Below are 55,837 nucleotides of genomic sequence, written 5' to 3' on the forward strand. Positions count from 1 at the left end.
ACGCTCCCAAAGAGCGACTTTCGCGCCGAAGGCCATCAAGCCCGCCGCTATGCCACGCCCGATCCCGGCACCGCCACCGGTGACGACCGCGACGCGGTCGGTGAGCAGGATGTCCGACGGTCCGATCGCCACGGGCTATCCGGCCCGGCCGGCCGGCGCCAGCACCTCGTCGGCGAAGCGGGCTATCCCGTCGAGGGCTTCCCTGGTGCGCTGCCACGGCATGACGATCAACCGGTCGATGCCGGCCTCGGCGGCGCGCTCGACGTCCAGTGGCGAGTGCACGGGTGCCGACGTGGTGACCTGCGGGCGCCCGGACCGACCGTGCTCGGCCCACAGCGCCGACAACCTCTGCAGGGAGGCCGGGAGCTGCTCGAGGGTGTGGTTCATCGGGATCCAGCCCGCGCCGAAGCGAGCCACCCGGCGCAGCGCGGGCACACCGTCCCCACCGACGTGAACGGGCGGGCCGCCGGGCTGGACCGGTTTGGGTTCGAAGGCCACCGCGTCGAAGTCGAAGAACCGCCCGTGATGGGCGACGGTGGGTTCGGTCCACAATGCCCGGCACACGCCCAGCGCCTCGTCGACGCGAGCACCGCGGGTGCTGAAATCCAGGCCGGCGGCGTCCCACTCCTCGCGCAGCCAGCTGGCGCCGACACCGAAGTCGAAGCGGCCGCCGGAGACGATGTCCAGCGTGGCGGCGGCGCGCGCGCTGACGAACGGGTGGCGCAGCCCGATGTTGTAGACGTAGGTGCCGAGCCGGATGGTGCTGGTCTGGCCGGCCAGGTAGGACAGATAGGCGATCGCGTCGTACATCGGGGTCTGCGGCGGGATCGGCGGATGGCCGTCGCCGTTGTGGGGGCTTCCGGACATCGCCGCGGGCAGCACCAGGTGCTCGGGCAGCCACACCGATTCGAAACCCAGCTCCTCGGCACGCACGGTCAACTCGCGCCACAGGCCGGGGTGGACACCGCCGAGGGGAATGCCGAACTTCACAGCGCGGATGTTACGCAGCCCGCGCGCGGCTGGGAAGTTCTACTCTTGATTTTGGAGAGCGTGATTCTGCTGCCCGCTCGCAGTAGGTTTGCCCAATGACGGCGAGCAGGCTGAAGGTCCGCTACGCCGCCGCACTGGTGCTGGCCCAGATCCTGGCCGCCGTCGAGTTGACCGCCCTGGTGATACCGCTCCGCCATGATCTGGTCAGCGACGCCGACACCCTGTTCGCCACCGACACCCTGATCGCCGCGTCCGTGCTGGCGGCCCTCGGCCTCGCCGTCGTCGCCGGCTACGCGGCCGTGACCGTCGACCGCAAGTTGGGCTGGTTCATTGCGGGCCGGCCCCCCGGCCCGCGGGACCGGTTGTTCGTCAAGCGGTTCCTGCGCAACCAGTCGGTGCTGCTGACAGCGATCTGGTCGGTTAGCGCGGTGGTGCTGTTCGTGGTCAACCGCGACGGTGGCGCGGTGGTCGCCTGGCTGCTCGTGATGACGACGGTATTCGGCATCACCACCTCGACCGGTGCGGCCCTGCTGCTGATCCAGCGGCCGATGCGCCCGATCACCGCCGCCGCGACATCGCCGGCGGGACGCGACACTGCACCGGGGATACTGCCGCGGCTGCTGTTGATGTGGCTGATGAGCAGCGCCCTGCCGACCATCGGCATCGCCATGGTGGTGGTCATGCGGTCCAACGGGTGGATCATCCAGAAGACCGCCTCGGTGGAGCTGCCCGTGATCATGCTGTCGGTGATCTCGGTGCTGGTCGGCCTGCGGGGCATGGCGATCGTGGCGCTGTCGATCTCCGACCCGGTGCGTGACGTCGTCGACGCCATGGCCCGAGTCGAGCGCGGCCAGATCGACACCACGGTGGACGTCTACGAGCGCTCCGAAATCGGGCGGCTGCAAAGTGGGTTCAATCGCATGGTGGCCGGGCTGGCCGAACGTGACCGGCTGCGGGATTTGTTCGGGCGCCACGTGGGTCCCGACGTGGCCCGGCGTGCGTTGAGCGACACCGACACGCTGACCGGCGAAGTGCGCGACGCCGCCGTGCTGTTCGTCGACCTCGTCGGCTCGACGCAGCTGGCGCAGACTCGCGCGCCCGGCGAGGTGGCCGAGGTGCTCAACCACTTCTTCCAGATCGTGGTGGCCGCAGTGGACGAACGGGGCGGGCTGATCAACAAGTTCCAGGGCGACGCGGTGCTGGCCGTATTCGGTGCACCCTTGCCCAGCGCGCGGGCGGCGGCCGATGCGCTGGCCACGGCTCGCACCCTGGCCGTCACGCTACGTCGCCTGCCGGTCGTCGACTTCGGCATCGGGGTGTCGGCCGGGCCGGTGTTCGCCGGCAACATCGGTGCGGCGCACCGCTACGAGTACACCGTCATCGGAGATGCGGTCAACGAGGCCGCGCGGCTGGCCGACCGGGCCAAGTCGACGCCGCAGCGCGCCCTGTGCTCGGAGGCCGCGCTGGCCGGTGCCACCGGCGACGAGCGCCGGCGCTGGGCCGAATGTGCCACCGAGGTGTTGCGCGGCCGGCTGGACCCGACCCGGATGTCCGCACCCATCGGCTAGCGCCCACCCCAAGCGTCTGCTGGCGGGTCTGACCTCTTTCGAGCCTGCGCCCAGCGCATCGATCCCGCGCTGAGCGCGCCGATGCGGGCCTCTCCCCCGCGCTGACCGCAGAATCGATGTCCGCGGGCCTGACCCGATCGCGCCAGCTGCCGCACCTGCTGGATCCGCAAGCGCCACAACCGGTGAACCCGGTGTGCGCAGGATTCTTCACCGTCGCCGGCAGCGCCGACCTGAGCCACCATCCCGGTTCCGTCGGCCGGCCGTACCCGACGGGGTGGGCGAGGTGCTGGTCCGCTCCCCCACCGTGATGCTGGGCTACCTCGGAGTCGGCTCCGAAAGTCCGCACAACCCGGTCGATTCCGAAGGCTGGTTGCACACCGGTGACCTGGGCCATCTCGACGAGGACGGCTGTCTCTTCATCGACGGGCGCAGCAAGGACATGGTGATCCGCGGCGGTGAGAACATCGCCTGCCCGCATGTCGAGGCCGCACTGCTGAGCCACCCCGACGTGGTCGAGGCGGCCGCGATCGGACTACCCGATCCCGACCTCGGTGAGGAGCTGGCGGCTGTCGTCGTGCACCGGCCAGGACAGCGGGCGCCGACCGAGGAGGAACTCGCCGGCCACTTGCGCGGTGTGCTCGCCCATTTCGCCATCCCGACCCGCCGGCACATCCGCGAGCAGCCCTTGCCGACGGTGGCCGGCGAGAAGGTGGACAAGAAGAGCCTGGCAGCCGAGTTCGGCTGATTCACCACCAATCCCGAGTCTTGGGTGTGCCGACATCGGATACCCACGCTCCATGCGAGCAGTCACGGTGGAGCCCGGGTCGTCGGATTCGTTGCGGGTCGCCGACGTCGACGATCCGGTGCCGTGCGGAGCCTGCGCCCATGGCGAGTTCGACATGTGCCGCAACGGCCGCTACACCGAACGCGGGATCAATGAACTCGACGGCTACGGCAGTTCCCGGTGGACCGTCCACGCCGACTATGCGGTGCGCCTGGACCCCTCGCTGCGCGACGTCGGAATGCTGCTCGAGCCGACAACCGTGGTGGCCAAGGCCTGGGAGCAGGTGTGGGCGGTCGGAGAGCCTCGTCGGGTTGATCGACACCGCCCGCCAACTCAGCGGACACTCCACGCGTACGTCGGCACGCCATGCCGAGCAGCGACTGGACTGACTACCATCGGCGAGGATGAGGGCCATCGTCTTGCTGGCGCACAGCGGTTATCTCGACAAGAGCGGCACCGTGCACGCGCTCGGGCCGGGGTGGACCACCAGCCCTACTCCCACCGCGCAGCACGTGCTGATCGTGTTCGTCGAGGTGCAGTGGTCCGAACTCGGCGCGTCGTTCCCGATCCGTGCCGAGCTCGTCGACAGCGACGGCAACCGGGTGGCGCACACCGAGGAGAACGTGATCAGGGCCCGCCGCCATCCGGTGCACCCCGAGGGCACACCCGTGACGATTCCGTTCATCGCGACCATCCCGCCGCTGAATCTGAAAGTCGCCGAGCGCTATCAGTGGCGGGTGACGATTGCCGGGGAGATGCACGAGGACTGGCTGGCCGGTTTCACCGTCACCGCCGACGAGAAGTGACGGCCGCGTGTCGGCTCAGACCCGGACCGGCACGTTGTTCCAGCCCCACTGGAAACTCGACGGCGGCCGGTACGCGGCGTCTTCGACGATCTCGTAGTCGGGTACGCGCGCCAGCCACTCCTCGACGAGCACCGCGATCTCCAGGCGGGCCAGGTGGTAGCCCAGGCAGAAATGCTGTCCGCGGCCGAACGCCAGAGACCGCTGGATGGGCCGGTCCCAGATGAACTTCTCGGGCTGCTCGTACTCCCGCTCGTCGCGGTTCGCCGACGCCAGCAATGTGATGATTCGCTGTCCTGGCTCGATTGTCGTGTCATGAATCGTGTAGGGCCGCCGCAGAGTTCGCGCAAACCACTGCGCGGGCGCGCAGTACCGGATGATCTCCTCGCGGGCCACCGGAACGTTGGCGGTCGGATCGGCGCGCACCGCGGCGAGCTGTTCGGGGTGTCGGCGCAGTTCCCATAATCCGTGCGCGACGATCTTGGGAACCGTCTCGGTGCCCCCGATGAACACGCCCAGCATCTGGGTGGCCACCTCGGTATCGGTCAGCGCCGAGCCGTCGGGCAGCCGATAGGCGAGCAGGTTCTCGACGATCGGCACGGGTGCACCCTGGCCGGCCCGCACGCGCTTCACCACCGGGATCAGGTACTCCAGATAGCCTGGCCGGGCGTTGGCCACCTCGACGCCGCTGCCCGGCTGAGCAAGGCTGCCCGCGTTGACGGTACCCAGCACGTCGGCCGCCAGATCGACCGGCAGGCCCAGCAATTCGCACACGATCGATGCCGCGACGATGCCGCCGTAATCCTGGGTCAGGTCGAAGCTTCCCGACCCCAGCAGCGCATCGAGGCGCGCGCCCGCCAGTTCCCGGATACGGTCGGCCATGGATGCCGCCGACTTGGGCCGAAACGGCGCTGCCGTGCACCGGCGCACCTCGTCGTAGAGCGGCGCGTCGAAGTTGGCGTGAAACGGCAGCGGGTGCAACGGCGGATCGGACACCGGGCCGGTGTGGTGCCGGGACAGCACCGCGGCAGCGGGCAGTGTGCCCTCCGACGCGACGAAGGTGCCGTCGTTGATCTCGAGCACCCGCCAGACGTCATCGAACCGAGACAGCGCGAAGGTGTCGAGGGCCTCGATGTAGTAGAGCGGATACTCGTCGCGCAGCGTGCGGTAGAAGGGCCGCGGATCGGCCATCACGGCGGGATCGAACGGATCGTAGGAAAAATGCTGCACGGCAACCACTATCGCAGCGGCGACGGGGGCAGGGCCTGCAGGATGGAGTCTTCCCAGCCGTCGCGCAGGGCGGGTGCGACGCTCATCCAGGTCACGATCTCAGCCGGCGGGCTGTCCTTCCACGAGGGGTAGTGGTTTTCGAAGCAGTCCCAGTCGCCGTCCAGTGCCCAGTAGTGGATGACCTCGTTGAAGCGGAACGTCGTGATGAACGAGCCGAGCCAGCGTTTCCCGGTGCTTTCCGACCACGGGACGTAGAGCCGCTCCAACTCGCGGATGTAGTCGTCCTGGCGGCCCGGCTTGGTCTGCATGATCTCCTGGATCACCAGCCCGGCAGAGAACTTCGACTCGGTGAGCTCGGCCAGCGGCCGATTGCTGCGGCCGGCGTACATGATGCGGCCCTCTCCTGATGCTCCGACTCCGGCCAGGTAGTCCGCCCAGGCCATCGCGGCGGCGTGGTGACTTCCCCCGGGTGCCTGCGACCGGCCGATACGGGCGTAGTCGGCGAAGGCGTCAAGTTCCCAGATGATCGTCACCTGCGGCCAGTGCCCGTTGTACGGCGTCGCCTCCCAGATCGAGAACAGCCGCGCCCCAAGCTGTTCCATCATCGGCTGATAGGTGCCGGTGAAGTGCTCGGTGAACCGGTCGGTGCGCTCACCGCCCAGCGAGATGGTCTCGTGCAGGTAGAGCAGGGTGTGTCCGAAGTACTTCTTCACGAACTGGGATCCTCGATCAGCGACAGCGCCGCGGCTGGGCACTGGATGACGGCCTGCTGCAGCCGCGCCCGGTCGGATTCGGGCCGGCGATTGTCGTGGATGTGCACGCTGCCGTCATCGCGGACCTCGAACACGTCCTCGGCGATGGTCTCGCAGATGCCGTGTCCGGTGCACTTGGCCAGGTCGACTTCGATACGCATGGTCGGCTGCCCGCTCACCGGACGAAGGCCGGTAGGTGCTTGATCCCATGCACGAACGTGCTCAAAAGGTAGTCCGGCTCGCCGAACTCAGCATCCACACGGAAGAGAAGTTCGCGGAACAGGTTTCGCAGCTCGGTGCGGGCCAGCTGGTTGCCGAGGCAGAAGTGTGGACCGCCCCCGCCGAAGCCCAGGTGTGGATTGGGTGAACGCCGCAGGTCGAATTCACCCGGGCGGTCGAACGCGGCGTCGCGGTTGGCCGAGCAGTAGAACAGACCGACCTTGTCACCCGCCGCCAGCCGCTGACCGGCCAGTTCGGTGTCCTCGGTGACCACCCTGGCGAACTGCAGCACCGGGGTGGCCCACCGGATGAACTCCTCGACGGCCGGGCCGATCCTGGCGTCGAAGTCCGCCATCAGCCATTGCCGCTGGGCCGGATTCGTCGCTAGCGCCAGCATGGCATGCGACGTCGTCTGCTTGGTGGTGTCGTTGCCGGCCGAGGCCAGCAGAATCAGGAACGCACCGATCTCCTCGTCGGTCAGCCGGTGCCCGTCGACCTCGGCGTTGACGATGCTGGTCATCAGGTCGTCACCGGGGTGGCGCCGGCGGAATTTCGCCAGCTCGATTCCGGTGCCCGCCAACAAGAACATCTCGTTGACGGTCGCCTCGGCGCGTTCCTCGATCGTGCTGTATTCGTCGTCGCTCATGCTGAACAGCTTCTCGGCCGCTTTGGCCAGCGCGTCCCGCTCGGAGTTGGGCACCCCCAACATCTCCGAGATCGTCATCATCGGCAGCCGTGCCGAGCAGGCGGAGACGAAGTCGACCTCACCGGCGCCGACCAGGTCGTCGACGACGGTGGCTGCGTTCTTGCGGACCTGTTCGTCGATCTGAGCCACATTGCGCGGCGTGAACGCGGCGCTGATCAGCCGCCGATACACGGTGTGCTGCGGCGGATCCATCATCAGGAAGAACGTGGCGATGCGCTGAATGTCGGCCGGCATCGGATCCAGTGCGATGCCGCGAGCGGAACTGAACAGCTCGGGATGCAGACTCACATGGACGATGTCGGCGCGGCGGGTCAACGCCCAGAAACCGGGTTCCTCCATGGGGAACAGCGAGGGCAGCGGCTCGTGCCAGGTGAGCCCATCGGTGGCCCGCAGCGCCGCGAACGTCTCGTCGCGCTCGGCGAACGGCCGGCTCCAGAAGTGCCGCGACGTGATGTCGTGGGTGCTGTATGTATGGGACTCCGCAGACACGAGCACAGCGTGACACTTGGCCCAGAATTTGTAAAGATCGGGAGCATCGCAATGTGGCCATCGGCGTGACACCCGGGCCGCGACCTGTAATCCTTGTAGGCGTGAGTCAGCCGCCGGCACAGAGCACCGTCGCGGTTGCCGACGAGGACGAGACCTCGTCGCGCAATCGCATCCTGAAGGCTACCGCCGAAGTGCTCGCTCGCAGCGGTCAGACGAAGTTGAGCCTGTCCGAGGTCGCGCTGCAGGCCGGGGTGTCTCGACCGACGCTGTATCGGTGGTTCGCGTCGAAGACCGAACTGCTCGACGCGTTCGCGTTCTACGAGCGGGAGATGTTCGACACCGGGATCAGCCGTGCCACCGCGGGATTGCGGGGCACCGACAAGCTGGACGCCGCACTGCAGTTCATCGTGTCCTACCAGCAGACCTACTCCGGTGTGCGGTTGATCGACATCGAACCCGAGGTGGTGATCGCCCAGCTCGCGCGGATCCTGCCGATCATGCGAGCGCGCCTCGAGCGGTTGCTCAGCGGCCCGAACGCCGGAGTCAAGGCAGCGACCGCCATCCGGGTTGCGCTGTCGCACTACGTGGTCCGCAGCGACGACGCCGATCAGTTCCTGGCCCAGCTGCGCCACGCCGTCGGCATCAGAGGGTGAGCCTCGACGTCGGGGTGTACGTCCCGCAGATGGGCTTGTCCTACGCCGACGTGCTGCACCGCGCCCGACGCTGCGAGGAGCTCGGCATCGGCTCGCTGTGGCTCTACGACCACATGTACGGTCCCGGCCTTCCGGAGGTCGACTCCCTGGAGGCGTGGACACTGGCCACCGCGTTGCTCAGCCGCACCGAGCGGCTGCGGGTCGGACACCTGGTGCTGTGCAACCAGTTTCGCCATCCGGCCATCCTGGCGAAGATGGCGACGACGCTCGATCAGGTATCGGGCGGCCGCCTGCAGCTGGGGGTCGGCAGCGGCTCGATCGAGGACGAGCACCGCCGGCTCGGGTTGGAATGGGGTTCTGTCGCCGAGCGTTCGGGACGCCTGGGCGAGGCACTGGAGATCCTGACCCAGGCGTTCGCGCAGGGCCGCATCGACTTTCGGGGCGAGCATTACACCGTCGAGGACATGCCGTTGCGGCCCGCGGCGGTCCAGCGCCCGCGACCGCCGATTGTGGTCGGCGGCGCCGGCGAGAAGTGGACGCTGCCGTTGGTGGCCCGCTACGCCGACGTCTGGAACGTCCCCACCTACGCGCTCGGCGAGATGGCGCACAAACTGGGCGTCCTGCGCTCGCTGTGCGACGACATCGGCCGCGACCCGGCCACCATCGTGATGTCGGTCGAGGCCGTGCTGGCCCTCGCACCGGATGATGGCGCACTGGAATCCACCCGTGCGATTGCCGAAAAGCGATTTGGTGGGCCAGGTTTCGGCCTGCATGACGGGGGGTTGATCGGCACCCCCGCGGCGATCGTCGACCGGTTGGGCGAGTTGGAGGCGATGGGCTTCGGTCAGGTGGTGCTCTTCACCCACGACCGGGCCTCAGACGCCACGCTGGAACTACTCGCCACCGAGGTGCTGTCCCAGCTGTAGGTCGTCGGCGGAATCGAGTGTGCGTCAGCGGCGGGATCTGGACGCCCATTTCGCCCTGACCGCACAGTCGAGGCCCTCAGCGCACACTCGGCGGCCTGCGCGCGAAGTCTGGCGCGTGCTCGGGTCGCACGCCCACCCCCACTAAGTAGGCCGGGATCACCGACAGCCACGGCAACCGGCGGACCAGCGCGCCGACGAAGACAGGCGGGTCGGCCACGCCGCCGGCCATGATCGGCGCCACCAGTGCCCGGTGCATGACCCGCTGCAGCGCCTGGGTGACCACAGCCGGCGGCGGCGGACGGCGGCCAGCTGACGGTCGGTGACGTCGCGGCGCAGCAGCGGACCGGCCAGCAGCCGCGCCGCGCCGACCGCGTCCTGGACCGCGATGTTGATGCCCACCCCGCCCATGGGTGACATGGCATGCGCGGCGTCACCGAGACACAGCAGGCCGTCGATGTGCCAGCGCCTGAGCCGGTTGAGCCGCACGTCGAGGAACTTCACATCGTCCAGCGAGGTGAGGCAGTCCATGTCGGCCTCGGGCACCAACTCGCGCAATTCGGCTTTCAACGCGTCCAGCCCTCGGGCGCGCAGCCGTGCGTCACTGCCCTTCGGGATCAGGTAGGCGATCTGGAAGTAACCCTCCCGCGGGATCATGATCAGCATTCGGCCGGGCGCGAACCGCGGGATCAGGGTGTACTGCCCGCCGCTGCCACGCGGCAACCGGAACCACCACACGTCGAAGGGCACCTTGAACTCGCGCGCCGACAGACCCGCACTGTGCCGCACGATCGACCCACGACCGTCACACGCGACGGTCAGGTCCGCGTGCAGTTCGCCCTCGCCCTGAGGCGAGGTATAGCGCACCCCGGTCGTCCTGCTGCCGCTGCGCAACAGGCCGGTGACCTCGTGCTCCAGCAGCAGGGTGTACTTCGGTTCGGCCGCACCGGCATCGGCCAGCAGGTTGAGCAGATCCCATTGCGGGACCATCGCCACATACGGGTGCGGCTGCCGCAGCCTGCGGAAGTCCACCATGGTGACCTGCTTGTCGCCCATCGGCAGCTCCGCGTGATCGACCCGGCTCTGCGGCAGAGCCGCGAAGCGCGGGCCTAGCCCCAACTCGTCGAGCAGCGCCAGCGTCGTGGGATGCACTGTGTCACCGCGGAAGTCACGCAGGAAATCAGCGTGCTTCTCCAGCACGGTGACCTCGACACCGGCCCGGGCGAGCAGCAACCCGAGCACCATGCCGGCGGGGCCGCCGCCGACGATCGCGCACGTCGTGGAGTCGGTCATGGCTTGTGGCTAGACCTCGATTCTCGATCCGATGAGCACAGTCTGATTCAGGGGCAGGCCGAAATAGCCCGCCGAGTCGGCGGCCATGAACGAGGTCGCGATGAAGATCCTCTTGCGCCAAGGCGCCATCGTCGGCTGGTCACCGGCGAGCAGCTCGATCTTGGACAGGAAATAGGAGGTGGTTTCCAGATCGATCGGACCACCGACCGCGGCGGGGTCCACCAGCCGCAGCGCCGCCAGAACATCCGGACGCTCCATGTATCCGAACTGGGCGGCGACGTAATAGATGCCGTCGTGGTGGCTACCCAGATCGCTGACCGTGATCCGTTGGTCGACGGGTACCCGGGGCACCGGCGGGATGACGATCGACAGGATGATGACGCGCTCGTGCAGCACGTGGTTGTGATTGACGTTGGCCCGCATCGACAGTGGTGCCGTCTCGCTCTCCCGGTTGAGGAAGACCGCGGTGCCCGGGATCCGGGCCAGTGGTGGCTGGCAGTTGGTGATCGTGTCGATGAACTCCGGCAGCGGGCCCTCGGCGCGGTCGCGGGCGCGGGTGACGATGGCGCTGCCGCGCTGCCAGGTGATCAGCACCGTGAACGTGACCAGCCCGATCAGCAGCGGCAGCCACGCGCCATGCACCAGCTTGGTCAGGTTGGCCGCCAGGAACAACAGGTCCACCGACAACAGCGCACCGCCACCGATGACCACCAGCCACAGCGGCCAGCGCCAGCGGGTGTGGGCGATGTAGAGAAACAGCAGGGTGGTGATAGTGATCGTCACGGTGACCGCCATGCCGTAGGCGTAGCCCAGCGCGGCGGAGCTTCGGAACGCGAAAACCAGGATCAGCACGGCGACCACCAGCATGCCGTTGATCCACGGAACGTAGATCTGCCCGATCGACGACGCAGAGGTGTGGGCGACGCGCAGCCGCGGCAGGTAGCCGAGCTGGGCGGCCTGGGAGGCGACCGAGTACGCACCGGTGATCACCGCCTGCGAGGCGATCACTGTCGCGGCGGTCGCCAGCACCATCATCGGCAGCTCCCAGCCGCTGGGCACCAGCAGGAAGAACGGCGCGTCGACCACGCTCTGCTTGCCCAGCAGCAGGGCACCCTGCCCGAAGTAGTTGAGTACCAGCGCGGGCAGCACCAGACCCAGCCAGCCCCAGGTGATGGCCCGTCGGCCGAAGTGCCCCATATCGGCGTAGAGCGCCTCGGCGCCGGTGACCGACAGCACGACCGCAGCGAGCGCGAAGAACGCGATGTGGAAATGGCCGACCATGAACTCCAGCGCATAGGTCGGTGAGAGGGCCCGCAGGATCTGCGGGTGCCCGAGGATGCCGCGCACCCCGCAGGCACCGATCACCAGGAACCAGACGATCATCACCGGTCCGAAGAACCGACCCATCATTGCCGTCCCGTGCTTCTGCACCGCGAACAGCCCGGCGATGATGACCGCGGTGATCGGCACCACCAACTCGGCCAGGCTGGGGTCGACGACCTTCAGGCCTTCGACCGCCGACAGCACCGAGATCGCCGGAGTGATCATGCTGTCGCCGAAAAACAGTGCAGCGCCCAGGATTCCGAGTGCGGACAACGCGCTGATGACACGCGGACTCGACCTGCGGCCAAGCCGGCGGACCAGCGTGATGAGGGCCATCACCCCACCCTCGCCGTCGTTGTCGGCGCGCATCACGAGCGTGACGTAGGTGAGCGTGACGATGATCATCACCGACCAGAAGATCAGCGACACCACGCCGTAGACGTTGGCCCGGCTGATCGGCACCGGGTGTGGATCGCCAGGGTTGAACAGGGTCTGCACGGTGTAGATCGGGCTGGTGCCGATATCTCCGAAGACCACTCCCAGCGCACCGATGACCAGGCCGGTCCGCGCCTTGCCGGCGGCGGAATGCACCGGCGCTGCGACGTCTGTGCTCACAGGTCAGTCCCTTGCTCGGTCCGCCTGGCGTCGGTCCCCGGCGACGTGGAGGCAATGGTAGCCACCTGTACCAATGTTGTGCCGCGGAAGTCGGCGCAGAATCCGCGACCGCGCCGCAACAGCGCTGAAACCGGATCTTGACGCCTCGCACATCGCCGTCCTACTGTGAACGACACCACTTATTGAAACGTTTCAACCAGGAGGTCCGCATGCCCGTCCAACGCGTGTCCTTCCTGCTCCAATTGCGACCCGACCGCGTCGAGGACTACCTGACCGCCCACCAAGATGTCTGGCCCGAGATGCGCGAGGCGCTGCGCAGCACCGGCTGGCGCAATTACTCGCTGTTCGTTCGCGAAGACGACGGCCTCGTCGTCGGCTACCTCGAGACCGACGATTTCGAATCGGCGCAGCGGGACATGGCGGCGCTAGAGGTCAACCACCGCTGGCAACGGTGCATGGCCGAGTACTTCACCGGTGCCGATGGCTCGACTCCCGACCGACCCGTCACACCGTTGCGGCACTACTTCCACCTCGAGTAACCGCCGACGTTGTCAACGGCCGACTCCCTGACCCCTGAACCATGAGGACCCCATGAACATCGGAGCGCGTTCCACCACCGGTTGGCGAGCCACTATCGCGGTGGCGATGTCGAACTACATCGAAGCCGGATCCATCATCGCCATCGCCACCAGCCTCGGCTTCTGGCAGCAGGCGTTCGGCATCAGCAACTTCGCCGTCGGCCTGTTGGCCGCCCTGAGCGCCAACGCCTTCGGTGCGGCAGTCGGCGCCATCATCGGGGGCCCGCTGTGCGATCGCTTCGGACGCAAGGCGATCTACACCTACGACCTGTTGGTCTATATGGCCGGCGTGCTGCTGGCCGCCTTCGCCGTCAACTACACGATGCTGCTGGCGGCCTTCGTCATCACCGGGATGGCGGTAGGGGCCGGTGTGCCCGCGTCGTGGACGTATATCGCCGAACAGGCGCCATCCCACAACCGCGCCAAGCACGTCGGAACGGCCCAGTTGGCGTGGTCGGTGGGACCTCTGGTCGGCTTCGCGCTCGCCGCGGGACTGGCGCCGCTCGGACTGCTCGGCTCCCGGCTGATCTTCGCGCACCTGTTCGTGGTGGCCGGCATCGTGTGGTGGGTCCGTCAAGGACTGCAGGAGTCCCAGATCTGGGCCGAGGAGGGCCAGCACGAAACGCCCCAGCTGGCCGGCTCGGTCGGGCTGGGCGGCCTGCGCGGATTGTTCTCGCGCCGCAACAACATCACCGCACTGCTCTTCCTCGGCGGCATCTACCTGTTCTGGAACACCGTGGCCGGCCAGGCCGGCATCTTCATGCCGCGCGTCTACGACACCGCCGGACTACACAGCCCCGTCGCCCAGGATCTCTTGCAGGTCCTGGTCTGGGGAGCCACGGTGGCGGCGACCGCGCTGGGCTTCATGCGGTACGCCGACCGGATGTCGCAGCGCCTGCTCTACGTCATCGGCGCCGCCCTCGGCATCCTCGGGTGGATCGTCCTGGTGGCGTTCACCGACGGCGGCGTACCCACCATGCTGACGTTCGCCGTGCTCTGGGGAATCTCCAGCGGCATCGGCGCACAAGCCTTCTACAGTCTGTGGGCCAGCGAACTGTTCGCCACGCCCTACCGTGCCAGCGCGCAGGGCGTGATGTTCTTCGTCGTGCGCACCGTGACCGGCCTGTTGAGCTACTTCTTCCCCACTCTGCTCGCCGTCGCCGGGCTCACCACGGTCGGCATCCTTCTGGTCGCGCTGCTGACGGTCGCACTCGTGATCGGCGCCATCTGGGCGCCGGAGACCCGCGGAAAAACATTGCGGGAAATCGAGATAGAACGCTACGGCACCGCGCCTTCGCCGATGGCCGACGGCGCAGGACGGGTGGTGGCCTGAGATGACCGGTAGCGCAACAGATGTGGCAGTGCTCGACCGACTCGCCATCGAACTGCCGTCGTGGGCCTTCGGCAACTCCGGAACCCGGTTCAAGGTCTTCGGGACGCCAGGGACACCGCGCACCGTCGAAGAGAAGATCGCCGACGCGGCGACCGTCAATCGGTTCACCGGACTGGCCCCCTCGGTAGCCCTGCACATTCCGTGGGATCAGGTCGACGACTTCGGCGCTCTTCGCCGGTACGCGGCCGACCTGGGGGTGCGGCTGGGCACCATCAACTCCAACACCTTCCAGGACGACGACTACAAGTTCGGCAGCCTGACCCACACCGACAAGTCGATCCGGCAGAAGGCCATCGATCACCACCTGTACTGCATCGACATCTTGGGGCAGACCGGTTCCCGTGACCTGAAGATCTGGCTGGCCGACGGCACGAACTACCCCGGCCAGGGCGACATCCGCGGCCGCCAGGACCGGCTCGCCGAATCCCTGTCGACGATCTACCAACACATCGGGCCAGACCAGCGAATGGTGCTGGAGTACAAGTTCTTCGAACCCGCGATGTACATGACCGATGTCCCGGACTGGGGCACCGCATACGCTCAGGTCAACGCCCTCGGCGAGCGGGCGATGGTCTGTCTGGACACCGGGCATCACGCCCCGGGAACCAACATCGAGTTCATCGTCGCCCAGCTGCTGCGACTGGGCCGGCTCGGTTCGTTCGACTTCAATTCCCGGTTCTACGCCGACGACGACCTGATCGTCGGAGCGGCCGACCCGTTCCAGTTGTTCCGCATCATGTTCGAGGTGGTGCGCGGTGGTGGGCTCGACTTCGACTCGCCGGTCTCGCTGATGCTCGACCAGTGCCACAATGTCGAGGCCAAGATTCCCGGCCAGATCCGCTCTGTGCTCAACGTGCAAGAGATGACGGCGCGTGCCCTGCTGGTCGACACCGAGTCGCTGGCGTCCGCGCAGGAAGCCGGTGATGTCCTAGGCGCGAACGACATCTTCATGGATGCGTTCTACACCGACGTCCGCCCGGCCCTCGGCCAGTGGCGCACCGAGCGCAACCTGCCCGCCGATCCCATGGCGGCATTCGCCGAATCCGGCTATCAGCAAGAGATCAACGCCGCCCGCATCGGTGGCACTCAATCCAGTTGGGGAGCGTAGCGAGCCATGACCAAAGCCATCAATCCCGTCGTGACCGAACTGATCGCGCGTTCCAATCGGTTGGGCGCGGATCCCGCGAACACCAACTATGCCGGTGGCAACACCTCAGCCAAGGGCACCGATGTCGACCCGGTCACCGGTTCTGCGGTGGAGCTGTTGTGGGTCAAGGGATCCGGCGGTGATCTCGGCACGTTGACCGAGAGCGGTCTGGCCGTTTTACGACTGGATCGGTTACGCGCGCTCGCCGGGGTATATCCCGGCGTGGACCGCGAAGACGAAATGGTGGCCGCATTCGACTACTGCCTGCACGGCCGCGGCGGGGCGGCACCGTCGATCGACACCGCGATGCACGGCCTGGTCGATGCCGCTCACGTCGACCACCTCCATCCGGACTCCGGCATCGCCCTGGCCACCGCGGCAGACGGTGAAGCCTTGACCAAGCAGATCTTCGGCGACCGTGTGGTGTGGGCACCGTGGCGGCGCCCGGGATTCCAGCTCGGGCTGGATATCGCCGAGATCAAGCGCGGCAATCCGCAAGCGATCGGTACCATTCTGGGTGGACACGGCATCACCGCCTGGGGCGCGACTTCGGTTGAAGCCGAGGCGCATTCCCTGGAGATCATCCATACGGTGCAGCGCTACATCGACACCCACGGAAGGCCACAACCCTTCGGTCCCGACCTCGACGGTTTCGGCGCACTGCCGAGCGAAGAGCGCCGCGCCAAGGCCGCCTTGCTGGCGCCGTTCATCCGTGGCCTGGCATCGACCGACCGGCCCCAGATCGGCCATTTCAACGACGACCCGCGTGTTCTGGAGTTCCTCGCCAGCAGCGCTCACCGCCGGCTGGCCGAACTGGGCACCAGTTGCCCCGACCATTTCCTGCGGACCAAGGTCAAGCCGATGGTGCTCGATCTGCCCGCCGGGGCGTCTGTCGAGGAGTGCATCTCCCGGCTGGGCGAGCTGCACCAGACCTACCGGGCCGACTACCGGGCGTACTACGAGCGGCATGCCACCGCGCACAGTCCCGCCATGCGCGGAGCCGACCCGGCCATCGTGCTGATCCCCGGTGTGGGCATGTTCAGCTACGGCAAGGACAAACAGACCGCGCGGGTGGCGGGCGAGTTCTACCTCAACGCCATCAACGTCATGCGCGGCGCCGAAGCCATCTCCCGCTACGCCCCGATCGACGAGGCCGAGAAGTTCCGCATCGAGTACTGGGCGCTGGAGGAGGCCAAGCTGGCCCGGATGCCCAAGCCGAAGCCACTGGCGACGCGGATCGCACTGGTCACCGGTGCGGCATCGGGAATCGGCAAGGCGATCGCCACCCGGCTGGCCGCCGAAGGAGCGTGTGTCGTCATCGCCGACCTGGACGCCGACAAAGCCGCCGCGGCAGCCGGCGAGATCGGCAACTCCGACGTCGCCGTCGGCATCGCCGCCGACGTCACCGACGAGGCAGCGGTACAGGCCGCCGTCGACGCCACCGTGCTGGCGTTCGGCGGCATCGATATCGTCGTCAACAACGCCGGTCTGTCGCTGTCGAAGTCGTTGCTGGACACCACCGTCGAAGACTGGGACCTGCAGCACAACGTGATGGCGCGCGGTTCGTTCCTGGTGTCCAAGGCGGCGGCCAAGGCGCTCATCGCGCAGCAGCTCGGTGGCGACATCGTCTACATCTCGTCGAAGAACTCGGTGTTCGCCGGACCCAACAACATCGCGTACTCGGCGACCAAGGCCGACCAGGCCCATCAGGTTCGGCTGCTGGCCGCCGAACTCGGCGAGCACGGGATCAAGGTGAACGGCATCAACCCGGACGGAGTGGTGCGCGGTTCAGGCATTTTCGCCGGCGGGTGGGGCGCACAACGTGCCGCGGTCTACGGCGTGGCCGAAGAGGACCTCGGCGCCTTCTACGCGCAGCGCACACTGCTGAAACGTGAAGTGTTGCCGGAGCACATCGCCAACGCCGTCTTCGCGCTCTGCACGTCGGACTTCTCGCATACCACCGGTCTGCATGTCCCGGTGGATGCCGGTGTCGCAGCCGCTTTCCTGCGATGACGGCCGGGCATGTCGCCGCTGTCGATCTCGGCGCCAGCAGCGGGCGGGTGGTGTTGGCCCAGGTCGGTCCCGGCCAGCTCGAGATGACCACGGTCGCCCGGTTCCCCAACGAGCCGGTTTCGTTGTGGGACGGCAGCCGAGAGGCCTTGCACTGGAATGTGACCGGCCTGTACGGACAACTGTGTGCGGGCGTTGCGGCAGCGGCGCGACAGGCCGGTCCGCTCACCGGCATCGGGGTGGACTCCTGGGCCGTCGATTACGGTTTGCTGCGAGACGGGCGCCTGCTGGGCCAACCACGGCACTATCGCGACGGGCGCGGGCGCCACGGCGTGGACAGCGTCCATTCGGTCGTGGACGAGGCTGAGCTCTACCGACGAAATGGGTTGCAGTTCCTGCCGTTCAACACCGTCTATCAGCTCGCCGCAGATTGTGCCGATGGACTGCTGGATACCGCGGAGAAGCTGCTGCTGATCCCGGATCTCATCACGTATTGGCTCACCGGCCAGTATGGCGTCGAGCGGACCAACGCCTCCACAACCGGTTTACTGGGCATCGACGGCCAGTGGGACACCGACCTGTTGCACCGGTTGCGTCTTCGGCCCGGATTACTCCCCGACATCGTGGAGACCGGCAGTACCCGCGGCCCGGTCCTGCCGGAGGTAGCTGCGCGGCTCGTTCTGGACGCCGGCACCGAGGTGGTCTCGGTGGCGTCCCACGACACCGCATCGGCGGTCGTCGCGGTCCCAATGCGCTCGGAGAACGCGGCCTACATCTCCTGTGGGACCTGGGGCCTGGTCGGCGTGGAGCTGACCCAACCGTTGGTGACACCCGCCGCGCGGGCGGCGAATTTCACCAACGAGGTGGGCGCGGATGGCCGAATTCGGTTCCTGCACAATGTGATTGGACTGTGGTTGCTCAGCGAGACGGTTCGCCAGTACGAACGCCAGGGCGTGCAGACCACGTTGGCCGCTCTACTCGACCAGGCTGCGCAGGCGCCCGCACCGGCCGACGTGTTCGACACCAACGATCCCGCCTTCCTGGCACCCGGCGACATCCCGGGCAGGGTCCGCGAGTGGTACGCCGGGCGGGACCTGCCCGCACCGGTCGACCCGGCGACGACGGTCCGGGCGATCGTGGAAAGCCTCGCCGCCGCGTTCGCTGAGACCGTCCACACCGCGGCGCAACTGGCCGGCACAACGGTGTCGGTCGTGCACATCGTCGGCGGCGGCGCGCAGAACGCACTGCTGTGCCAGCTCACCGCCGACCGGCTCGGATTGCCGGTGTTGGCCGGCCCGGTGGAGGCCACCGCCCTGGGCAATGTGATGGTGACCGCGCGCGCTCGAGGCCTTGTCAGCGGTGATCTGGAGGCCCTGCGCGCAATCGTCGGTGACCACTACCCGCCGCGGCGCTACCAGCCGCGTGCACGGAGCGCCGCGGCCACCACCGGCCCGGCCGGTTGCGCTCGGCCGCCGCGATGACGGCCTCGCTTGACGCGGTCTGGTGTGATGGAGCTGTGGTGAGCATGCGCGAGGTCGCCATCGAGGCCTCGGTATCGGTGGGGACGGTCTCCAACGTGCTCAACGCCCCGCAGAAGGTGTCACCGGCGACGGTGACCCGGGTGCAGGCCGCGATCGAGAAGCTCGGATTCGTCCGCAACGACGCGGCCCGCCAGCTGAAAGCGGGACGTTCTCGCACCGTCGGCCTGATCGTGCTCGACATCGGCAACCCGTTCTTCACCGATGTCGCTCGCGCCGCCGAACACCGCGCAGCCCAACGGAATCTCACCGTTCTGCTGGCCACGTCCGACGACGATGCCGGCCGGGAACGCGCCTACGTCGACGCCTTCGACGAACAGCGTGTATTCGGTGTTCTGGTGTCGCCGATCAGCGAGGACCTCAGCCGGCTCACCGCGCTGCAGAATCGCGGCACCCCCGTGGTGCTGGTCGATCGCGACGGAACCGGGACGCCGTTCAGTTCGGTGGCGGTCGACGATGTCGCCGGCGCCCGCCAGGCGGTTGAGCATCTCCTCGCGATCGGCCGACGGCGAATCGCCTTCGTCGGCGGCCCGGTGGAACTGCGTCAGGTTCGTGACCGCCAACGCGGCGCCGCCGCGGCCGTCGACACGGTGCCGGGTGCCGAACTCGAGATCATCACCGCCCCGGCGCTCAGTGTCCTCGCCGGCCGCGAGGTCGGCGAGCGCCTGCTCGCCCGCGCCCCCGAGCGGCGTCCCGATGGCGTCTTCTGCGCCAATGACCTGCTCGCCATCGGCGTGCTCCAGGCGTTGACGTTGATGGGGACGGGTGCCCGGGTCCCCGACGACATCGCCCTCGTCGGTTACGACGACATCGACTTCGCCCGTTCTGCAGTGGTTCCGTTGACGTCGGTCGCGCAGCCGACAGCCGACATCGGCCGGACCGCCGTCGACCTTCTGCTGGCAGCGTCCGACCCCGCGGAGGCCGAGCCGCCGCGCAACATCGTCCTCGAACCACGCCTCGTGGTCCGGGCCTCGACCGGCGCCCCGGTGCACACCGATCGCGCTGACGATCGGAGCCGCTGATGCGTATCGCCCTGTTCGCCACCTGCCTGGCCGACGCGATGTTCCCGCGGGCCGCGATCGCGACTGTCGAGCTGCTCGAGCGGCTGGGCCACCAGGTCGTCTTCCCCTCGGGCCAGACCTGTTGTGGCCAGATGCACGTCAACACCGGCTATCTCCGCCAGGCCACCGACCTGGTTCGCCACCACGTGCAGGTGTTCGAGGCGGCCGACTGTGATGCGATCGTCGCCCCGTCCGGCTCGTGTGTGGGCTCGGTGCGCCATCAGCACCCGATGGTCGCCCGCCGCGCCGGTGACACCGCCCTGGCCCGGCGAGCCGAGGCGGTGGCAGCGCGCACCTACGAGCTGTCCGAGCTGTTGATCGACGTGCTGGGCGTGCGGGATGTCGGGGCCTACTACCCGCACCGGGTCACCTATCACCCGACCTGCCACTCGCTTCGGATGCTGCGGGTGGGCGACAAGCCGCTGGAGTTACTCCGGCACGTGCGCGGGCTGACGCTGGTCGAACTCGCCGGGGCCGAGACATGTTGCGGCTTCGGCGGCACATTCGCGGTCAAGAACGCCGACACCTCGACGGCGATGCTGGCCGACAAGATGGCCGCCGTCATCTCCTCGCGTGCGGAGGTGTGTACCGCCGGCGACAGCTCCTGCCTGATGCACATCGGCGGCGGGCTGAGCCGCATGCGGTCGGCGGTCCGCACCGTGCATCTCGCCGAGATCCTGGCCGCCACGGAGGCCGGATGAGCACCGACCTCGGCACACCGGGTTTCGGCAACCTGCGCGGAGACGAGCCGTTCCCGTCGGCCGCGCGGCACGAACTGCGCAACACCCAGATGCGTCGCAACGTCGGCCACGCCACCGCCACCATCCGCGCCAAACGCCTTAGCGCGGTTGCCGAATGCCCCGACTGGGAACAACTACGCGCGGCCGGCAGTGCGCTGAAAGCCGATGTGCTGAGCCGACTCCCGGAGCTGCTCGAGCAGTTGGAGACCAACGTCGTCAACCGGGGCGGCGTCGTGCACTGGGCGCGGGATGCCGCCGAGGCCAACGCGATCGTCACCGATCTGGTCCGTGCCGCAGGTGCCGACCAGGTGGTGAAGGTCAAGTCGATGGCCACCCAGGAGATCGGCCTCAACGAACACCTCGAGGCCGAGGGCATCGCTGCGATCGAGACCGACCTGGCCGAGCTGATCGTGCAACTGGGCCACGACAAGCCCAGCCACATCCTGGTGCCCGCCATCCACCGCAACCGCGCGGAGATCCGCGAGATCTTCACCCGCACGATGCCCGAAGCCGGTGAGCTCACCGACGAACCGAGGGCGCTGGCGATGGCCGCCCGCGCCTATCTTCGCCGAAAGTTCCTCTCCGCCAAGGTCGCGGTCAGCGGCGCCAACTTCGGCGTGGCCGAGACCGGCACCCTGGCCGTGGTCGAATCCGAGGGCAACGGCCGGATGTGCCTGACGCTGCCCCAGACCCTGATCACAGTGATGGGCATCGAGAAGGTGGTGCCCCGATTCACCGACCTCGAAGTGTTCATGCAGCTGCTGCCCCGCTCGTCGACGGCCGAGCGGATGAACCCGTACACCTCGATGTGGACCGGCGTGCATCCCGGCGACGGACCGCAACAGTTCCACCTGGTGCTGCTGGACAACGGCCGCACCCGGGTGTTGGCCGACGAGGTGGGACGCCCCGCCCTGCACTGCATCCGCTGCAGCGCATGCCTGAACGTGTGCCCGGTGTACGAACGCACCGGCGGCCACGCCTACGGTTCGGTGTATCCCGGCCCCATCGGGGCCATCCTGAGTCCCCAGCTGACCGGCACCCACGGTCACGGTGACCCGAACGCATCGCTGCCGTATGCGTCCTCGCTGTGCGGGGCCTGCTTCGACGCCTGCCCGGTCCGCATCGACATTCCGTCGATCCTGGTCCATCTGCGGGCCGCCGAAGTGGACAGCGCGCATCGGCCGTCCGGCCAGGATCTGGCCATGCGCACCGCGGCATGGACGATGGCCTCGCCGCGGCGATTCGCCGCCGCCGAGACGATGCTGGCCGCCGGACGGTGGCTGGCCGGCCGTGATCGACGTATCACCGCGCTACCCTGGCCCGGCTCGCGCTGGACCACCAGCCGTGACGTCCCGGCCCCGCCTGCGGAGACGTTTCGGCAGTGGTGGGCGCGCACCCACGAAGGGGAGCCGCGATGAGCGCCAATCCATCCCGTCGTATCGTCATGGACCGGATCCACGCCGCTCTGGCGGCCGCACCGCCGACCGCCGTGACGGTCCCCCGTGACTACGAGCACCGCCCGGCGACCGGGCCGGGTGACGCCGACCGGTTCGCCGAAGCGGTGGCCGAGTACCGCGCCAGGGTGTTGCGGGTCGACGCCGCGTCGATCGCCGCGACGATCGCCACGCTGGTCGGCCCGCACGCCACGGTCGCCGTCCCCACCGACCTGCCCACCGATTGGGTCACCGGCATCGACGTCGTCGCCGACCACACCGAACACCCCACGCCGACAACCGAACTCGACCGCCTCGACGCGGTCGTCACCGGATGCGCGCTCGGCATCGCGGCGACCGGAACGATTGTGCTCGACGCGGGCCCGGCGCAGGGCCGACGCGCGCTGACCCTGGTGCCCGATCACCACATCTGTGTGGTGTTCACCGACCAGATCGTCGACACCGTGCCGCAGGCGTTCGCCGCACTCGACCCACTGCGCCCGCTGACCTTCGTCTCCGGCCCGAGCGCCACCAGCGACATCGAGCTGAACCGGGTCGAGGGTGTACACGGCCCCCGCACCCTCGACGTGCTGCTGGTGGCCCGCTGACCCTGATCAATGTGCACATTCCGCTCAATTCGAGCGGCGACACCGCATAGATTCCTAGTCGGACTAACACGATGGTCAGACGAAGGGAGTCCGCGCGTGCGGACGTTGGCGGTAGGCGTTGCACTCACGGCGGCGGCTCTGGGACTGGCTCCGGCCGCCTCCGCCGAACTCTGGCCCGACAACTACAACATGATCATCCCGGACCGCCGTGACTTCCACACCTGGGTGTGGGCCGCGACGCCGTGTCCACCGGCGATCGAGTTCTCCCCCACCTGCGTGCGCGTCTCGGCCAACCCGGCGCCCATCGCCAAGGCGTACCCCTGGTATGGCATCGCGACGCTGACCAACGGTCAGTACAGCATGACCGTCGACGTGCCGGACGGGTTGCGCTGCGGCGACATCTATTACGGTCCGGTCATCCCCACCCACGACGTATACACCTGGGACGCCACGACACTGTCCGGCACGCTGCAGTCGAGTTTCGACGCAGGATGCGACGGAGCGCCCGGGGGCACCTTCAGCTATCCGTTCTGGCTGACCCGGCTCTAGCCGGCCACACCCGGCACTAGCCGGTGATGAGTGCGCCGAATTGGGCTATCAGATCCATGGTGCGCCAATAGATCAACGCGGCGAACACCACCAGTACGCCCACGCTGACCCCGCCCTGCACCAGGTTGCGGTGCTCCCTGGGGGCATGGGTGTACACCGCGGCGATCGCTGCCCCCGTCACCAAGCCGCCGATGTGGCCCTGCCAGCTGATCGACGGCACGGTGAACGTCATGACCAGGTTGATCGCGATGAGAATGACGACCCAGCGGACGTCGAGGTTGAGCCGCTTGGCGACGACGAACGTGGCGCCGAAGAGCCCGAAGACCGCACCCGACGCACCGGCCGTGGCGGCCCCGATCGGGGCGAGCAGATACACCAGCACCGAGCCGCCGAGCGCGCTCAACCCGTAGAGCGCACCAAACCGCGACCGGCCGAGCCAACTCTCCAGCGGCGGCCCGATCACGTACAGCGCCCACATGTTGAACAGCAGATGCAGGGCGCCGTAGTGCATGAACGCCGAGGTGACCAAGCGGTAGAACTCACCGCCCGCGACACCGGGCGCCCACAGCACGAGTTGGCGCTGCAGATCGCGCGAGGTCATCTGCAGCACGAACATCAGCACGTTGACCGCGATCAGCGCGTAGGTCACCACCGGCTTGGCCTGGAAGCCGCCGAACGCCGCCCGGGCCGGGCGGACGTTCTGGCTGGCGCCGGTCACACAGTCGACGCATTGATGGCCGACGGCCGCGCTGCGCATGCACTCCGGGCAGATCGACCGGTGACAGCGGGCGCACTGCACGTAGGTCGGACGGTCGGGATGCCGGTAGCAGCACGGCGTACCCGCGGGGGGCTGGGGTATGTAAGGGGTGCTCATGGTCCTGCCCCCGAAGATACTGTGCCGGCGGCCGGCGCAGGAATCAGCGCACCCCGCGCAGCAATTTGCCCGGGCGCGCTCCGGTGTCCGCGCCGTGGCGGCGGGTGACGACGCCACTGACCACGGTGGCGTCGTAACCGCGAGACCCCTGGATCAACCGGCGACCGCCGGCAGGCAGGTCGTAGGCCATCAGCGGCACCCCGAGCGCCAACGCGTCCATGTCGATGACGTTGACATCGGCCTTCTTGCCGACCGCCAACACCCCGCGGTCGGTCAGCCCGAACAGGTTCGCGGTGTCCAGGGTCTGCTTGCGCACCACGTACTCGATCGGGAAGCGCGGACCGCGGCGGCGATCGCGCGCCCAGTGCGTCAACATGAAGGTCGGATAGGACGCGTCACAGATCAGCCCGCAGTGCGCGCCACCGTCGGACAGCCCCGACACCGCCGCCCGGTGCGTCATCATCTCGTGGATGGCGTCGTGGTTGCCTTCGACGTAGTTGAAGAACGGCATCATCAGCATGGCCGTTCCGTCCGACTCCAGCATCAGGTCGTACATCGTGGCCAGCGGATCGTCGCCGCGGGCCCGGGCGATGGCACCCACCGTTCGATCCGGTGTGGGCTCGTAGTCCGGCGGGTCTCCGATGGCGTAGATGCTGTCGGGACTGTGCTGGATGAAGGCGAACAGCGAGTCGAACAGCGGGACCGGCTGCGGGGGCAGGTCGGCCTCGGCCAGGATGGCGGCGCGCACGGCCGGATCAGCAAGGCGCGTACCGAGTTCGGCAGGTGAGAGCTGCGCCTTCAATGCGCGGAAGCTCGGCCGGTGGGTGAAGGCGTGATAGCCGGAGAACCCGAACAGCATGCCAAACGGCCGGGCGGCGAACTGGGGATGCACGCGGATTCCGTCGTCGAGTGCGCGGCCGGCGATGTCGAGTTGCTTGCGCCACAGGTCGGGAGCCGACTGGGTCTGCACCATCGCGAACGACAGCGGGCGCTCGATCTCGGCGGCCAGCCGGACCATCCAGTCCAGTTCGCGCATCGGTCCGTCCAGGCTCTCCCCGGCGGTGCCCGCCGGCGCTACCTCGAAGACGGCCTGACCGCCCGCGGCCATCGCCCGGCCGAGCGCGAACAGTTCGTCCTCGGCGGCATAGGTGCCCGGCACCGGTTCGCCGTCGATGGCCCGGTGCGCTTCGGTGCGCGAGGTGGAAAAGCCCAGTGCCCCGGCTTCGATCGCCTCCTGCACGATGCGTGCCATCGCGCCGATGTCCTCCTCCGTGGCGGCCTCGTTTCGTGCGCCGCGCTCCCCCATCGCATAGCCGCGTACCGCGCCGTGGGCGATCTGTGTACCGAAATCGACTGCCAGGGACTGTTTTTCGATCGCATCGAGGTACTCGGGGAAGCTCTCCCACTGCCAGGTGATGCCCTCGGACAGGGCGGTGCCAGGGATGTCCTCGACACCTTCCATCAGCTCGATCAGCCATTGTTCCCGGCCGGGTCGCACCGGGGCGAAGCCGACGCCGCAGTTGCCGCTGACGACGGTGGTCACGCCGTGCATGCTCGACGGCTCGAGTAGACCGTCCCAGCTGACCTGACCGTCGTAGTGGGTGTGGATGTCGACGAAGCCGGGGGTGACGATCCGCCCGGTGGCGTCGAGGATTTCGGCCGCCTCGCCCTGCAGCCCGGCGTCGTCGCCGTCTCGACGGCGGACTTCGACGATGACCCCGTCCTTGATGCCGATGTCGGCGCGCACGGGCGTGGCACCCGTCCCGTCGACGACGGTTCCGCCAGTGATCGTCAGGTCGTACATCCAGGCCTCCTCGACGGTGAGCTGATCGCAGCGTAATCCGGTGATCCCACCGTCGGTAGACACTTTCTGTAATCTGTCATCAATCGCCTCCGAGAAGCAGCGCTTCGGATTCAATTGCACAGTGCGTCAATATTTGCCACACCGGCGACTCGGTGTCCCATTCCTGGGACATGTGCATTGCGGTTGACCTGCGCATATAGTGCGCAGAAACATTTTGTAGCCCGGCAACGAAATCCGGAGTAGATTTCCACCAGGTTGAGTTCACAGCCGCCCGGAAACGCCGTCGTGCGAGGGCAAAACTCTCGCATCGACGGCCTTGAATCCGAAGGCCCACAAGGGCACTCCGGAGGCGCCCGCCCAGCACTGCGGATATGAAGGAGGCGTCATGTCTGTTGCCATCACTGCGACGCCCACGGTTGTCTCTCGCACCGGTCACGGCGTCCAACGGGGACTGTTCCGGGCCAGGGAACTTGGCTCGACGACCGTGTTGGTTGCGGCCGTCGGTGAGATCGACGCGTCGAATTCCGGCGAGCTGCTCGGCTTCATCGAAAGTCGGCTGAGCGGGTATCGGCAATTGGTACTCGATCTTTCCCGGCTGGCGTTTTTCGGCACCGACGGTTTCTCCGCCCTACACACCATGAACGTGCGGCTGTCGCGCCGCGGCGTGGAATGGGTGCTCGTTCCGGGCCCGGAGGTGGCGCGGGTATTGCGAGTGTGCGATCCGGAAAACCTGGTGACCACGGCGACCAACATCGTTTCCGCGGTGGCAGCACTGGCCCGCGGGCCGCATACCCACCTGCAACTGACACCACAGCCGAAGTAGCCCGCGCGGGGAGCTTCCTAGACTGGGCGCCAACAGCCCGTCCACCACGGAGGCGATACCCATGGCGACAACAGGTCGCAATCTCAACGACCTCGTGACCCGGTTCTGGACGGTAGCGGCGCCGCTCTACGACCTTCCCGCACTCCAGCAGTGGGTCTACCGCCCTTCCCAGGACGAGGTGCTGGCCGCGCTGCGCAGCCACGGCGCGCGGCGGATAGCTGATATTGCCTGCGGCACAGGTATTCTCGCCGACCGCATCCGCACCGAACTACACCCCGACGAGGTCTACGGCGTCGACATGTCCGACGGCATGCTCCGGCAGGCCCGGATTCGCTCGCCGCGGGTGCAGTGGCGAAAGGGCCCGGCCGAGCAACTGCCCTTCGACGACGGCGCCCTCGACGCCGTCGTCTCCACCTCGGCGTTCCACTTCTTCGACCAGCCGGCGGCGATGGCCGAGTTCCACCGAGTGCTGCGTCCGGGTGGTCTGGTCGCGGTCGCCACGATCAGCCCACCGCAGCCACCCCTGCTGAGCCGGTTGACGAGCAGCCTGTCCAGTGCCGCGCACAATCCCTCGCCGGCCGAGATGCGCGCACTGTTCACCAACGCCGGCTTCACCGTGGACGACCAGCATCGGCCGAATCGCCCGCTGTGGACCAAGGCAGTGTGGGATCTGATCACAATCGGGACCAAGCCCAGTCCCTAGTGGGGTGGCATTTGCTGTAATCGCCCCGCAGTTATTCTTCCGACCGCACCCCCACTCAGCGCAGAGGAACCCCCATGGCTATCGAACTGCTCGCCCCCAACGTCGAGATCGGTCTGGTCACCACCAACCTCGGTCCGATGGTCGAGTTCTACGAGAAGTTCCTCGGCCTGACCCATCAGGGCGACCTGGACTTCCCGGGCGGAACCATGAAGCGCTACGCCCTGGGCAAGAACATCCTGAAACTGGTCACCCTCGACGAGCCGCCCTCGGCACCGGCCACGCCCGGCGGCGGCCCCGCCGCGGCCGGGATCCGCTACTACACCCTGGTGGTGGCCAACGTGACGTCCGCCGCAGAGCAGGTGAAAGCAGCCGGGTACGAAATCGCGCAGGAACTCGCCGAGTTCGCGCCGGCACCGGGCATGGGCTGGATGTTCGTGGCCGACCCCGACGGCAACTGGGTCGAGCTCGTCGGCCCGCTCTGAGGGGCGTCGTACGCTGGCCTGGTGCCCGACCTACATCCCGACATCGCGACCCTGGCACCGCTGCTGGGCACCTGGACCGGCACCGGACGAGGCGAGTACCCGACCATCGAGCCCTTCGGCTATCGCGAAGAAGTCACCGTCGGGCACACCGGCAAGCCGTTCCTGACGTATTCGCAGCGCACCCGCGCCGAGGACGACGGACGACCGCTGCACGCCGAGACGGGCTACATCCGTCTGCCCGCGCCGAACCGGATCGAATTCGTCATCGTGCACCCGACCGGCGTCACCGAGATCGACGAAGGCACGGTGACGGTCGACGGCACCGCGCTCGTCGTCGAGGTCGACTCGACCTCGGTCGGTTTGACCGCATCCGCGAAAGAAGTTACAGCGCTGAGCCGTTCGATCCGCGTCGAGGGCGACCGCCTGAGCTACACCGTGCGGATGGCCGCAGTCCGTGTCGGGCTTACCCACCACCTGGCGGCCACCCTGAACCGGCAGCAACAGTGAGCCCCTCCCCCGCCGCGGACGGGCGCATCCGAGTCCCCGGCGACCTCGACAGCGTCACCGACGTCGGCGCGGAGGACCACAGCGCGATCTCGGCGGCCACCGCCGACCGGATCTGGCAGGCGGCCCGGTTTTGGTACGCGGCGGGCATGCATCCGGCGATCCAGCTCTGCCTGCGCTACGACGGCCGGGTGGTACTCAACCGGGCGATCGGGCACGGCTGGGGCAACGGGCCCGACGATGCACCGGACGCCGAGCTGCTGCCGGTGACTGTCGGTACGCCGTTTTGCGTGTACTCGGCGGCCAAGGCGATCAGCACCACGGTGGTGCACATGCTCGTCGAGCGGGGCGCGTTCAGCCTCGACGACCGGGTCTGCGACTACCTGCCGAACTACACCAGCCACGGCAAGGACCGCACCACCATCCGGCATGTGATCACCCACAGCGCCGGCGTTCCCTTCGCGACCGGACCGCGGCCCAATCTCAAGCGGATGAACGACAGCGAATATGCGCGCGAACAGCTCGCCCAGCTTCGGCCCATCCACAAACCGGGGTTGATGCACATCTACCACGGGCTGACGTGGGGACCGTTGGTGCGCGAGATCGTATCGGCGGCGACCGGCCGCAGCATCCGCGACATCCTGGCCGAGGAGATCCTCGACCCGTTGGGGTTCCGGTGGACGAATTACGGTGTCGCCGAACAGGACGTCCCGCTGGTCGCGCCCAGCCATGTCACCGGAAAGCCGTTGCCACCGGCCATCGCGGCGGCGTTCAAGGCCGCCGTCGGCGGCACCATGCAGCAGATCATCCCGTTCTCCAACACCCCACTGTTCCTCACCGGGGTCGTTCCGTCGTCGAGCACCGTCTCGACCGCCGACGAACTCTCCCGGTTCGCCGAGATTCTGCGCCGCGAAGGCGAACTCGACGGGGTCCAGGTCATGCGGCCGCAGACGTTGCGGCAAGCCGTCGCGCCCGTGCGCCGGCTGCGGCCGGACGTCGCGACCGGGCTGGCGCCGATGCGCTGGGGCACCGGCTACATGCTCGGATCGGAGCGGTTCGGTCCGTTCGGACGCGGCGCCGCGGGCGCGTACGGCCACACCGGACTGACGAACATCGCGATCTGGGCGGACCCGCAGCGGCGGCTGTCGGTAGGGCTGATCAGCAGCGGCAAGCCGGGACGGCACCGCGAGGCCGGCCGCTACACCGCGCTGCTGGACCTGATCAACGCCGAGATTCCCCGCGACGGCGGGTGAATTGTGCGCCTTCGGCAGCGCGGTTAACGTACCGACCATGGCTGATTCGATGCTGCAGCAACAACTCGACGAGGTGCGCGCCCTGCTGCAGCGGGCCCGAGAGCTGTTCGGGCCGAATCCTGTTGTGCCGCCGGATGTCAGCGCGGCCGACAGCGACCGACGCCACGACCGCTAGCCGGCTCAGGCGCCGTTGTCGGGGCGCAGTCGGTGGTTCTGCAGCGCCTTGGTGGCCAGTTCGAGATCGCCCTCCCCCGGCACATCGGATGACGGGGTGTGTCCCGCGGCGAGGATTTCGCCGCGCACCTCCATGAGCGCCCTGAGATAGGACACCTCCGCGGTCAGCAGGATCGCCTCGGTAAGGGTCTGGGCGTCGGCGTCCATCGCCGGCTCGGCCAGCGCGACGCTGTGCAGGTAGCCACCCCGACAGGAACGGAACAGAATGTGCCCGCTGGGATGGGCGGCGTCGAACTGCGGATCGGCCTCGGTCACGGGCCGGCCTCGGTGATGCGGCGGAACTCGGCGGCTGCCGCACTGTCCTCGTGCTCCCACACGTCGGCGGCGTGCAACAGGTTGGCGGCCAGCTCGGCATGCGCGGCCGCCTGCTGTTCGTAGCAGCTGCGCCGCTGCTCGAGCAGGTCGCGGCCGGCCTCCCGCAGCTCACCGAAGATCGGTCCGAGTGACTCCAGGCTGGCCAGGATGTCGCCGTGGCTCGCCGGAGCCGTGCTCAGGCCGTCGGCGGTCTCCTGATGGTGGCGTGCCGCCTGGCGCAGCTCGTCGGGCACCACGTGGATGCGCTCTGCCATGGTCACTCTCCTGTCGCCGGGGGGTCGGCAGTCACGGCCGGCCGGGTGGGGGCCGGTTGATCTGGGGTGGGGGTCGAGGTTCGGGTGCCCGGCTCCGGCGGATGCTCCCACCCTAGAAAGCTCGGGCCGGTCACGCTCGCGATGGGCTCGATCCGGTTGTTGAAGACGGCCTTGCCGTTGCCCAGCGCGACCGCGTGCCGGTCGGTCAGCACACCGACGTCGCCCGCGATCAGCTTCGCCTGGTCGACCGGGTGGGCCACCGCGCTGCCGGCGGGCGGGATCGTGATGCCCTGCTGACGGAACGCGTCGGGGATGGGGGTGCCCGCGACGGCGGCGGTGAGCACCGCGGCCAGCTGCGGGGTGGGTGCGGTGACGGTGTCACCGTCGGGCAGGTGCACGACGGTCGGATCGGCCGCGGCCGACGATTGGGACGCCTCGTCGGGCTCATCCTCGGGGTTGTCTTCGGTGTCGCCGATGGGATCGTCCGCGACAGGTTCATCGGCCACATCGTCGGCGAGTGGGTCGGTCAGTGCCTCACGCAGGGCGGCCAGGTCAGCCGTCGCGGGGTTCGTCGGCGACCTCAGGCCGTCCAGGGCAGGTGCCGGCGGCGTGGCCGCCGAGGGGAATCCTCCCGCCGGGCTGCCGGCGCCACCCAGCGCGGGCAACGCGGGGTTCGGGGCAACCGTCGGTGCCGCAGCGGTGGGGGCGGCGGCCGGGTCGGCCGGTGCGCCGGTCAGGTCCTCGGGCAAGAGGGTGTCGAGGAACGGGTCGGCTCCCGGCTCCGGCTCGAACCCCGGCGGTGTCGGGGACGCGGAGGAGCCCGGGGATGCCGGCGCGGCCTGCTGCTCGGAACCGGCTGCGGCGGACCCGGGGCTCTCCCCGCTGTCCGGGGTGGCCGCGGCGTACAGCGAGGCCAGCGCAGCGGCCAGCGACGCCTTGGAGGTGGCGTCCAGACCGGCCGTCTCCACGACGGTCTTGATGTCACGCAGCCGTCCGATGAGATAGCGCTGGAAGGCGCGCGCGCCAGCAGGGGTGTCGAGGTCGGTGCGGATCGCGACAGCCGCCTCGATGTCGTCCTGCAGGCCGTCGAGGGCCTGGCGGCTCGCCGCGTGGGTGGTGTGCGCATTGAGCACCGCGCTGATGACCTGCAGATCGAGCTGGGCGCTCGCCGAGTGTTGTTGTGCCAGAGATATTTCCGCGCTCCGGATCGCCTCAGCGGCGCTACCCTCCCCCGGCGTGGTTCCGGCTGGGGCGGGCGAGGCCTGCGACGCCGGCTCGAACACCTGGCGGTGCACGGCACGAATCTTGGCCGCCACGTTGTCGATTACGTTGGGGGCGACGACGCTGGCCGGGCTGCCGACGGTGGCCAAGTCGGCCGCGGACAGCCCCGACATCCAGGCGCGGCCGTCACCGGTGGCGGCGCCGACGCGCGCTATGACGTCGAGCAGATCTTGATACGTCGCCACCGGTGGCCTCCCATGCCGGCGACTGTATCCAGTGCGCACACAGCCGACAATTCACCCGTTCACAGGGTGATCGCGGGCACCTGGTAGCGGTGTTGAAGATGGCGCAGCGCAACGGCTTTGGCCCCGGCCTCAGCGCGTGCGGCAGTGACGATATCGATGATCTCGCGATGCTTGTCGAGCAGGAATCGAGCGAACTCGAGGCCCTCGGACGGCGCGGTCACGCTGCGCTGTGCGACGGCCGCCTCGATCTCGGCACCCACGGCATCGAGGCGCCGGATCGCCTCGGTCGCGGCCGCGTGCGCGGCCGCCAGCGCCGAACTCAGTTCGGCGTCGACTGCGGCGAGGTCGCGGTCACGCGCGGCGAGCGCCGATCGGGCGGCATCCAGGGCGTGCCCCGCTGCTCCGACGTGCTCGGCCATGGGTCGACGGTACTCAGCCGAACAACGGTGAACAACTCACCTCTGGCCGCCTCGACTAGACCGGACGCCGGATGCTGACGTCGCCGCCCAGCCGGCTGATCCGCACGTTCGCACCCGCATGCGGCGCCTCGACCACCAGGCCGTTGCCGATCGCCAGCTGGACATGGCCGGCGTGCGGGAAGACCAGATCACCGGGTTGCACCTGAGACCGGGCGATCGGCACCCCGTCGTCGATCTGGTCGTAGGTGGTGCGATCCAGGTGCACCCCGGCCTGCGCGTACGCCCACTTCACCAGGCCCGAGCAGTCGAACCGGTCCGGGCCGGTCGCCCCCCACACATACGGGCAGCCCAGCCTCGACAATGCGGCGCGCACCGCCAGTCCCGCCCGAGAGTTCGGCGCAGGGACGCGGCGGCGCATGCGGTACCGCAACGCCCGCAGCAGCGCCAGCCTGCGCCGGGCGCGGCGGCGGGCGGCCAGTATGTGTGCGTGCTGCGCACGCAGACGAGCAGCTCTGCGCCGCAACAACTCCCGCTGTGCTATCGGGTTGTCCGGCGACGACGCGGCATCCGCCCGGGCGGCGTCGAGCACTGCCATCGTCTGCCGGCGGGCCTCACCGTGGTCGCGCTGGACAGCGGTCAAGATCGTCGACAGTTCGGCATCGACCCGGCGGGCATCGCGTTGCCGTTCGCGATGCTGGTCAGCTGCCAGGCGGTAGGCCGCGGGCAGTCCCTCGCCGGGTGCGGGCGGCGCAGCGGCCGCGACGTCCACCCGGCGCGCCGGCACCTCCCCGGCGAATAGCGCATGCGCGCGGGCCAGGATGTCCAGTTCGGTGGCGGTCATGCCTGGCCCTCGACGAAGGCCCGCACCCGGGGCAGCGCGCCCGGCGGGATGACACCGCGGTTGCGGATGTCCCACATCTGTTCGGCGCTGACGCCGAGCAGGGTCGCGATCACCGATTCGGGGAGAGCCGAGCGGCTGCAGGCCCGATCGAATCGGGCACTGATGCTGCCGGGCAGTCTGGCCAGCAGGCCGGTACGGATCGCCTCCAGCGACCGCAGGTGAGTCATCAACCGGTCGGTCGAGTCCGCGCCGGCGTTGACAGCAACGCGCCAGGAGTTGGCGGCCAGCAGTTCCGCCTTCACGCATTGAGCGATCACGGTTTGAATATACGTTTCGTATTCGTTTGACGTCTCCGCTGGCAGACGGGCTATCAACGAGTTGAGCGATTCCAGGTGTGCCTCGGCGTGCGCTTCGAGCACTTCGGCGTCGCTGTGCCGGTTGACCACGATGCCGGTGGCATTGCGGGTCGCGGCCGGTTCGGGGGGTCCGGCGGCCAGCAAGTGGGCGAGCTCAGCCTCCGGATCGTCAGCCACGACCAGCCGTGCATAGGTGCCCGGCGGCAGGCCGAGGCCGTTTTCGACCTTCTGAACTGTGCCTTTGTGCGGCTTGCGGGCGCCGCGCTCCATGAAGCTGAGGCCCATGATGCTGACCCCGGTCGCGGCGGCAAGATCGGCTAGTGACCAGTCGCGCGCCTCGCGTAGTGCCCGGATGGCTGCGCCGGCCGCTTCACGGCTCACCGTCGCGCTCCAGCCATATACGGATCGTACACAGCGATCTTCGTATATACGTTTCTGTCTACTTTTCTCTTGCAGTGCGTTCGATCGGCATATACGCTTTCGTCATCGAAAACGATGAGGAGGCCACGATGAACTACCGCCCGTGCTCGGCAGAGCCCGATCTCTGGTTCGGCTACGCCGACGACGACGCCAGTGACGGCGCCGCCAAGGCGCGCGTGTACGAGCAGTCCGCCACCCGTGCACGCACCATCTGTCTGCGCCGCTGCCCACTGGCCCAGCAGCGGGCCTGCGCCCGCGACGCGGTCGAAGGCGGTGAGGAATACGGGGTGTGGGCCGGGGTGAAGCTGCCCGGCGGTCAGTACCGCAAGCGCGCCCAACTCGCCCACGCCCATGAGGTGTTGCGCCGCATCGCCGAGGGGCAGCTCACTCCGCGGGAGCTGCCTGAGAGCGCCGAACTGCTAGCACGTAGCGAGGCGTTGCCGGTCCCGCCAGCCACCGTCGTACACCTGCCCCTGAGCCGGCCGCGCAGCGCGGCGTGAAAGTGAGCCGGCGACTCAGCCGGTGACCGAGGCCGCCGCTCGCTTCTGCAGGTTCTCGTCGACCTCGGCCTGCCAGACGCCGTAAGCGTGCGTGGTGTCGACTTCGAGTTCGAATCGGTCAGTCATGTCAGAGGTGACGTCGGCGGCATCGACGTAGAACTGCTCATACCAACGGCGGTACTGATACAGCGCACCGTCCTCCTCGCACAGCAGCGGATTCTCGATGCGGGTCTTGTGCTTCCAGATCTCGACGTCCTGCAGGAAGCCGACTTCGTAGATCTTCGCGTAGGACTCGGCGAGCTTGTCCGCCTTCTCTTTCGTCAGCTCCGGCGATTTCTGCACCGACACCCCGAATTGCAGCATGAACGAGTTCTGACTGATCGGGTAGTGGCAGTTGATCAATACCGATTCGACGGTGAAGTTCGGCGCCAGATCGTTGTGCAGCCAGTTGATCATGTACGACGGGCCGAAGTAGGTGGCCTCGGAGCGCAACTTGGTGCCCTCCCACAGCCGCTCCGGGTGCTTGGTGAAGTCCTGGCGGCCCTTGGACTCCATGAACTGGCTTGCCGTGTGTCCTTCGAAGACGTTCTTGAAGTACGTCGGGTAGGCGTAGTGGATGTAGAAGAAGTGCGCCATGTCGACGTTGTTGTCGACGATCTCTCGGCAGTGCGACCCCTCGATGAGGATCGAGTTCCACGCCCACTTGGACCACAGGTCGGTACCCATGCCCTCGATCTGCGGCGGGTTCAGTTCCTCGGACGGCGTGGAACCCTCCGGGTCGTGCCACACCAGCAACTGTCCGTTGACCTCGAGGGTCTGCCACTTGCGGGTGCGCGCCAGCTTGGGAACCCGACGGGCATAAGGGATCTCCGCGCAGCGACCGGTGGCCCCGTTCCAGCGCCAGTCGTGGAACGGGCAGGCGATGTTGTCGCCCTTGATCGACCCCATCGCCAAGTCGGCGCCGAGGTGGCGGCAGTAGCCGTCGAGCACGTGGATGTCGCCGCTGGTGTCGGCGTACACCACCAGCTTGCCGCCGAAGGCTTCGATCCCGTGCGGCTTGCCGTCCCGGAAATCGTCGGCCAGGCCCAGGCAGTGCCAGCCGCGGGCGAACCGCGTCATCGGCGTTCCGGTGTCGATCTCGCGGACCTGGTTCATAGGGCACATCCTTTTCGCTTTGACTGTGGTCAATCAGCACCCAGTTGCAATTTAAGCACATGTGCTTAAAGCTGCCTAGCTTTGCTCTAGACTTCGCGACGTGGATCGCGGAGCCCGATCGCGGGAGGAGTTGCTCGACGCGGCCGAGCGCCTGATCGCCGAGCACGGGTTCGAGGTGCCGCTGCGGGAGATCGCGAAGGCGGCCGGGCAGCGCAACAATTCGGCGGTCAACTACTACTTCCGCAGCAGGCAGGACCTCATCGACGCGGTGGTGGCCCGTCGGCTCGCCCCGATGGAGGTCGAGCGGCAGGCCCTGCTGGATCGGATGGCGCCCGAGGATATGACCGATGCCCGCGCGGTGCTGCGGGTATTGGTCGGCCCCTTCTTCCACTGCGAGGGCACCCATTACGCCCGCTTCCTCGAGGTCGTCCGGATCCGACTGAAGAACGAGCCGCAGAGTCCCGCGGAGTCGGCCTGGCCCCGCATCCTCGACGCCCTTGCCAGGCTGGTCCCGCTCACGGAACGCACCGCCCGCGAACGCCGGGTGGGCGCCGTGGCCACCGCGATGTTCGCGCTACTAGCCGATCACGAACGCCAGGCCGAAGCGGGTCAGGCCAGCAGCGAAAGCCTCGGCGAGATCGTGACGATGTTGGCGGCCATGCTCACCGTCACGCCAGCGGATCGGCCGTTCACCGACGCGAGGTCGGGTAGGCAGGAAACACTGTGACGACGAGTCGGTGCGCTGAGGGGAGTGGTCCGTGCGGGTCGTGCTGATGGTGGCCGTGGCGGCCCTGGTCGCGCTGGTGGTCGCGGTCCTGACCGACAGCGCGGTCGTCGCCGTCGTGGTGGTCGCGCTCGCCGCGCTGGGGATCGTGCTGCTGCTGCGCGACTGGCGCTGCGAGCGGCGCGGGCGCGGGTCTGCGACGGCCGCGACACCGGTGGGGGAGTCCGCCGACGAGCCCGCAGAGGTCAGCGCCGAAGTCACCCCGGAGATGTTCGCTCCGGACATCTCCGCCGACGGACACGGTCCGTCGGCCGACGCCCGCGCGGATTAGATCGCACCGCCCGCGCTGGATCGGCTGGAGTTCATCACCGACCAGCTCGGTCGCTGGCCACCTGGCCTTCTCCGCGGCGGGTAAGCTCGCCCGGGTGGTGGGTCAGGCGCGGTCATGAGCAACCTCGAGACCGATCCAGCGGAATTTGACTGCACACCAAAGTCTTTCGCCGGGGTCGAGGTGCTCGAGCCACGAGTGGTACCGCTCGGGGGTCCCCGCGCGCTCGAAGTCCGCCGGACCTTGCCGCAGCGTGAACGCTCCATGATCGGCGCGTGGTGCTTTGCCGACCATTACGGTCCACAGGATGTGCGCGAGAGCGCGGGCATGGACGTTCCGCCGCATCCGCACACCGGCCTGCAGACGGTCAGCTGGTTGTTCAGCGGCGAGATCGAACACCGCGACAGCGGCGGCGTGCACGCGCTGGTGCGCCCCGGTGAGTTGAATCTGATGACCGCCGGCGCCGGAATCTGCCACTCGGAGGTGTCGGAAGTGTCGGAGGCGTCGACCACGATCCTGCACGGTGTCCAGTTGTGGGTGGCACTGCCCGACTCCGAGCGCAACACCGGCCGGGACTTCGACCACCATGTGCCCGAACCGGTTCCGCTTGGCGATTCCACGGTGCGGGTGTTCCTCGGCGAGCTCACGGGCCAGCGCTCACCGGTCCACACGTTCTCCCCGCTGCTGGGTGCGCAGGTCGACCTCGCCGCTGGAGCGACGGTGGAGCTACCCGTCGATTCGGCGTTCGAACACGGGGTGCTGCTCGACCTGGGCTGCGTCGAGGTCGCCGGCCGCCGACTGAAGTCGGCCGAGCTGGCCTACCTGGGGCCGGGCTCGACGTCGCTGCGGCTGTACAACCCCACCGGTCGCAGCGCCCGGCTCCTGCTTCTCGGCGGTACGCCGTTCACCGAGGAAGTCCTGATGTGGTGGAACTTCGTCGGCCGCACCCATGACGAGATCGCCGAGTACCGCCGGCTGTGGGAGGACGGTGACGATCGGTACGGGGCCGTCCGTGGGTACTCCGGTCCGGTCACCCGGTTGCCGGCTCCGCCGATGCCGGCCACCCGGTTGCGGCCGCGCCGCCGGAGAAACTGAAGGCAGATTCGATGACCACCGACATAGCTCTGATGCGCAGATTCGTCGACATCTCGGTGTCGCTGCAGGCCGGCATCGCCTCCGACCCGTCAGACCGCCGCCGAGGTGGTGTCATTCTTGCCCGGCGCGACCGTCGACGATGGACGGCGGCAAGCGCGCGATCACCATCGACGAAGTACCACTCGAATGGTGCCTGCAGCCGGCGGTCAAGCTGGACTTCCGGCACTTCCCGGACGGATACGTGGTGAGCGCGGCCGACGTCGAGCAGGAACTCGATCGCATCGGCCACGCGCTCTCGCCGTTGGAGATCGTCTTGGTCAACACCAGCGCCGGCACCCGCTACGGCCAGCCCGACTACGTCGGCACCGGATGCGGCATGGGCCGCGAGGCCACCCTGTACCTGCTGGAACGGGGAGTGCGGCTGACCGGCACGGATGCCTGGAGCTGGGACGCGCCGGTTTTGACGTGTCCTGCTTTCCGGTTACGGTGCACGCCGCATCTGCCGGATGGACGCGTGCGGTGGCAATCGTCGACGACGGCGACTGACCCTACGGCCAGGGCCCGCCTACCGGCGGGCCGCCGCCCGGCGGTGACTGGTTTTGCAGGATGCCCAGGCAGGTTCCCAGCGACTTGCCGGGAATGCACGGAATCCCGCCGACGCTGGGCAATCCGTTGGCCACATAGCAGCGGCCGGTGATCGGGTCGGACAGATGCCCAATCGGGCAGGCGTTGGCCGGTGCCGCGATCACCACGGGCGCGGCCACGAACACCGTGCCGCACGCGGCGGCCAGCAGCGCCCTGGTGACTCGCGCCCGCAACGTCATGCTGTGAGGATACTGCGAGCCCGGGGTTCAGGTGAGCAGCATCGGCCGACCGGACCTGATCCGCATGCTAGGGGAGTATGGGGCCCGCAGCCGTTCCCCGGCGAATCATTCCTCGAGGTCCAGCACCGGAGTCGGGCGGCGGAACCCGTGGGTGACACCCAGCAGCCAAATGAAACCGATTGCCAGCCAGCACAATCCGATGGTCAGCGCGAGACCGTCGAGGCTCGTCCACAGCCACGCCGTCAGGATGAAGCCGGTCACCGGGAAGATGAGACTGGTCACGAGCTGGGCACCCTGGCGTTCACGCAGGTCGATGAAGTAGTGCTTGATCACCGAGAGGTTCACCACCGAGAAGGCCACCAGCGCACCGAAACTGATCACCGAAGCCAGGATCGCCAGGTCGATGACAACCGCCAGCAGTGAGACCACGCTGACCACTCCGATGGCGTAAACCGGCGTACTGAATCGCGCTGACACGTGGCCGAACACCTTGCGCGGCAGGATCCCGTCGCGGCCCATGGCGAACAGGATGCGGGCCACCGACGCCTGCGAGGTGAGCGCCGAACCGAGCGCACCCGCCACGTAGGCGGCGGTGAAGAACGTGGACAAGAACTGGCCGCCGGCGGCGGTCATGACGTCCAGCGAGCCGGAGTCGACGTCGGCGAACTTGTTGGAGGGGAACACCAGCTGCGAAACGTAGGACAGGCCGATGAAGATGGCGCCGGACAGCAGGGTGGCGATCAGGATCGCGCGCGGCACATCGCGTTTGGGATTCTTGGCCTCCTCGGACAGCGTCGAGACGGCGTCGAAGCCGAGGAAGGACAGGCACAGCACGGCCGCGCCCGCCAGGATGGGTGACATGCCGGGGGCGCTGCCGTCACCGGTGAACGGAGCGGCGATGTCGACGCTGCCGTGGCCGAATACCTTGGCCACGCCCAGGACCACGAAGGTGGCGATGAAGATCGTCTGGATCGCGATGATGAGGAAGTTTGCGCGGGCCACCGACACGATGCCGACGATGTTGAGCACGGTGACGATCGCGATGGCCACCACGATGAACACCCACGCCGGAACGGCGGGGATCGCCGCCGCCAGGTAGATGCCGATCACCAGGTAGTTGATCATCGGCAGGAACAGATAGTCCAGCAGCAACGACCACCCGCTGAGGAAGCCGATGGGCGCTCCGAAACTCTTCTGCGCGTAGGTATATGCCGACCCGGCGACCGGGTAGGCCACCGACATCCGCGCGTAGGAGACCGCGGTGAACACCATCGCGATGAGGGTGACGACATACGCCAGCGGCAGCCGGCCGCCCGTGGTCTCGGTGACGATCCCGTAGGTGGTGAAGACGGTCAGCGGGACCATGTAGACCAGGCCGAAGAGCACCAGGGATGGCAGGCCGAGCGCGCGCTGCAGGCGGCCTTCGTGTTCCCCGAACAGCGGGTTGCCCACGGAGGCGTTGGTGGGGACGGTCATCAGTGTGCTCCTCTAGCTTGCTGCTGTGTAGGCGGCCTGGCCGCGTAGGTAGGTCGCTCGCACGGGCAGAGCGGGTAGTTCAAGCGCTGGCGTGCTGCGCGGATCGCGGCCTAGCCACACGAAGTCGGCACTGGCCCCCGGAGTGATGGTGCCCCAACGTTCTTCGGCGAAGGCCTGGTAGGCGACGGCGCCACTGTAGGCGGACAGGGCCCGCTCGATCGGCACGATCTCGTGCGGTGTCCAGCCCCCCTCGGGCTGCCCTTCGGCGGTTCGCCGCGAGATCGCCACCGCGATGCCGTCCAGCGGTGCCCCCGACGACACCGGCCAGTCCGAGCCGAATGCCAGCGCGGCACCCGTCTGGTTCAGGGTTTGCATCTGGTACTGCCGGTCGGCCCGTTCCACACCGAGGCGCGGGATGGTCAGCACCGTCATCAGCGCGTCCATCTGTGCCCACAACGGTTGCATGTTGGGGATCGCGCCCAGCGCGGCGAACCGGTCGATGTCGGCCTGGTCCACCAGCTGAACATGGGCGATCACGGGTCTGCGGTCGCGGGTTCCGTTGTGCGCCTGGACATATTCGATGGCATCGAGCGCCTGGCGGACCGCGGCGTCGCCGATGGCGTGGATATGGATCTGCAGCCCGAGTTCGTCGACCCGGCGGGCGGCCTCGGCCAACGAGTCGCCCTCCCAGTTCTGCATGCCCCGGTTCGCCCCCGAACCGCCTGGCTCCCGCCCCCCGGAATGACTATGTAGGCCCGAGCAGTACGGCGCCAGCAGCGCACCGGTCTCGTTCTCCACGACACCGTCGGCGAAGAACTTCACCGTCTGGGCGGTCAGCAGCGGTGAGCCGGCCTCCTCGACCTCGCGGCGGGCTTGGGCGTAATCGGCGATCTGCGTATCGAAGTGGCGCGGATCGGCATACAGGGCCAAGTTGAACCGCATCCGTAGGGCGCCCTGGCGGGCAGCGGCCACGTAGGTGGCGACGTCGCCCGGCTCCACCCAGGCATCCTGCACCCACGTAACTCCGCGGGCGAGGAAGTAGTCGGCGGCGGTCCCGAGTGCGTCGATGCGCTGCTGCTCGTCACGCGGCGGCATCACCGACATCACCAGATCGGTGGCGCCCCACTCCCGCAACGTGCCCAGTACCGATCCGTCCGGCCGGTGCGGGATCTCGCCGAGGACGGGGTCGGGGGTGTCTGGCGTGATGCCGGCCCGTTCGAGGGCGGCGGTGTTGACCCACATGGTGTGGTAGTCCCAGGCGCGCAACGCGACCGGGCGATCGGGCACCACCGAGTCCAGCCAGCGAGCGTCGAACAGGCCGCCTTCTGCGAGGCTGCCATCGTAGGACGCCCCGGCGATCCACTCCTCGTCGGGATGTTCGTCGGCGTATTTCTTTACCGCGGCCAGGATTTCGTCGATGGAGCCACAGCCGCGCACCGCCGGGCCGACCGACTCGAGCCCGCCATAAAGCGGGTGAGCGTGGCCGTCGCCGAACGAGGGCATCAGAAATCCGCCCTCGAGGTCGACGTGCTCGCAGTCGAGCCCGGCGGCCAGCTCGCGGGCCTGCTCGCCCAGCGCCCGCACCACCCCGTCGACGATCAGCAGAGCGTCGGATTCGGTACCGGTGCCGGTCCAGATGACTCCGCCGGTGAACAGTGTCGCGCTCACTTGACCACCGCCGTGGCGGCGTGGCCCGCGCCGTAGGGTTCGTCGGCGACGACGGGCCGGGTCAGCGCGTCGTAGCTGTCCGGTCGGCGGGTGAGCAGGAACGGGAAGAGCTCGAGCCAGTCCCGGCGCTGGTCCAAGTCGAGGTCGGCGACCAGCACCGCCTCCTCGTCGCGCGGGGCGGACACGAGAACTCGGCCGTAGGGATCGGAGATGAACGACGAGCCGTAGAAGCTGAGCTTGCCCTCGGTGCCGACCCGGTTGGGCACCACCATGAACAGGCCGCTGTTGATGCCGTTGGCCACGATGACCTGCTGCCACAACGGACGGGTGTCGAAGTCGGGGAAGACCGGTTCGGATCCGATCGCGGTGGGGTAGACGACGATCTCGGCTCCGGCCAGCGAGTAACTGCGGGCGACTTCCGGGAACCACTCGTCCCAGCAGGTCGGCATGCCAATACGAGCGTCGAGTCCGTCGGGGGCGTACACCGGGTAGGGGTCGGTCACCGGGCCGGGGCGGAAGTAGGTGTCTTCGTAATAGCCGGCCGAGATCGGGATGTGCAGCTTGCGGGTCCGCCCCACGAGTTCCCCGCTGGGGGAGACCAGGATCGCGGTGTTGTAGCCCAGACCGTCGACGTCGTCGGCCCGCTCGTAGAGCGAGGCCTGCACGAAGATGCCGTGCAGCCGGGCGGCGTCGGCGGCCAGCGCGAACGTGGGTCCGCCGGTGAGGTCTTCGGCCAGTGCGGCGGGATGGGCGCCGGCCGGGGTGTCGGCTGGGTAGCGCAGCAGCGTGATCTCGGGAAGGAAGACCACCCGGGCTCCTTCGTCGGCGGCGCGGGCGATGCCCGAGCGCAGCGTGGAGGCGAGATCGTCGGGGTCCGGGCGCCACCGGTGCTGAACCAGACCGACTCGCAACGGGTCTCGATCAGAGACGGCCGAGCGGGACAACGGCTCCAGCGCGGGAGAGGTGAGGGTGATCATTCATCTCCTAAAACGAATCGAATTCGTTTAGTGTGAACTCGCCCATAATTCTTCGCAAGCGATAGGAGAAATTTATGGGGCGGCCGCCGACACCGTTGTTGTCCACCGATCGAATCGCGTCAGCCGCCATGGATCTGGTGAGCGCCACCGGCGGCTTCACCATCCCGGACCTGGCCCGCAAGCTGCAGGTCAGCCCATCGTCGCTGTACAACCATGTCGCTGGACGTGACCAGATCGTCGAACTGCTCCGTGAGCGGGCGATGTCGGAAGTGCGCCTGCCCGAGGATCAGCCGGACCGACCATGGGCCGCGGTGGTCGCCGACGTCCTGCGCTCCTACCGACGCAGCTACGCCCGTTACCCGCGGCTGATTCCCCTGTTGACCGCCTACCCGGTGAACAGCAGTCACGCGATCCAGATGTACAACGTGCTGGCGGTGACGCTGCGCCGTGCGGGATTCGACCCGGCCGACACCCTGCGGGTGATCACCCTGATGGACTGCTTCGTGTTGGGTTCAGCTCTCGACGTGGCCGCGCCCGAGGAACCCTGGCATTCCGGCGATGACGTCGGACCCGAGTTCGCCGCCGCGCTGGCCACCGGGATCGGCAAAGCCGACCGCGCCGACGACGCCTTCGAGTTCGGCTTGGCGGTGTTGCTGCGCGGGCTCTCCCCGGGCTGAGAGTTCGACGGGCAGTGCGTTATCTGACGCGTCCGGGGTCTGCGGCTCACCTTCGGCCGTTACGGTGAGGTGAGTACCTGGGAGGGACGTCGAGTTGGACGAGGATCGGGGATCACGGCGACGGCTGGCCCGGCACGCCCTTCGCTGGTGGTGGCGCCAACCCGACCGGTTCGACTGGCTGGCCGGCTATTTACGTGCCCGGGGGTTGGGCAAGGGCGCGCGGGTGTTGATGGCCGTCGTCTCGCTGCTCTTGATCTTCATGGGCGCCGGGGTGCTGCCCTCGCGCAATCAGTCGCCGATGGTGGCAGTCGTCGTGGGGGTCGCCGGCTTCGCCGTCGGGATCGGGTTCGCTGCGCTGTGGCTACGGGGTTGGCCGACGCGGTGGCAATCGCTGGCGATGGCCTACACCGGCTCCGCTCTGATCGCCGTGGGCTGCATGCTGCAGCCCCACCCGGAGATCGCCCTGATGGGCTGCACCGGGATGGCCGGTATCGGCGGGTACCTGGCGTTGTTCCACAACTCCAAGGCCATCACAGCCAACGCGCTGGTCGCCGTGACAGCGGGAACGATCTGCGCGGTGCGGGTCGCCCAGGCGAGCCACGATGTGGTGCTCGCCGGAGCCGGACTGTCGCTGGTGATCGAGCTCAACGCCGCCGTTCCGCTGGCGATTCAGGCGGTAGTCCACACGCTGGGCGCCGACGTCGTGCGCTCCAACCACGACCCGCTGACCGGGGTGCTCAATCGGCGTGCGTTCTTCGAGCGCGCGACGGCACTGGTGACCACGCCGTCGGAGGACCTGAACCTCGTCGTCGTGATGATCGACCTCGACGACTTCAAACGTCTCAACGACACCCACGGCCACATCGCCGGGGATCAGGCGCTCACCGCCGTCGGTTGGGCGCTGCGGCAGAGCAGCGGCAGCTCGGCGATCGTGGGGCGCTTCGGGGGTGAGGAGTTCGTCGTCATCGACGCGGCGCCCTCCGACGTCGCCGAGGACATCCCCCGACGGCTATGCGCCGCCGTCGCGGCGCTGCCGCAGCCGGTCACCGCCAGCGTCGGCGCTGCGGTGGTGCGCTGGGGCACCGTCGCCGAACCCGCACTGGCTATCGAGAGACTGATCCGCACGGCGGACGCCGCCATGTATGCGGCCAAGAGCAGCGGCGGCAATCGCTGGCAGGTCTACCGCCCTAGTACCGCCGAGCACTGAGGTCTGTCAGGCCGTCTCCAGATCGGCCGACGGCGCCTTGCGCTCGCGTTTGCGCCGGTACAGATCAGCATCGGCAGTGGCCAGCAGGGCGGTGAAATCTGTTGCTTCGGTTGGAGTTCCGACAGCGAGGCCGACCGTGACTCGGACCGGGCTGACATCCGCGAGGATCTCGGCCAGCCGTCCGGCTTCGCCGTCATCGCGAAGGCTCAGTACGACGGCGAACTCGTCGCCACCGAGGCGGCCGATCACCGCGTCGCGCGGAAGCTTGGCCTTCCAGCGCGTCGTCAGCGCGACGAGCACCTGGTCACCGGCCGCATGACCGTCGCTGTCGTTGATCAGCTTGAAATCGTCGACGTCGAGAAGCAACACGGCGAGCGGACGCCGCTTGCGGTGGGCCACTGACATCAGCTCGTCGACGCGCAGATCGAAGCCGGTCCGGTTACGCACTCCGGTGAGCGGATCGCGGTCAGCCGCGTCGCGCAGGATCGCGTGGCTGACTCCGAACACCTCGGCCGCACCTCCGATGGACAGCACGAACAACAGCGGCCACAGCGGCGGGACCGGTGCGGGGGCGACCAGCAGACCCACCGTCGCGGCGATCCCGATGGCGACGACGTAGGTGCGCGTCACCACCGCGCTGTGCCACGTCCGCACGAAGATGCCCAGAAACATCAACGGAATCAGCGACCACACCTGCGCGGTGGGGTTGAGGTGGAAGAACAGGACGATCACCGGGGCAGCACTGACGCAGGCCAGGGCGGACACGTAGCGCCAGCCGCGCAACGGCGTGCGCAGACACAGCAGGAATCCGACGCCGCCCAGAACGGCCGCAGCGATCTCGCCACGCATGTCCGTCTCCACGGTGTCGCCGATCGAGGAGACGACGGCCAGCCAGTAGACGCCGGAGAAGAACAGTCCGTAGGTGATCAGCATCTGCCGGCGCCGCGCCTCCTCGCGCTCGCCTGCCGCCAACCGACCCATCCCGCCATTATGGCTGCCGGGATATTTGCCAGCGACGGGTTACCTACCGGTGCGCTCCCGGTGTTTACAGCCGGGCCAGCAGCACGGGCGGCGCTTGCCCTCCGCCAGCTCTTCCTGGGTTCGGCGGATGCGACGCTCGCGAGTGGCCGGTTGCTTGGCGTCGCAGACCCAGCAGATGAATTCGTTGCGGGCCAGCGGGGTGATGTCATTCCACGAGGCAAGAGCGCTCGGGTTGGCGATCAGCGCCGTGCGCAGGTCGGCGGGGAGGTCATGGACGACGCCGCCTGCCACCTGATGAGCACTCATCTCGCCAGGGTAGCTGCGTGGGCAGAGCCGACCCGCGAGACGCGCATTTCAGTGCGCTGGCATGATTGTGCTCGCAAATAGCTGCCGGCCAGTCGGCGGTGGTCCCCGGGGCGGATTGGGGTTGATGGATGCTTCGATGGCTCCGTATGCCTCGCTCCCAGGCTGACCAGTACGAGTGGATCACCGTCTATCTGCATGAGCGCGGGCTGCAACGACTCTGGCGCTTACTGAACTTCGTCGCCACCGTGGCCCTGGCGGCGTCGACGGCGTTGATGGTCCGGAGTCCGGCTGGCCCCGGTAGCCCGCTCACCGTCGCCGTGTGTCTGGCGGCGACGGGGGTGGCGACGCTGGCGGCGGTGCCGTTCCTGGTGCACTGGCCCACTCGGCGGCAATCGCTGCTGTTCTCGCTCGCCGGCACGGTCACGATCAGCGCGGCGTGCCTGTCGTATTCGAATCCCTATGTGGGGCTGATGGGCTGCACCGCGTTCTCGGCGATCGGCGGCTTCGTCGCCTACTTCCACACTCTGCGGCAAGTGTTGGTCAATGCCGGGGTGGCCGGAGTCTGCGTGGTGGTGTTGGCACTTCGGCTACTCGACGAGAAGGGCGACGCGTACCTGACCGCGGCGGGGATCGTGATCGTGGTGACGTTGAACATCGCGATCCCGTTCGGCGTCGAGTCGTTGGTGCGCACGCTACGCGCCGATCTCCGCAGTTCCGGGCGGGACCCGCTCACCGGGCTGCACAACCGGCGGTCATTCAACCATTCGGTGTCGGAGCTGGTGATGCGTGGCACTGACGGCCACCTGGTGGTCATGATGATCGACCTGGACAACTTCAAGCAGCTCAACGACACTCACGGTCATGCCGCCGGTGACGCCGCCCTGATCGGAGTCAGCGCGGCACTGGAGGCGACGTGCCGGCGTTCGGCGGTCATCGGCAGGTCCGGCGGAGAAGAGTTCGTGGTCGCCGACGTCGAGCACAACCCCGTTCCGGCAGTCAGCGCCGAACGCCTACGCCTGGCGATCGCCGACACCGCCGCGCCGGTCACCGCCAGCATCGGCACCGCCAGCATCCGGTTAAGCAGCGATATAGCCAGCAATCCGCGGCACATCGACGACCTCATCCACGCCGCCGACGTCGCGATGTACCGCGCCAAGCGGGCCGGCGGAAATCGGGTCTGCCACAGCGAGGACGTGCCCTCCCCGGCCGGGGAGGGACACCGGCTTCCAGGGCCGGTTCAGCCGAGCTGATCTGCCGCACCACCTCGCCCATGTAGGCCCGCGGGCGCGAAAGTCACTCGCGCCCGGTTCAGGGCGCGGCACTGTCGGCAGCGCGGTCGCCATCGAGGCAATTGTGCGCGACGGATTCGTCAAGCTCGACAGGCCCGCACTGCGTGGATTCGCGCCATCGCACCATGACGCCGTCTCGGTGTCCGAGGATGATCCAGAACCGCTGGCGGCGGGACTAGCGAACGGCGCCCTCAGTCGGCGGCGAACGCGGCGTCGATCATGGCGTCGGGGTGGTGATCACCAGCGTCCGAGAAATCGATGGTCACGTGGTCGAGGACTCCGCCGCGGAACGGGTCGGGCGAGACATATTCGGCCGACACCGAGTAGGCGACGCTGCGGCCGGCCGAGACGGCTTGCATCGGATCGAAGCCCGCCATCCGCACCCCGGCCAGGAATCCCGCCTCGCGGTCGTCCACCCAGAGCACCACGTCACCAATGACGTCGAACGGCCCCGGTCCCGAACCGGTCCTGGTGAAGTCCACACCGAACACGCACTGTCCGATCGAGATCGTCTCCGCCGACGTCACGGTCTGCTCCTGTCCGGCGAAGGTGCAGACGTAGTGCAGCCGACCGCCCGACACGTAGAGCGCATGCCCGCCCGAGCGGCTGCCCTGGGAGAAGAGCACACCGTGAGCGTCGGAACTGGCGATCGAGACCGGTGCGCGCAGCCGGAAGGAGCGACCCTGCAGCAAGCCACCGAGCGGTGTGTACACGGCTGGCGTGTCAGGGTAGTAACGCACGTGGCGGACCGCACCTGTCACCTCGGCCGCTCGGCGGGAGATGAGTTCGAAGACGCTTAGGTCGTTGAGCGGATAGGCGTTGCAGCGCAGCGCCTCCTGATGCCACAGAGCCTTGAGCTCGTCGAGCCGGTCCGGATATTCCTCGGCAAGGTCGTGGTTCTGGCTGCGGTCGTTGTCGATGTGGAACAACTCCCAGCGATCCTGGCCGAACTTCGACCATCCGGGGTGCCCCTGGGTGGCCGATGTCGGTGGGTGCACGGTACCGGCGAACCAGCCGTCGTGCCAGATTCCGCGGGTGCCCATCATGGCGTAGAACTGGGTGTGCTTGGCGCCGTCGGCGTGCGGATCATGCAGTGCGGCAGCGCAACTCACGCCATCGAGCGGATCCTGCTCGATTCCCTTGACCAGCTCGGGGGGATCGATGCCGAGCAGCTCATAGATCGTCGGTGTGATGTCGCTGACGTGGACGTAGTGGTCGCGTACCGCTGCGCGCGCGCTCAGCCCCGCGGGCCACGAGACGATGCACGGGTCGGCGATACCGCCCTCGTGCGAGGCATATCGCTTGAACAGCTTGTAGGGCGTGTTGAACGCCATCGCCCAGCCGTTCGCGTAATTCATCTTCGTGCCCGGTCCGCCGAACTCGTCGTACCGATCCAGCGAGGGTGCCGATTCCATGCCACCGCGCATCGGCGAGAACTCGTCGAGGGTTCCAGACGGTCCGCCTTCGCCGCTGGCGCCGTTGTCGGACATCACGACGACGACCGTGTTGTCCAGTTGGCCGGTCTCCGCCAGATAGTCCAGGACGCGCCCGATTTGGGCGTCGGTGTAGCTGAGGAAGCCGGCGAACACCTCGACCATCCGCGCCGACACCCGTTTTTGGTCCTCCGAGAGCTCAGCCCAGGGGGTGACGGTGTCGTGTTGGGGCCACGGCAGGCCGTCGGCGCTGGTGCAGTCGGCGTAAGGGTTCATCGGCGAGAGTTCGGTGTCCGCCGCAATCAGTCCGAGTGACTTCTGGTTGGCCAGCGCGATCTCGCGGTAACGCTCATAGCCCATGTCGAATCGGCCGCGGTATCGGTCGGCCCACTCGGGGGCGACCTGGTGGGGGGAGTGCCCCGCGCCAGGGCACAGGTACATGAACCACGGCTTGTCCGGCGCCGACGACCGATGGTCGCGCAGGAATCCGATTGCGTTGTCGGCGAGGTCTTTTGACAGGTGATATCCCTGTTCCGGGGTGGCCGGCGGGTCGATCGGCCGACTGTCGCTGACCAGGGTCGGGTACCACTGGTCGGTCATGCCGTCGAGGAAGCCGTAATAGCGATCGAAGCCGCGGCTCAGGGGCCAATACCGTCTTGACCCTGCCGCATGACAATCCGCCGGGGGAGCCAGATGCCATTTCCCCACCGCATAGGTCGACCAGCCCCGTTCGGCGAGGACTTCCGAGATCAACGCAGTGTGCGCCGGGATGCGCCCGCAGTGCCCGGGGAAGCCTTCAGCCAAGTTCACCACCGAGGACACACCCACAGTGGTGGGGTTACGCCCCGTCAGCAGGGACGCGCGCGTCGGCGAACACAGCGCCGTGGTGTGGAACTGGGTCAGCCGGATGCCGTTGTCGGCCAGGCGACGCATGTTGGGCATGTCGACCAGTCCGCCGAAGCAGTCCCAGGTTGCGATCCCGGTGTCGTCCCACAGCAGGTAGAGGACGTTCGGCGCGCCCGGTGGGGCCTGCTGGTCTTGATACGGCGCCCAATCCGGTACCGAATCCCGGATGTCCTCGGCAATGGTGCCCTGAAATTCCACAGCGGTGTCCTTGTCTGTCAGGCGGGTCTGTTGGGCGGGGTCTGTCAGGCGGCCGCGACCGCGGGTTCGGGCGCTCGACGATGTTCGGGGGTGTCGGCCTTGACCAGCCATGGGTGGATCAGCGGACCGGCCACCGCCACGACGGCGGCCAGCCCCACCGCTACCCAGAGGTCGGCGTTGGCGATCGCGCTCTCCAGGCCCAGCCCCGCTGCGACGGCCAGCGCGACGATGGCGAACTTGGCCAGCAGGAACCTGCCGATCGGGTGGTGCGCGACGTGCCGACCGCGGCGCGCCGCCCACTTACGCACCACCGTGGTCACCGCCATCACAGCGGCCATCAGCACGATGAGCCGAAGCGCGTGCTGCCACGGTGAGCTGTCCCCCTGGGCCAGCCAAAGCGCGCCGAGTTTGACTCCGACGATGAGGTAGGCGATTCGGATCAGCACCGGCCGCGGAATCCGCCGCCACAAATCTGTCATGACTGACAGATTAGAGCGAAGTGTCAGTCCTGACAACAATGCGGTCGGCGACGGCCAAAGATGTCATAGTTCTTCCCATGACTGCTGGCCTCGGCAAGCGGGAGGCGCACAAGATCGCAACCCGGCACGCCATCCAGTCGGCGGCCGACGCGCTGTTCGACTCACGTGGCTACGCGGAGACCACGATCAGGGACATCGCCGATGCGGCCGGCGTCACCGAACGGACCTTCTTCCGCTACTTCTCCGGCAAGGAGGCGCTGCTGGTCCGCGACATCGAAGAGCTACTTCCGGCTCTGGCTGCCGAGATCCGGCAGCGCCCCGCTGCCGAGACGCCGCTGGAGGCTATCGAGAAGTCTTTCCTCGCCATGTTCGGCCAGCTGCGGAACACCCGGCCCAACCTGTCGTGGCTGTTTCACGACGGCCCGCCGGGGCCCAAGCTGGCGAAGTCGACGCCCGGTTTGCTGCTGCGGTTCGAACAGGAGATCGTCGATGCCCTGCTCGACCGCCTCGACCGCGACGACGGCCCGCGACCCGACGAGGAGTTCGCCGCACAAGTTCAGGCACGCTGCGCGGTGGCGACGCTGCGCAGCGCCGGCATCCGATACTGGCAACTGGGCCAGCGGCCGACCGCACGCCCCAACGAAGTCGCACTGATCACGCAGGCGTTCGACATCCTGCGGCGAGGGGACCGAAGCGCGGCCACGGGTCGCCCGGCATAGGAGCGGGTGCTCATCACCGCGGGTCGCACGCGATACCCGTTGTGGCAGTTCGTCATTCGGGCAACCTGATCGCCGACTTCAGCGTTAGGCCGCCGCCGATGTGACGATTTAGTTAATATCCCCTGGAGCAAACGACCGCGTGACGAGGCCACCGTGAGGATGCAGATGCCGACGAACACTCCCGCCGACCCCTCGCATCGTGTCGACATCGCCGCATCTGGTCATCGGTGGCGAACCGCGACATGGCCCGTGACGAGGTCGGCCCGCTATTTCGGGTGGGTTTTCGCGGTCGCGGTGACGGTCGGGGTCGGCTCGGCGATCGCGTCCTCGCCCACCGCGTCGGCCGACACGACCGCGTCGCCCGGTGCGCGGTCGTCGGCACCGGCAGGCGCGGCCAGTTCGGTGGGGCACAGCCCACCACGACATCACGTGCCCTCGCGTGCGGTCAGCACAGCGCCGGGCGCCACTGCGCGCCGGTCCGCCAGCATCGGCACCGGCGGACGTGTGACGAGCACCGACGTTCGGGCTGTTTCATCGGACACTCCCGGCGCGCGGGCGGCGGTGGTCGGCTGGCAACCGGGCAGTGTCCTGCGGTTCTTCGTCGGCAACGGAACAGCGGACCGGCCCGACGCAGGAATCCTGCTCGGCAACGGTTACAGCTACACCGGCTACGGGGGAGCGTGTACCAGCGGCGCCTGCGACGGCGGCCGGGGCGGACTCGTCGGCAATGGGGGCAACGGCTACCACGGCGGCAACGGCGGATCGGCCGGCTGGTTCGGTGCCGGTGGCGCCGGCGGGGCCGGCGTCACCGGAGGCACGGTCAACGGCGGCAACGGCGGGGCCGGTGGGCTGTTCGCGGGCAACGGCGGCAAGGGCGGCGACGGCGCAGATGCCACCGTCGCGGGCGCCGACGGCGGGGCCGGGGGAGCCGGTGGCAATGCCGGCCTGCTGTCGCTGGTCGGAGATGGCGGCGACGGCGGGGCCGGTGGTGAGGCAGCCCAGGGCGGTGCACCGGGCGCTGGTGGGGCCGGTGGCCGACCCGGCCTGATCGGCCAGAGCGGCGCGCCCGGTGCTGCGGGCAATTCCACCGGCGGCTCCGGTGGCTCCGGTGGCTCCGGCGGCTCCGGTGGCGACACGGTGATCTCCACCCAATACGGCACGACGACCATCCAGGACAAATACGTCGTGCAGAACAACGCCTACAACAACGGCGCCAACAACCAGACGATCACCGTCACCGACACCGGCTTTTCCATCACCGTCCAGAACGGTTCGGCCGCAACCAACGGCGCCCCGGTCTCGTACCCGTCGGTCTACCTGGGCTGCGCCTACAGCAACTGCTCGCCGTCGAGTCCGCTACCCATCCAGATCAGCCAGATCCAGAGTGCGACCACCAGCATCAGCTACACCTACCCGAACGATCCCAGCTACATCTACGACGCGTCCTACGACATCTGGGCGGACCCGACACCGAAAACCACCGGGGTGAACCAGCAGGAGATCATGATCTGGTTCAACAAGCAGGGCAGCATCCAACCGATCTCATACAGCTACAACTCCCAGGGCAACGCCGTGCCGATCGCCACCACCACGATCAGCGGGGTGAGCTGGAACGTCTATCAGGGCAACAACGGCGCGAACAATGTGGTGTCCTACGTTGCGGTCTCACCACCGGTCGCATCGGCGACCAACCTCGATGTCCTCGCCTTCCTCGCCGATACGGAACTGCGGACAGCGAACTTCGCCCAACCGGTGACCGACGCCTGGTACCTCACCAGCATCCAAGCCGGTTTCGAGCCCTGGTCAGGCGGTGTCGGCCTTGCGGTCGACACCTTCTCCGCGACGGTCACCACCAACTAGCGGTCGAGGTCTTGGGGCGGAGCAGGTTGTCGCACGTTGAAAAGCGTTGCGGTGGCTCATGGCCCAGTCGCCGAAGCTGGTAGGTGGGCGCCCGGTGATGTCGTGGACCGCGTGGGTGACAACGGCCGGCTCACTGACCTCGAACGCCCATTGACCCATGAGGAGGTCGAGGTACTCGGGAGGCAACACCTTCCCGTACAGGTCACGGGCCTCCGAATCCGGCAACACCGTGATGCCGACCGGCTGTTCGATGGCCTCGCTGATGAGACCGACCTGCTCGCGCATCGTCAACGAGGCTGGGCCGGTTAGTACGACCTTCTGCCCGTCGATCGCCTCGGTGGTGAGCGCGTGCACGGCGACGGCGGCAATGTCTTCATCGGCGATGGGGGCCTGATGGGACTGCGGGAACGGTAGGCCGACATTGCGGTGATCACGAATCTGACCAGCCCAGAACCGAATTGCATTTCGCGCAAATGCGCCGGGGCGCAGACACACACTTGCGAAGCCGCCGTCGTCGACGGCCCGCTCGACGGCAAGGTGGCGCTGCTTGTTGTATTCGACAAACGCCTCATCACGGGTGGTGTCGATCGTGGACAGCACGACGACTTTGCTGACCCCAGAGGCCTTCATCTCGTCGACGAGTCCGGCAAGGGCGGACGGCCGCGCGAAGCTGTAGAGGAAGACGGCGTCGACACCATCGAGTGCGGGCCGCATCGTGTGCGGCTCATCCAGGTCGCACGGAACCGCCTGCACCCATGGCCACCGCGTGGAATCGGGTCGGCGGCATGTCGCGCGCACCTGCGCTCCTGTGTCGCGCAGCTGATCGATGATCGCGGCTCCAACGCCGCCGGTGGCCCCGGTCACCAGTACTCGCATAATCCGCCTCCCATCGAGTCGATGCTGACTCTAGGAACGGCACCAGTATCAATGCCAATCATGATTCATGATGTGCAATATTCACTGGGTGAATCTGTCGGGAGTGGACCTCAACCTTCTCGTCGTGCTCGATGCAGTCCTCGAGGAGCGCAGTGCCACGAAGGCCGCGGCGCGGCTACATCTGACGCAGCCGGCGATATCCAACGCACTGGGGCGACTGCGCACCCTGTTGAGCGACCCCTTGGTAGTACGTTCCGGTCGTGGTCTGAGCCCCACCCCGGCAGCGCTCGCCATACAACCCCGCCTGCAGGCGGCGTTGCGCTCGCTGGATGGAATTGTGAGGGATCTCAACGACTTCGACATGGCCTCGACCACCCGCGAGTGGGCCATCGCCTTCGCCGACCTGTACGGCCCACTGTTGTTGCCGGGGCTTCACCGTCGCCTGCAGCAGCTGGCACCTCAGTCCAGTCTTCGCGTGTTGGCACTAGACCGGATCAGCGTCACCGACGCGTTGGCCACCGGTGAACTCGACCTGTACTTGGGCATTCCCACCACCACCCCGTCGGCGTGGCATTCAGAACCGGCGTTCACCGACGACCTCGTCGGCATTGTCGCCCGGGACCACCCCGCAGCAGCCGGGGTCATGGCCCTCGACCGGTTCGTCGAACTGCCCCACGCGCACGTCCGCATCAGCCCGGGGCGGGGAGGCGAGGTTGACGACGCCTTGGCCCGACTCGGTCTCACCCGGCGCATTCAGCTGATAGTCCCGCACTACAGCTCGCTGTTCCCGGTCGTTGAGGGCGGCCACTGCATCGCGGTGGCCCCTCGCCGCCTGGCCCAACATCACTCCCACAGTTCGGCGATCACCCTCTTCGAACTGCCGCTTGTCTTGCCCCGCTACGACGTCAGGCTCTATTGGCACACGCGGGTCGACAACGATCCCGGGGTCGGCGCTCTTCGCCACCTCCTGCACGAGGTACTCGACACCACCGACGCGCGGTAACCCCCGCGCGACCGCAGTGTAGGCGGCCGGCTGCCGTGACACCTCCTGCAGGGAAGGCGCGTATTGCAGTGCGGCCGAGTCGAGTTCGCCCTTGAGTCCGCGCAAGCCCAGTAGCTCGCTGCTCAACCGCGCGGTGAGAAGATCCGACCCACCGATCTCTCCGTGTTGGGCCTTCACCGGCCGTACCCCGTCTGGCCGGACCGCGTGCGCACTCACAGGATCTCCTGGGCGGACTCACCGTGCAGGCGGCCCAATTCGGCTGCGATCTCGGCCAGGGTGTCGATGTCCTGGCCATCGCGGTACAGCATCAAGCCGACGGCCCCACGAGTCATCGACGACATCTGGATCAGGTCGGCGGCAAAGCCGATCGTGCGCGTCACGAGGGTTGGCTGCACCTCGCCGTGCCAGATCAGCTGTAGGTGCGCGGGCATGCCGACGTCGACTTCCAATGCGTTGACCGGTTGGTAGACGTTCTCGCTGATCATCTCCAGGTCGTCGAGGCTGAACGCATGGACCGCGTGGGCGTCGGTACCGACCACGATGAGCAGTGGATCGTTCATCACGTAGCCGTGCATGTGATACACGGTCGGGAGGATGACCAGCGTGGCGCCGGGTCGACTGAGCACGTCGAGGTGCAGTGTCGGAGGTTCGATGCCCGAGGCTTGCACGATCGTGTCGACCAGGATCCGCTGGCCAGACTCCGACCAGCGCCGCACTGTACGGCTCGAGGGCGGCTCGGCGCCCCGGGGCTCACGTTCGTGCTGGGCGATGGCGAAAGTGTTGAGCCGGTCTTCGGTATTGCCCGTATAGCCGAGCCCACCCAGATGGGCGAAAGCGGCGGCCACATCGCGGCTGCGGTTGCGTCGCCGGATCCCGTCGATCACCAGGAATGCCTGCTCGAAGTCACCATGGGCCAGCAGGGCGGTAATGGTGGGGCAATACACCAGATTTTCTGCGGTGACGCCCCCCGGGCGGTCAATCAAGCTGTCCAGCTCAGCGGCGA

The 55,837-nt window shown here is 67.9% G+C and carries 57 protein-coding genes and 2 pseudogenes (2 of these 59 only partly in view); 32 read left to right on the top strand and 27 right to left on the bottom strand.

Annotation, left to right across the window (positions count from 1 at the left end):
- A protein-coding gene (locus tag ACXDF8_RS01900) for an SDR family NAD(P)-dependent oxidoreductase (RefSeq protein WP_457221543.1) crosses the window boundary here: on the bottom strand, positions 1-132 show its start. It extends 675 nt beyond the left edge of the window; the window shows 132 of its 807 coding nt (coding positions 1-132); its start codon is at positions 130-132; its stop codon lies off the left edge, out of view.
- Between the two features lie 3 nt (positions 133-135).
- Complete coding sequence (locus tag ACXDF8_RS01905) at positions 136-990, bottom strand: LLM class F420-dependent oxidoreductase (protein WP_457221544.1); 855 nt, start codon at positions 988-990, stop codon at positions 136-138.
- Positions 991-1,085: 95 nt separating this feature from the next.
- Between ACXDF8_RS01905 and ACXDF8_RS01910 the strand changes: the two genes are divergently transcribed.
- From ACXDF8_RS01910 to ACXDF8_RS01920, 3 genes are all read left to right on the top strand, one after another.
- On the top strand, positions 1,086-2,558 hold the full coding sequence (locus tag ACXDF8_RS01910; protein ID WP_457221545.1) for an adenylate/guanylate cyclase domain-containing protein: 1,473 nt from the start codon (positions 1,086-1,088) through the stop codon (positions 2,556-2,558).
- Positions 2,559-2,841: 283 nt separating this feature from the next.
- The gene (locus ACXDF8_RS01915; RefSeq protein ID WP_457221546.1) at positions 2,842-3,303 is read left to right on the top strand and encodes a class I adenylate-forming enzyme family protein; all 462 of its coding nucleotides are present in this window, start codon (positions 2,842-2,844) and stop codon (positions 3,301-3,303) included.
- A gap of 443 nt (positions 3,304-3,746) precedes the next feature.
- Positions 3,747-4,148, top strand: a complete 402-nt coding sequence (locus tag ACXDF8_RS01920; protein ID WP_457221547.1) for a DUF6941 family protein — start codon at positions 3,747-3,749, stop codon at positions 4,146-4,148.
- 15 nt (positions 4,149-4,163) lie between these two features.
- Here ACXDF8_RS01920 and ACXDF8_RS01925 read toward each other — a convergent pair whose 3' ends face one another.
- Genes ACXDF8_RS01925 through ACXDF8_RS01940 form a run of 4 tightly spaced genes read right to left on the bottom strand, consistent with a single transcriptional unit; the run spans position 4,164 to position 7,541 of the window.
- Positions 4,164-5,336, bottom strand: a complete 1,173-nt coding sequence (locus ACXDF8_RS01925; protein WP_457221706.1) for a cytochrome P450 — start codon at positions 5,334-5,336, stop codon at positions 4,164-4,166.
- A 47-nt stretch (positions 5,337-5,383) separates the two neighbouring features.
- A complete protein-coding gene (locus ACXDF8_RS01930) occupies positions 5,384-6,088 on the bottom strand; it encodes an NIPSNAP family protein (RefSeq protein ID WP_457221548.1) in 705 nt (234 codons plus the stop codon).
- Positions 6,085-6,288, bottom strand: coding sequence for a ferredoxin (locus ACXDF8_RS01935; RefSeq protein WP_457221707.1), 204 nt, complete (start codon positions 6,286-6,288; stop codon positions 6,085-6,087). Before ACXDF8_RS01935 ends, ACXDF8_RS01930 begins: the two co-directional genes overlap by 4 nt.
- Before the next feature lie 14 nt (positions 6,289-6,302).
- On the bottom strand, positions 6,303-7,541 hold the full coding sequence (locus ACXDF8_RS01940; RefSeq protein WP_457221549.1) for a cytochrome P450: 1,239 nt from the start codon (positions 7,539-7,541) through the stop codon (positions 6,303-6,305).
- Positions 7,542-7,642: 101 nt separating this feature from the next.
- On the opposite strand from ACXDF8_RS01940, the gene ACXDF8_RS01945 reads away from it, so the two are divergent.
- Both ACXDF8_RS01945 and ACXDF8_RS01950 read left to right on the top strand, forming a co-directional pair.
- Positions 7,643-8,194 (top strand): TetR/AcrR family transcriptional regulator, encoded by a 552-nt coding sequence (locus tag ACXDF8_RS01945; protein WP_457221550.1) that lies wholly within the window; start codon positions 7,643-7,645, stop codon positions 8,192-8,194.
- A 29-nt stretch (positions 8,195-8,223) separates the two neighbouring features.
- Complete coding sequence (locus ACXDF8_RS01950; RefSeq protein WP_457221708.1) at positions 8,224-9,120, top strand: LLM class flavin-dependent oxidoreductase; 897 nt, start codon at positions 8,224-8,226, stop codon at positions 9,118-9,120.
- A gap of 76 nt (positions 9,121-9,196) precedes the next feature.
- On the opposite strand, the pseudogene ACXDF8_RS01955 reads toward ACXDF8_RS01950, so the two are convergent.
- Both ACXDF8_RS01955 and ACXDF8_RS01960 read right to left on the bottom strand, forming a co-directional pair.
- Positions 9,197-10,410: pseudogene (locus ACXDF8_RS01955) on the bottom strand (FAD-dependent oxidoreductase).
- A gap of 9 nt (positions 10,411-10,419) precedes the next feature.
- Positions 10,420-12,348, bottom strand: coding sequence for a potassium transporter Kup (locus tag ACXDF8_RS01960; protein WP_457221551.1), 1,929 nt, complete (start codon positions 12,346-12,348; stop codon positions 10,420-10,422).
- A gap of 209 nt (positions 12,349-12,557) precedes the next feature.
- Here ACXDF8_RS01960 and ACXDF8_RS01965 point away from each other — a divergent pair, with 209 nt between their 5' ends.
- The 10 genes from ACXDF8_RS01965 (at position 12,558) to ACXDF8_RS02010 (ending at position 23,405) form a co-directional block, all read left to right on the top strand.
- A complete protein-coding gene (locus tag ACXDF8_RS01965) occupies positions 12,558-12,887 on the top strand; it encodes an L-rhamnose mutarotase (RefSeq protein WP_457221552.1) in 330 nt (109 codons plus the stop codon).
- Between the two features lie 52 nt (positions 12,888-12,939).
- Entirely contained in the window at positions 12,940-14,259 is a 1,320-nt protein-coding gene (locus ACXDF8_RS01970) for an MFS transporter (RefSeq protein WP_457221553.1), read from the top strand.
- A 1-nt stretch (position 14,260) separates the two neighbouring features.
- Entirely contained in the window at positions 14,261-15,427 is a 1,167-nt protein-coding gene (gene rhaI, locus ACXDF8_RS01975; RefSeq protein ID WP_457221554.1) for an L-rhamnose isomerase, read from the top strand.
- Positions 15,428-15,433: 6 nt separating this feature from the next.
- On the top strand, positions 15,434-17,479 hold the full coding sequence (locus tag ACXDF8_RS01980) for a bifunctional aldolase/short-chain dehydrogenase (protein WP_457221555.1): 2,046 nt from the start codon (positions 15,434-15,436) through the stop codon (positions 17,477-17,479).
- Positions 17,476-18,957, top strand: a complete 1,482-nt coding sequence (locus ACXDF8_RS01985) for a rhamnulokinase (protein WP_457221556.1) — start codon at positions 17,476-17,478, stop codon at positions 18,955-18,957. Before ACXDF8_RS01980 ends, ACXDF8_RS01985 begins: the two co-directional genes overlap by 4 nt.
- 44 nt (positions 18,958-19,001) lie before the next feature.
- A complete protein-coding gene (locus ACXDF8_RS01990; protein WP_457221709.1) occupies positions 19,002-20,036 on the top strand; it encodes a LacI family DNA-binding transcriptional regulator in 1,035 nt (344 codons plus the stop codon).
- Positions 20,036-20,776 carry a (Fe-S)-binding protein gene (locus ACXDF8_RS01995; protein ID WP_457221557.1) on the top strand — a complete coding sequence of 247 codons (741 nt, stop codon included), beginning with the start codon at positions 20,036-20,038 and terminating at the stop codon, positions 20,774-20,776. Before ACXDF8_RS01990 ends, ACXDF8_RS01995 begins: the two co-directional genes overlap by 1 nt.
- The gene (locus ACXDF8_RS02000; protein WP_457221558.1) at positions 20,773-22,233 is read left to right on the top strand and encodes a LutB/LldF family L-lactate oxidation iron-sulfur protein; all 1,461 of its coding nucleotides are present in this window, start codon (positions 20,773-20,775) and stop codon (positions 22,231-22,233) included. Before ACXDF8_RS01995 ends, ACXDF8_RS02000 begins: the two co-directional genes overlap by 4 nt.
- On the top strand, positions 22,230-22,856 hold the full coding sequence (locus tag ACXDF8_RS02005) for a LutC/YkgG family protein (protein WP_457221559.1): 627 nt from the start codon (positions 22,230-22,232) through the stop codon (positions 22,854-22,856). Before ACXDF8_RS02000 ends, ACXDF8_RS02005 begins: the two co-directional genes overlap by 4 nt.
- A 96-nt stretch (positions 22,857-22,952) precedes the next feature.
- On the top strand, positions 22,953-23,405 hold the full coding sequence (locus tag ACXDF8_RS02010) for a hypothetical protein (RefSeq protein WP_457221560.1): 453 nt from the start codon (positions 22,953-22,955) through the stop codon (positions 23,403-23,405).
- A 16-nt stretch (positions 23,406-23,421) separates the two neighbouring features.
- Here ACXDF8_RS02010 and ACXDF8_RS02015 read toward each other — a convergent pair whose 3' ends face one another.
- Together ACXDF8_RS02015 and ACXDF8_RS02020 are read right to left on the bottom strand one after the other, a co-directional pair.
- Positions 23,422-24,279, bottom strand: coding sequence for a rhomboid family intramembrane serine protease (locus ACXDF8_RS02015; protein WP_457221561.1), 858 nt, complete (start codon positions 24,277-24,279; stop codon positions 23,422-23,424).
- A gap of 43 nt (positions 24,280-24,322) precedes the next feature.
- Entirely contained in the window at positions 24,323-26,083 is a 1,761-nt protein-coding gene (locus ACXDF8_RS02020; protein ID WP_457221710.1) for an N-acyl-D-amino-acid deacylase family protein, read from the bottom strand.
- A 385-nt stretch (positions 26,084-26,468) separates the two neighbouring features.
- On the opposite strand from ACXDF8_RS02020, the gene ACXDF8_RS02025 reads away from it, so the two are divergent.
- From ACXDF8_RS02025 to ACXDF8_RS02050, 6 genes are all read left to right on the top strand, one after another.
- Entirely contained in the window at positions 26,469-26,906 is a 438-nt protein-coding gene (locus ACXDF8_RS02025) for an STAS domain-containing protein (RefSeq protein ID WP_457221562.1), read from the top strand.
- A 61-nt stretch (positions 26,907-26,967) separates the two neighbouring features.
- Positions 26,968-27,609, top strand: a complete 642-nt coding sequence (locus tag ACXDF8_RS02030; RefSeq protein WP_457221563.1) for a class I SAM-dependent methyltransferase — start codon at positions 26,968-26,970, stop codon at positions 27,607-27,609.
- Positions 27,610-27,683: 74 nt separating this feature from the next.
- Positions 27,684-28,091 carry a VOC family protein gene (locus ACXDF8_RS02035; protein WP_457221564.1) on the top strand — a complete coding sequence of 136 codons (408 nt, stop codon included), beginning with the start codon at positions 27,684-27,686 and terminating at the stop codon, positions 28,089-28,091.
- 21 nt (positions 28,092-28,112) lie between these two features.
- Complete coding sequence (locus ACXDF8_RS02040; RefSeq protein ID WP_457221565.1) at positions 28,113-28,598, top strand: peroxynitrite isomerase; 486 nt, start codon at positions 28,113-28,115, stop codon at positions 28,596-28,598.
- Positions 28,595-29,848: a lipase LipE gene (lipE, locus tag ACXDF8_RS02045; RefSeq protein ID WP_457221566.1), complete on the top strand. Its 1,254-nt coding sequence runs from the start codon at positions 28,595-28,597 to the stop codon at positions 29,846-29,848. The genes ACXDF8_RS02040 and lipE overlap by 4 nt, the downstream gene beginning before the upstream one ends.
- 37 nt (positions 29,849-29,885) lie before the next feature.
- Entirely contained in the window at positions 29,886-30,023 is a 138-nt protein-coding gene (locus ACXDF8_RS02050) for a hypothetical protein (RefSeq protein WP_457221567.1), read from the top strand.
- A gap of 5 nt (positions 30,024-30,028) precedes the next feature.
- On the opposite strand, the gene ACXDF8_RS02055 is transcribed toward ACXDF8_RS02050, so the two are convergent.
- From ACXDF8_RS02055 to ACXDF8_RS02080, 6 genes are read right to left on the bottom strand one after another with little or no spacing between them, the layout of a single operon-like run.
- Complete coding sequence (locus tag ACXDF8_RS02055) at positions 30,029-30,337, bottom strand: DUF2694 family protein (RefSeq protein ID WP_457221568.1); 309 nt, start codon at positions 30,335-30,337, stop codon at positions 30,029-30,031.
- Complete coding sequence (locus ACXDF8_RS02060; RefSeq protein ID WP_457221569.1) at positions 30,334-30,651, bottom strand: type VII secretion target; 318 nt, start codon at positions 30,649-30,651, stop codon at positions 30,334-30,336. Before ACXDF8_RS02060 ends, ACXDF8_RS02055 begins: the two co-directional genes overlap by 4 nt.
- A 2-nt stretch (positions 30,652-30,653) precedes the next feature.
- The gene (locus ACXDF8_RS02065; protein ID WP_457221570.1) at positions 30,654-32,117 is read right to left on the bottom strand and encodes a DUF4226 domain-containing protein; all 1,464 of its coding nucleotides are present in this window, start codon (positions 32,115-32,117) and stop codon (positions 30,654-30,656) included.
- A 59-nt stretch (positions 32,118-32,176) separates the two neighbouring features.
- Positions 32,177-32,536 (bottom strand): DUF4226 domain-containing protein, encoded by a 360-nt coding sequence (locus ACXDF8_RS02070; RefSeq protein ID WP_457221571.1) that lies wholly within the window; start codon positions 32,534-32,536, stop codon positions 32,177-32,179.
- 55 nt (positions 32,537-32,591) lie between these two features.
- On the bottom strand, positions 32,592-33,377 hold the full coding sequence (locus tag ACXDF8_RS02075; protein ID WP_457221572.1) for a C40 family peptidase: 786 nt from the start codon (positions 33,375-33,377) through the stop codon (positions 32,592-32,594).
- Positions 33,374-34,114, bottom strand: a complete 741-nt coding sequence (locus tag ACXDF8_RS02080; RefSeq protein WP_457221573.1) for a helix-turn-helix domain-containing protein — start codon at positions 34,112-34,114, stop codon at positions 33,374-33,376. The genes ACXDF8_RS02075 and ACXDF8_RS02080 overlap by 4 nt, the downstream gene beginning before the upstream one ends.
- Before the next feature lie 128 nt (positions 34,115-34,242).
- Between ACXDF8_RS02080 and ACXDF8_RS02085 the strand changes: the two genes are divergently transcribed.
- The gene (locus tag ACXDF8_RS02085) at positions 34,243-34,653 is read left to right on the top strand and encodes a WhiB family transcriptional regulator (RefSeq protein WP_457221574.1); all 411 of its coding nucleotides are present in this window, start codon (positions 34,243-34,245) and stop codon (positions 34,651-34,653) included.
- 15 nt (positions 34,654-34,668) lie between these two features.
- Here the strand turns inward: ACXDF8_RS02085 and ACXDF8_RS02090 are convergent, their stop codons facing one another.
- Complete coding sequence (locus tag ACXDF8_RS02090; protein WP_457221575.1) at positions 34,669-35,808, bottom strand: 3-ketosteroid-9-alpha-monooxygenase, oxygenase component; 1,140 nt, start codon at positions 35,806-35,808, stop codon at positions 34,669-34,671.
- 100 nt (positions 35,809-35,908) lie between these two features.
- Here ACXDF8_RS02090 and ACXDF8_RS02095 point away from each other — a divergent pair, with 100 nt between their 5' ends.
- From ACXDF8_RS02095 to ACXDF8_RS02110, 4 genes and pseudogenes are all read left to right on the top strand, one after another.
- The gene (locus ACXDF8_RS02095; RefSeq protein ID WP_457221576.1) at positions 35,909-36,535 is read left to right on the top strand and encodes a TetR/AcrR family transcriptional regulator; all 627 of its coding nucleotides are present in this window, start codon (positions 35,909-35,911) and stop codon (positions 36,533-36,535) included.
- Between the two features lie 31 nt (positions 36,536-36,566).
- Positions 36,567-36,863 (top strand): hypothetical protein, encoded by a 297-nt coding sequence (locus tag ACXDF8_RS02100; protein ID WP_457221577.1) that lies wholly within the window; start codon positions 36,567-36,569, stop codon positions 36,861-36,863.
- Between the two features lie 114 nt (positions 36,864-36,977).
- A complete protein-coding gene (locus ACXDF8_RS02105; protein ID WP_457221578.1) occupies positions 36,978-37,955 on the top strand; it encodes a pirin family protein in 978 nt (325 codons plus the stop codon).
- A gap of 139 nt (positions 37,956-38,094) precedes the next feature.
- Positions 38,095-38,349: pseudogene (locus ACXDF8_RS02110) on the top strand (cyclase family protein); the annotation flags it as partial.
- A 154-nt stretch (positions 38,350-38,503) separates the two neighbouring features.
- Here ACXDF8_RS02110 and ACXDF8_RS02115 read toward each other — a convergent pair.
- The 4 genes from ACXDF8_RS02115 to ACXDF8_RS02130 all read right to left on the bottom strand — a co-directional run bounded on the left by ACXDF8_RS02115 (position 38,504) and on the right by ACXDF8_RS02130 (position 42,900).
- Positions 38,504-38,779: a hypothetical protein gene (locus tag ACXDF8_RS02115; RefSeq protein WP_457221717.1), complete on the bottom strand. Its 276-nt coding sequence runs from the start codon at positions 38,777-38,779 to the stop codon at positions 38,504-38,506.
- Between the two features lie 105 nt (positions 38,780-38,884).
- Positions 38,885-40,255, bottom strand: coding sequence for an APC family permease (locus ACXDF8_RS02120; RefSeq protein ID WP_457221579.1), 1,371 nt, complete (start codon positions 40,253-40,255; stop codon positions 38,885-38,887).
- A gap of 12 nt (positions 40,256-40,267) precedes the next feature.
- A complete protein-coding gene (locus tag ACXDF8_RS02125) occupies positions 40,268-41,923 on the bottom strand; it encodes an amidohydrolase (RefSeq protein WP_457221580.1) in 1,656 nt (551 codons plus the stop codon).
- Positions 41,920-42,900, bottom strand: coding sequence for a nitrilase-related carbon-nitrogen hydrolase (locus tag ACXDF8_RS02130; RefSeq protein ID WP_457221581.1), 981 nt, complete (start codon positions 42,898-42,900; stop codon positions 41,920-41,922). The genes ACXDF8_RS02125 and ACXDF8_RS02130 overlap by 4 nt, the downstream gene beginning before the upstream one ends.
- Positions 42,901-42,974: 74 nt before the next feature.
- On the opposite strand from ACXDF8_RS02130, the gene ACXDF8_RS02135 reads away from it, so the two are divergent.
- Positions 42,975-43,577 (top strand): TetR/AcrR family transcriptional regulator C-terminal domain-containing protein, encoded by a 603-nt coding sequence (locus ACXDF8_RS02135; protein ID WP_457221582.1) that lies wholly within the window; start codon positions 42,975-42,977, stop codon positions 43,575-43,577.
- Positions 43,578-43,671: 94 nt separating this feature from the next.
- The gene (locus ACXDF8_RS02140; RefSeq protein WP_457221583.1) at positions 43,672-44,784 is read left to right on the top strand and encodes a GGDEF domain-containing protein; all 1,113 of its coding nucleotides are present in this window, start codon (positions 43,672-43,674) and stop codon (positions 44,782-44,784) included.
- Positions 44,785-44,790: 6 nt separating this feature from the next.
- Here ACXDF8_RS02140 and ACXDF8_RS02145 read toward each other — a convergent pair whose 3' ends face one another.
- Both ACXDF8_RS02145 and ACXDF8_RS02150 read right to left on the bottom strand, forming a co-directional pair.
- On the bottom strand, positions 44,791-45,765 hold the full coding sequence (locus ACXDF8_RS02145; protein WP_457221584.1) for a GGDEF domain-containing protein: 975 nt from the start codon (positions 45,763-45,765) through the stop codon (positions 44,791-44,793).
- A 39-nt stretch (positions 45,766-45,804) separates the two neighbouring features.
- Positions 45,805-46,071, bottom strand: a complete 267-nt coding sequence (locus ACXDF8_RS02150) for a YdeI/OmpD-associated family protein (protein ID WP_457221585.1) — start codon at positions 46,069-46,071, stop codon at positions 45,805-45,807.
- 146 nt (positions 46,072-46,217) lie between these two features.
- Between ACXDF8_RS02150 and ACXDF8_RS02155 the strand changes: the two genes are divergently transcribed.
- The gene (locus ACXDF8_RS02155; RefSeq protein ID WP_457221586.1) at positions 46,218-47,321 is read left to right on the top strand and encodes a GGDEF domain-containing protein; all 1,104 of its coding nucleotides are present in this window, start codon (positions 46,218-46,220) and stop codon (positions 47,319-47,321) included.
- 230 nt (positions 47,322-47,551) lie between these two features.
- On the opposite strand, the gene ACXDF8_RS02160 is transcribed toward ACXDF8_RS02155, so the two are convergent.
- Together ACXDF8_RS02160 and ACXDF8_RS02165 are read right to left on the bottom strand one after the other, a co-directional pair.
- Positions 47,552-49,897, bottom strand: coding sequence for an arylsulfatase (locus ACXDF8_RS02160; RefSeq protein ID WP_457221587.1), 2,346 nt, complete (start codon positions 49,895-49,897; stop codon positions 47,552-47,554).
- Between the two features lie 44 nt (positions 49,898-49,941).
- Entirely contained in the window at positions 49,942-50,376 is a 435-nt protein-coding gene (locus tag ACXDF8_RS02165; RefSeq protein WP_457221588.1) for a hypothetical protein, read from the bottom strand.
- Between the two features lie 77 nt (positions 50,377-50,453).
- Here ACXDF8_RS02165 and ACXDF8_RS02170 point away from each other — a divergent pair, with 77 nt between their 5' ends.
- A complete protein-coding gene (locus ACXDF8_RS02170) occupies positions 50,454-51,095 on the top strand; it encodes a TetR/AcrR family transcriptional regulator (protein ID WP_457221589.1) in 642 nt (213 codons plus the stop codon).
- 165 nt (positions 51,096-51,260) lie between these two features.
- A complete protein-coding gene (locus tag ACXDF8_RS02175) occupies positions 51,261-52,955 on the top strand; it encodes a GH12 family glycosyl hydrolase domain-containing protein (protein WP_457221590.1) in 1,695 nt (564 codons plus the stop codon).
- Here ACXDF8_RS02175 and ACXDF8_RS02180 read toward each other — a convergent pair.
- Positions 52,899-53,831, bottom strand: a complete 933-nt coding sequence (locus tag ACXDF8_RS02180; protein ID WP_457221591.1) for an SDR family oxidoreductase — start codon at positions 53,829-53,831, stop codon at positions 52,899-52,901. The two genes, ACXDF8_RS02175 and ACXDF8_RS02180, sit on opposite strands and share 57 nt — an antisense overlap.
- Before the next feature lie 88 nt (positions 53,832-53,919).
- On the opposite strand from ACXDF8_RS02180, the gene ACXDF8_RS02185 reads away from it, so the two are divergent.
- The gene (locus ACXDF8_RS02185; protein WP_457221592.1) at positions 53,920-54,834 is read left to right on the top strand and encodes a LysR family transcriptional regulator; all 915 of its coding nucleotides are present in this window, start codon (positions 53,920-53,922) and stop codon (positions 54,832-54,834) included.
- 212 nt (positions 54,835-55,046) lie between these two features.
- On the opposite strand, the gene ACXDF8_RS02190 is transcribed toward ACXDF8_RS02185, so the two are convergent.
- A protein-coding gene (locus tag ACXDF8_RS02190) for a hypothetical protein (protein WP_457221593.1) crosses the window boundary here: on the bottom strand, positions 55,047-55,837 show its 3' portion. Its footprint extends 19 nt past the window's final position; 791 of the gene's 810 nt are visible here — the last part of the coding sequence; its start codon lies off the right edge, out of view; it ends in the stop codon at positions 55,047-55,049.

It is taken from the genome of Mycolicibacterium sp. CBM1 (assembly GCF_054073305.1).

What these genes read in the sequence shown, in the direction of transcription:
- ACXDF8_RS02025 (WP_457221562.1), top strand. Translation starts at nt 26,469, where the DNA reads ATGTCTGTTGCCATCACTGCGACGCCCACGGTTGTCTCTCGCACCGGT.
- ACXDF8_RS02020 (WP_457221710.1), bottom strand. Translation starts at nt 26,083, where the DNA reads ATGTACGACCTGACGATCACTGGCGGAACCGTCGTCGACGGGACGGGT.
- ACXDF8_RS01920 (WP_457221547.1), top strand. Translation starts at nt 3,747, where the DNA reads ATGAGGGCCATCGTCTTGCTGGCGCACAGCGGTTATCTCGACAAGAGC.
- ACXDF8_RS02115 (WP_457221717.1), bottom strand. Translation starts at nt 38,779, where the DNA reads ATGACGTTGCGGGCGCGAGTCACCAGGGCGCTGCTGGCCGCCGCGTGC.
- rhaI (WP_457221554.1), top strand. Translation starts at nt 14,261, where the DNA reads ATGACCGGTAGCGCAACAGATGTGGCAGTGCTCGACCGACTCGCCATC.
- ACXDF8_RS02130 (WP_457221581.1), bottom strand. Translation starts at nt 42,900, where the DNA reads ATGATCACCCTCACCTCTCCCGCGCTGGAGCCGTTGTCCCGCTCGGCC.
- ACXDF8_RS01980 (WP_457221555.1), top strand. Translation starts at nt 15,434, where the DNA reads ATGACCAAAGCCATCAATCCCGTCGTGACCGAACTGATCGCGCGTTCC.
- ACXDF8_RS02090 (WP_457221575.1), bottom strand. Translation starts at nt 35,808, where the DNA reads ATGAACCAGGTCCGCGAGATCGACACCGGAACGCCGATGACGCGGTTC.
- ACXDF8_RS02120 (WP_457221579.1), bottom strand. Translation starts at nt 40,255, where the DNA reads ATGACCGTCCCCACCAACGCCTCCGTGGGCAACCCGCTGTTCGGGGAA.
- ACXDF8_RS02050 (WP_457221567.1), top strand. Translation starts at nt 29,886, where the DNA reads ATGGCTGATTCGATGCTGCAGCAACAACTCGACGAGGTGCGCGCCCTG.
- ACXDF8_RS02145 (WP_457221584.1), bottom strand. Translation starts at nt 45,765, where the DNA reads ATGGGTCGGTTGGCGGCAGGCGAGCGCGAGGAGGCGCGGCGCCGGCAG.
- ACXDF8_RS01910 (WP_457221545.1), top strand. Translation starts at nt 1,086, where the DNA reads ATGACGGCGAGCAGGCTGAAGGTCCGCTACGCCGCCGCACTGGTGCTG.
- ACXDF8_RS02165 (WP_457221588.1), bottom strand. Translation starts at nt 50,376, where the DNA reads ATGACAGATTTGTGGCGGCGGATTCCGCGGCCGGTGCTGATCCGAATC.
- ACXDF8_RS01970 (WP_457221553.1), top strand. Translation starts at nt 12,940, where the DNA reads ATGAACATCGGAGCGCGTTCCACCACCGGTTGGCGAGCCACTATCGCG.
- ACXDF8_RS01985 (WP_457221556.1), top strand. Translation starts at nt 17,476, where the DNA reads ATGACGGCCGGGCATGTCGCCGCTGTCGATCTCGGCGCCAGCAGCGGG.
- ACXDF8_RS02075 (WP_457221572.1), bottom strand. Translation starts at nt 33,377, where the DNA reads ATGACCGCCACCGAACTGGACATCCTGGCCCGCGCGCATGCGCTATTC.
- ACXDF8_RS01935 (WP_457221707.1), bottom strand. Translation starts at nt 6,288, where the DNA reads ATGCGTATCGAAGTCGACCTGGCCAAGTGCACCGGACACGGCATCTGC.
- ACXDF8_RS02060 (WP_457221569.1), bottom strand. Translation starts at nt 30,651, where the DNA reads ATGGCAGAGCGCATCCACGTGGTGCCCGACGAGCTGCGCCAGGCGGCA.
- ACXDF8_RS02135 (WP_457221582.1), top strand. Translation starts at nt 42,975, where the DNA reads ATGGGGCGGCCGCCGACACCGTTGTTGTCCACCGATCGAATCGCGTCA.
- ACXDF8_RS02180 (WP_457221591.1), bottom strand. Translation starts at nt 53,831, where the DNA reads ATGCGAGTACTGGTGACCGGGGCCACCGGCGGCGTTGGAGCCGCGATC.
- ACXDF8_RS01995 (WP_457221557.1), top strand. Translation starts at nt 20,036, where the DNA reads ATGCGTATCGCCCTGTTCGCCACCTGCCTGGCCGACGCGATGTTCCCG.
- ACXDF8_RS02170 (WP_457221589.1), top strand. Translation starts at nt 50,454, where the DNA reads ATGACTGCTGGCCTCGGCAAGCGGGAGGCGCACAAGATCGCAACCCGG.
- ACXDF8_RS01950 (WP_457221708.1), top strand. Translation starts at nt 8,224, where the DNA reads ATGGGCTTGTCCTACGCCGACGTGCTGCACCGCGCCCGACGCTGCGAG.
- ACXDF8_RS02070 (WP_457221571.1), bottom strand. Translation starts at nt 32,536, where the DNA reads ATGGCCGAGCACGTCGGAGCAGCGGGGCACGCCCTGGATGCCGCCCGA.
- ACXDF8_RS02015 (WP_457221561.1), bottom strand. Translation starts at nt 24,279, where the DNA reads ATGAGCACCCCTTACATACCCCAGCCCCCCGCGGGTACGCCGTGCTGC.
- ACXDF8_RS02085 (WP_457221574.1), top strand. Translation starts at nt 34,243, where the DNA reads ATGAACTACCGCCCGTGCTCGGCAGAGCCCGATCTCTGGTTCGGCTAC.
- ACXDF8_RS02035 (WP_457221564.1), top strand. Translation starts at nt 27,684, where the DNA reads ATGGCTATCGAACTGCTCGCCCCCAACGTCGAGATCGGTCTGGTCACC.
- ACXDF8_RS02150 (WP_457221585.1), bottom strand. Translation starts at nt 46,071, where the DNA reads ATGAGTGCTCATCAGGTGGCAGGCGGCGTCGTCCATGACCTCCCCGCC.
- ACXDF8_RS02005 (WP_457221559.1), top strand. Translation starts at nt 22,230, where the DNA reads ATGAGCGCCAATCCATCCCGTCGTATCGTCATGGACCGGATCCACGCC.
- ACXDF8_RS01965 (WP_457221552.1), top strand. Translation starts at nt 12,558, where the DNA reads ATGCCCGTCCAACGCGTGTCCTTCCTGCTCCAATTGCGACCCGACCGC.
- ACXDF8_RS01990 (WP_457221709.1), top strand. Translation starts at nt 19,002, where the DNA reads ATGCGCGAGGTCGCCATCGAGGCCTCGGTATCGGTGGGGACGGTCTCC.
- ACXDF8_RS02175 (WP_457221590.1), top strand. Translation starts at nt 51,261, where the DNA reads ATGCCGACGAACACTCCCGCCGACCCCTCGCATCGTGTCGACATCGCC.
- ACXDF8_RS01925 (WP_457221706.1), bottom strand. Translation starts at nt 5,336, where the DNA reads ATGGCCGATCCGCGGCCCTTCTACCGCACGCTGCGCGACGAGTATCCG.
- ACXDF8_RS02000 (WP_457221558.1), top strand. Translation starts at nt 20,773, where the DNA reads ATGAGCACCGACCTCGGCACACCGGGTTTCGGCAACCTGCGCGGAGAC.
- ACXDF8_RS02155 (WP_457221586.1), top strand. Translation starts at nt 46,218, where the DNA reads ATGCCTCGCTCCCAGGCTGACCAGTACGAGTGGATCACCGTCTATCTG.
- ACXDF8_RS02105 (WP_457221578.1), top strand. Translation starts at nt 36,978, where the DNA reads ATGAGCAACCTCGAGACCGATCCAGCGGAATTTGACTGCACACCAAAG.
- ACXDF8_RS02030 (WP_457221563.1), top strand. Translation starts at nt 26,968, where the DNA reads ATGGCGACAACAGGTCGCAATCTCAACGACCTCGTGACCCGGTTCTGG.